Source organism: Mesorhizobium sp. CCNWLY176 (genome assembly GCF_037153935.1).
Classification (GTDB): domain Bacteria; phylum Pseudomonadota; class Alphaproteobacteria; order Rhizobiales; family Rhizobiaceae; genus Mesorhizobium_M; species Mesorhizobium_M zhangyense.
The window spans coordinates 224,740-281,310 of the sequence record NZ_JBBBDZ010000007.1; the positions used below are offsets into that span (position 1 = coordinate 224,740).

Annotated in this window: 55 protein-coding genes (2 of these 55 cut by a window edge); 27 read left to right on the top strand and 28 right to left on the bottom strand. The window is 61.7% G+C overall.

Features of this window, described 5'->3' with window-relative positions:
* From WBQ96_RS14280 to WBQ96_RS14310, 7 genes are all read right to left on the bottom strand, one after another.
* A protein-coding gene (locus WBQ96_RS14280) for a hypothetical protein (protein WP_336550705.1) crosses the window boundary here: on the bottom strand, positions 1-148 show its 5' portion. It extends 95 nt beyond the left edge of the window; the window shows 148 of its 243 coding nt (coding positions 1-148); the start codon lies at positions 146-148; the stop codon falls past the left edge of the window.
* Between the two features lie 118 nt (positions 149-266).
* Positions 267-1,202, bottom strand: a complete 936-nt coding sequence (locus tag WBQ96_RS14285) for a DUF930 domain-containing protein (protein WP_337035900.1) — start codon at positions 1,200-1,202, stop codon at positions 267-269.
* 102 nt (positions 1,203-1,304) lie between these two features.
* Positions 1,305-1,634 (bottom strand): hypothetical protein, encoded by a 330-nt coding sequence (locus WBQ96_RS14290; RefSeq protein ID WP_165113134.1) that lies wholly within the window; start codon positions 1,632-1,634, stop codon positions 1,305-1,307.
* 176 nt (positions 1,635-1,810) lie between these two features.
* Positions 1,811-3,382: a calcium-binding protein gene (locus WBQ96_RS14295; RefSeq protein ID WP_336550703.1), complete on the bottom strand. Its 1,572-nt coding sequence runs from the start codon at positions 3,380-3,382 to the stop codon at positions 1,811-1,813.
* Between the two features lie 244 nt (positions 3,383-3,626).
* Positions 3,627-4,424 carry an FAD binding domain-containing protein gene (locus tag WBQ96_RS14300; protein ID WP_336550702.1) on the bottom strand — a complete coding sequence of 266 codons (798 nt, stop codon included), beginning with the start codon at positions 4,422-4,424 and terminating at the stop codon, positions 3,627-3,629.
* Positions 4,425-4,555: 131 nt separating this feature from the next.
* Entirely contained in the window at positions 4,556-6,910 is a 2,355-nt protein-coding gene (locus tag WBQ96_RS14305; RefSeq protein ID WP_336550701.1) for a xanthine dehydrogenase family protein molybdopterin-binding subunit, read from the bottom strand.
* 138 nt (positions 6,911-7,048) lie between these two features.
* Positions 7,049-7,546 (bottom strand): (2Fe-2S)-binding protein, encoded by a 498-nt coding sequence (locus WBQ96_RS14310; RefSeq protein WP_336550700.1) that lies wholly within the window; start codon positions 7,544-7,546, stop codon positions 7,049-7,051.
* Positions 7,547-7,862: 316 nt separating this feature from the next.
* Here WBQ96_RS14310 and WBQ96_RS14315 point away from each other — a divergent pair, with 316 nt between their 5' ends.
* Both WBQ96_RS14315 and WBQ96_RS14320 read left to right on the top strand, forming a co-directional pair.
* Positions 7,863-8,978, top strand: a complete 1,116-nt coding sequence (locus tag WBQ96_RS14315; RefSeq protein WP_336550699.1) for an FIST N-terminal domain-containing protein — start codon at positions 7,863-7,865, stop codon at positions 8,976-8,978.
* An 11-nt stretch (positions 8,979-8,989) separates the two neighbouring features.
* Complete coding sequence (locus WBQ96_RS14320; RefSeq protein ID WP_336550698.1) at positions 8,990-10,330, top strand: ATP-binding response regulator; 1,341 nt, start codon at positions 8,990-8,992, stop codon at positions 10,328-10,330.
* 119 nt (positions 10,331-10,449) lie between these two features.
* Here WBQ96_RS14320 and WBQ96_RS14325 read toward each other — a convergent pair whose 3' ends face one another.
* Positions 10,450-11,133 (bottom strand): response regulator, encoded by a 684-nt coding sequence (locus WBQ96_RS14325; RefSeq protein ID WP_091912441.1) that lies wholly within the window; start codon positions 11,131-11,133, stop codon positions 10,450-10,452.
* Between the two features lie 224 nt (positions 11,134-11,357).
* On the opposite strand from WBQ96_RS14325, the gene maiA reads away from it, so the two are divergent.
* The gene (gene maiA / locus WBQ96_RS14330) at positions 11,358-12,008 is read left to right on the top strand and encodes a maleylacetoacetate isomerase (RefSeq protein ID WP_336550697.1); all 651 of its coding nucleotides are present in this window, start codon (positions 11,358-11,360) and stop codon (positions 12,006-12,008) included.
* 11 nt (positions 12,009-12,019) lie between these two features.
* Here maiA and WBQ96_RS14335 read toward each other — a convergent pair whose 3' ends face one another.
* From WBQ96_RS14335 to WBQ96_RS14350, 4 genes are all read right to left on the bottom strand, one after another.
* Entirely contained in the window at positions 12,020-12,508 is a 489-nt protein-coding gene (locus tag WBQ96_RS14335; protein WP_336550696.1) for a MaoC family dehydratase, read from the bottom strand.
* Positions 12,509-12,724: 216 nt separating this feature from the next.
* On the bottom strand, positions 12,725-13,156 hold the full coding sequence (locus WBQ96_RS14340) for a phasin family protein (protein ID WP_336550695.1): 432 nt from the start codon (positions 13,154-13,156) through the stop codon (positions 12,725-12,727).
* Positions 13,157-13,224: 68 nt separating this feature from the next.
* Positions 13,225-14,502: a DUF445 domain-containing protein gene (locus tag WBQ96_RS14345; RefSeq protein ID WP_336550694.1), complete on the bottom strand. Its 1,278-nt coding sequence runs from the start codon at positions 14,500-14,502 to the stop codon at positions 13,225-13,227.
* Between the two features lie 166 nt (positions 14,503-14,668).
* Positions 14,669-15,247, bottom strand: a complete 579-nt coding sequence (locus WBQ96_RS14350; RefSeq protein WP_336550693.1) for a GNAT family N-acetyltransferase — start codon at positions 15,245-15,247, stop codon at positions 14,669-14,671.
* A 313-nt stretch (positions 15,248-15,560) separates the two neighbouring features.
* Between WBQ96_RS14350 and rirA the strand changes: the two genes are divergently transcribed.
* Positions 15,561-16,025, top strand: coding sequence for an iron-responsive transcriptional regulator RirA (rirA, locus tag WBQ96_RS14355; protein WP_336550692.1), 465 nt, complete (start codon positions 15,561-15,563; stop codon positions 16,023-16,025).
* A gap of 9 nt (positions 16,026-16,034) precedes the next feature.
* Here the strand turns inward: rirA and WBQ96_RS14360 are convergent, their stop codons facing one another.
* The 5 genes from WBQ96_RS14360 to hemP are packed head-to-tail and all read right to left on the bottom strand — an operon-like array spanning position 16,035 to position 20,153.
* Entirely contained in the window at positions 16,035-16,826 is a 792-nt protein-coding gene (locus WBQ96_RS14360; protein WP_336550691.1) for a heme ABC transporter ATP-binding protein, read from the bottom strand.
* Between the two features lie 11 nt (positions 16,827-16,837).
* Positions 16,838-17,941, bottom strand: a complete 1,104-nt coding sequence (locus WBQ96_RS14365; protein WP_336550690.1) for a FecCD family ABC transporter permease — start codon at positions 17,939-17,941, stop codon at positions 16,838-16,840.
* An 11-nt stretch (positions 17,942-17,952) separates the two neighbouring features.
* Entirely contained in the window at positions 17,953-18,852 is a 900-nt protein-coding gene (locus WBQ96_RS14370) for a heme/hemin ABC transporter substrate-binding protein (protein WP_336550689.1), read from the bottom strand.
* A gap of 11 nt (positions 18,853-18,863) precedes the next feature.
* Entirely contained in the window at positions 18,864-19,928 is a 1,065-nt protein-coding gene (locus tag WBQ96_RS14375; protein WP_336550688.1) for a hemin-degrading factor, read from the bottom strand.
* 15 nt (positions 19,929-19,943) lie between these two features.
* Positions 19,944-20,153 (bottom strand): hemin uptake protein HemP, encoded by a 210-nt coding sequence (hemP, locus tag WBQ96_RS14380; RefSeq protein WP_165113098.1) that lies wholly within the window; start codon positions 20,151-20,153, stop codon positions 19,944-19,946.
* 236 nt (positions 20,154-20,389) lie between these two features.
* Between hemP and WBQ96_RS14385 the strand changes: the two genes are divergently transcribed.
* From WBQ96_RS14385 to WBQ96_RS14405, 5 genes are all read left to right on the top strand, one after another.
* Positions 20,390-22,441 carry a TonB-dependent receptor domain-containing protein gene (locus WBQ96_RS14385; RefSeq protein ID WP_336550687.1) on the top strand — a complete coding sequence of 684 codons (2,052 nt, stop codon included), beginning with the start codon at positions 20,390-20,392 and terminating at the stop codon, positions 22,439-22,441.
* 94 nt (positions 22,442-22,535) lie between these two features.
* Positions 22,536-22,982 carry a hypothetical protein gene (locus WBQ96_RS14390; protein ID WP_336550686.1) on the top strand — a complete coding sequence of 149 codons (447 nt, stop codon included), beginning with the start codon at positions 22,536-22,538 and terminating at the stop codon, positions 22,980-22,982.
* 61 nt (positions 22,983-23,043) lie between these two features.
* Complete coding sequence (locus tag WBQ96_RS14395; RefSeq protein ID WP_165113092.1) at positions 23,044-23,322, top strand: hypothetical protein; 279 nt, start codon at positions 23,044-23,046, stop codon at positions 23,320-23,322.
* A gap of 11 nt (positions 23,323-23,333) precedes the next feature.
* Positions 23,334-23,648, top strand: coding sequence for an antibiotic biosynthesis monooxygenase family protein (locus WBQ96_RS14400; RefSeq protein WP_091912399.1), 315 nt, complete (start codon positions 23,334-23,336; stop codon positions 23,646-23,648).
* A gap of 1 nt (position 23,649) precedes the next feature.
* A complete protein-coding gene (locus WBQ96_RS14405) occupies positions 23,650-24,018 on the top strand; it encodes a bleomycin resistance protein (protein WP_336550685.1) in 369 nt (122 codons plus the stop codon).
* Here WBQ96_RS14405 and putA read toward each other — a convergent pair whose 3' ends face one another.
* Positions 24,019-27,642, bottom strand: coding sequence for a bifunctional proline dehydrogenase/L-glutamate gamma-semialdehyde dehydrogenase PutA (putA, locus tag WBQ96_RS14410; protein WP_336550684.1), 3,624 nt, complete (start codon positions 27,640-27,642; stop codon positions 24,019-24,021).
* A gap of 140 nt (positions 27,643-27,782) precedes the next feature.
* Here putA and WBQ96_RS14415 point away from each other — a divergent pair, with 140 nt between their 5' ends.
* Positions 27,783-28,235, top strand: a complete 453-nt coding sequence (locus WBQ96_RS14415; protein ID WP_165113086.1) for an Lrp/AsnC family transcriptional regulator — start codon at positions 27,783-27,785, stop codon at positions 28,233-28,235.
* On the opposite strand, the gene WBQ96_RS14420 is transcribed toward WBQ96_RS14415, so the two are convergent.
* Together WBQ96_RS14420 and WBQ96_RS14425 are read right to left on the bottom strand one after the other, a co-directional pair.
* Positions 28,232-29,440 carry a cytochrome-c peroxidase gene (locus WBQ96_RS14420; RefSeq protein WP_336550683.1) on the bottom strand — a complete coding sequence of 403 codons (1,209 nt, stop codon included), beginning with the start codon at positions 29,438-29,440 and terminating at the stop codon, positions 28,232-28,234. The two genes, WBQ96_RS14415 and WBQ96_RS14420, sit on opposite strands and share 4 nt — an antisense overlap.
* A gap of 2 nt (positions 29,441-29,442) precedes the next feature.
* Positions 29,443-29,880, bottom strand: a complete 438-nt coding sequence (locus tag WBQ96_RS14425) for a FixH family protein (protein WP_336550682.1) — start codon at positions 29,878-29,880, stop codon at positions 29,443-29,445.
* 151 nt (positions 29,881-30,031) lie between these two features.
* On the opposite strand from WBQ96_RS14425, the gene WBQ96_RS14430 reads away from it, so the two are divergent.
* Positions 30,032-30,949 (top strand): sugar kinase, encoded by a 918-nt coding sequence (locus WBQ96_RS14430; protein WP_336550681.1) that lies wholly within the window; start codon positions 30,032-30,034, stop codon positions 30,947-30,949.
* Positions 30,950-30,951: 2 nt separating this feature from the next.
* Here WBQ96_RS14430 and WBQ96_RS14435 read toward each other — a convergent pair whose 3' ends face one another.
* From WBQ96_RS14435 to WBQ96_RS14445, 3 genes are all read right to left on the bottom strand, one after another.
* Positions 30,952-31,971, bottom strand: a complete 1,020-nt coding sequence (locus tag WBQ96_RS14435; RefSeq protein WP_336550680.1) for an aldose epimerase family protein — start codon at positions 31,969-31,971, stop codon at positions 30,952-30,954.
* Between the two features lie 161 nt (positions 31,972-32,132).
* Positions 32,133-33,590 carry an NAD-dependent succinate-semialdehyde dehydrogenase gene (locus tag WBQ96_RS14440; RefSeq protein WP_336550679.1) on the bottom strand — a complete coding sequence of 486 codons (1,458 nt, stop codon included), beginning with the start codon at positions 33,588-33,590 and terminating at the stop codon, positions 32,133-32,135.
* A gap of 191 nt (positions 33,591-33,781) precedes the next feature.
* Positions 33,782-34,732 carry an AEC family transporter gene (locus WBQ96_RS14445; RefSeq protein ID WP_336550678.1) on the bottom strand — a complete coding sequence of 317 codons (951 nt, stop codon included), beginning with the start codon at positions 34,730-34,732 and terminating at the stop codon, positions 33,782-33,784.
* 116 nt (positions 34,733-34,848) lie between these two features.
* Here WBQ96_RS14445 and WBQ96_RS14450 point away from each other — a divergent pair, with 116 nt between their 5' ends.
* The 7 genes from WBQ96_RS14450 to WBQ96_RS14480 all read left to right on the top strand — a co-directional run bounded on the left by WBQ96_RS14450 (position 34,849) and on the right by WBQ96_RS14480 (position 40,658).
* On the top strand, positions 34,849-35,403 hold the full coding sequence (locus WBQ96_RS14450; protein ID WP_336550677.1) for a histidine phosphatase family protein: 555 nt from the start codon (positions 34,849-34,851) through the stop codon (positions 35,401-35,403).
* A 136-nt stretch (positions 35,404-35,539) separates the two neighbouring features.
* A complete protein-coding gene (locus WBQ96_RS14455) occupies positions 35,540-35,824 on the top strand; it encodes an acyl carrier protein (RefSeq protein WP_091912840.1) in 285 nt (94 codons plus the stop codon).
* A gap of 43 nt (positions 35,825-35,867) precedes the next feature.
* Entirely contained in the window at positions 35,868-37,058 is a 1,191-nt protein-coding gene (locus WBQ96_RS14460) for a beta-ketoacyl-ACP synthase (protein WP_336550676.1), read from the top strand.
* Between the two features lie 17 nt (positions 37,059-37,075).
* Positions 37,076-38,347, top strand: coding sequence for a beta-ketoacyl-ACP synthase (locus WBQ96_RS14465; protein ID WP_336550675.1), 1,272 nt, complete (start codon positions 37,076-37,078; stop codon positions 38,345-38,347).
* A gap of 30 nt (positions 38,348-38,377) precedes the next feature.
* Positions 38,378-39,406: a zinc-binding dehydrogenase gene (locus WBQ96_RS14470; RefSeq protein ID WP_336550674.1), complete on the top strand. Its 1,029-nt coding sequence runs from the start codon at positions 38,378-38,380 to the stop codon at positions 39,404-39,406.
* Positions 39,407-39,439: 33 nt separating this feature from the next.
* Entirely contained in the window at positions 39,440-40,420 is a 981-nt protein-coding gene (locus WBQ96_RS14475; protein ID WP_336550673.1) for a lipid A biosynthesis lauroyl acyltransferase, read from the top strand.
* A gap of 67 nt (positions 40,421-40,487) precedes the next feature.
* Positions 40,488-40,658, top strand: a complete 171-nt coding sequence (locus WBQ96_RS14480; protein ID WP_336550672.1) for a hypothetical protein — start codon at positions 40,488-40,490, stop codon at positions 40,656-40,658.
* 26 nt (positions 40,659-40,684) lie between these two features.
* On the opposite strand, the gene WBQ96_RS14485 is transcribed toward WBQ96_RS14480, so the two are convergent.
* The 4 genes from WBQ96_RS14485 to WBQ96_RS14500 form a co-directional block, all read right to left on the bottom strand.
* The gene (locus WBQ96_RS14485) at positions 40,685-41,611 is read right to left on the bottom strand and encodes a dimethyl sulfoxide reductase anchor subunit family protein (protein WP_336550671.1); all 927 of its coding nucleotides are present in this window, start codon (positions 41,609-41,611) and stop codon (positions 40,685-40,687) included.
* Between the two features lie 4 nt (positions 41,612-41,615).
* On the bottom strand, positions 41,616-42,383 hold the full coding sequence (locus tag WBQ96_RS14490) for a 4Fe-4S dicluster domain-containing protein (RefSeq protein ID WP_336550670.1): 768 nt from the start codon (positions 42,381-42,383) through the stop codon (positions 41,616-41,618).
* Positions 42,380-45,229 carry a molybdopterin oxidoreductase family protein gene (locus tag WBQ96_RS14495; protein WP_336550669.1) on the bottom strand — a complete coding sequence of 950 codons (2,850 nt, stop codon included), beginning with the start codon at positions 45,227-45,229 and terminating at the stop codon, positions 42,380-42,382. The genes WBQ96_RS14490 and WBQ96_RS14495 overlap by 4 nt, the downstream gene beginning before the upstream one ends.
* A gap of 148 nt (positions 45,230-45,377) precedes the next feature.
* Positions 45,378-45,791, bottom strand: coding sequence for a L,D-transpeptidase (locus WBQ96_RS14500; protein ID WP_336550989.1), 414 nt, complete (start codon positions 45,789-45,791; stop codon positions 45,378-45,380).
* Between the two features lie 325 nt (positions 45,792-46,116).
* Between WBQ96_RS14500 and WBQ96_RS14505 the strand changes: the two genes are divergently transcribed.
* The 8 genes from WBQ96_RS14505 to WBQ96_RS14540 all read left to right on the top strand — a co-directional run bounded on the left by WBQ96_RS14505 (position 46,117) and on the right by WBQ96_RS14540 (position 55,524).
* On the top strand, positions 46,117-47,718 hold the full coding sequence (locus WBQ96_RS14505; RefSeq protein WP_336550668.1) for a flavin monoamine oxidase family protein: 1,602 nt from the start codon (positions 46,117-46,119) through the stop codon (positions 47,716-47,718).
* A 5-nt stretch (positions 47,719-47,723) separates the two neighbouring features.
* On the top strand, positions 47,724-48,182 hold the full coding sequence (locus WBQ96_RS14510) for a c-type cytochrome (RefSeq protein WP_336550667.1): 459 nt from the start codon (positions 47,724-47,726) through the stop codon (positions 48,180-48,182).
* Between the two features lie 65 nt (positions 48,183-48,247).
* Entirely contained in the window at positions 48,248-48,748 is a 501-nt protein-coding gene (locus WBQ96_RS14515) for a RidA family protein (protein ID WP_336550666.1), read from the top strand.
* A gap of 113 nt (positions 48,749-48,861) precedes the next feature.
* Positions 48,862-50,139, top strand: a complete 1,278-nt coding sequence (locus tag WBQ96_RS14520; RefSeq protein WP_336550665.1) for an acetylornithine deacetylase/succinyl-diaminopimelate desuccinylase family protein — start codon at positions 48,862-48,864, stop codon at positions 50,137-50,139.
* A 178-nt stretch (positions 50,140-50,317) separates the two neighbouring features.
* A complete protein-coding gene (locus WBQ96_RS14525) occupies positions 50,318-51,799 on the top strand; it encodes an ABC transporter substrate-binding protein (RefSeq protein WP_336550664.1) in 1,482 nt (493 codons plus the stop codon).
* A 172-nt stretch (positions 51,800-51,971) separates the two neighbouring features.
* Complete coding sequence (locus WBQ96_RS14530) at positions 51,972-52,919, top strand: ABC transporter permease (RefSeq protein ID WP_336550663.1); 948 nt, start codon at positions 51,972-51,974, stop codon at positions 52,917-52,919.
* A complete protein-coding gene (locus WBQ96_RS14535) occupies positions 52,916-53,788 on the top strand; it encodes an ABC transporter permease (RefSeq protein WP_336550662.1) in 873 nt (290 codons plus the stop codon). Before WBQ96_RS14530 ends, WBQ96_RS14535 begins: the two co-directional genes overlap by 4 nt.
* Positions 53,785-55,524, top strand: coding sequence for an ABC transporter ATP-binding protein (locus WBQ96_RS14540; protein WP_336550661.1), 1,740 nt, complete (start codon positions 53,785-53,787; stop codon positions 55,522-55,524). Before WBQ96_RS14535 ends, WBQ96_RS14540 begins: the two co-directional genes overlap by 4 nt.
* Positions 55,525-55,554: 30 nt before the next feature.
* Here WBQ96_RS14540 and WBQ96_RS14545 read toward each other — a convergent pair whose 3' ends face one another.
* Entirely contained in the window at positions 55,555-55,986 is a 432-nt protein-coding gene (locus WBQ96_RS14545) for a tellurite resistance TerB family protein (RefSeq protein WP_165113034.1), read from the bottom strand.
* 106 nt (positions 55,987-56,092) lie between these two features.
* Here WBQ96_RS14545 and WBQ96_RS14550 point away from each other — a divergent pair, with 106 nt between their 5' ends.
* Positions 56,093-56,571: the 5' portion of a TSUP family transporter gene (locus WBQ96_RS14550; protein WP_165113032.1), read on the top strand. It continues 307 nt past the right edge of the window; the window shows 479 of its 786 coding nt (coding positions 1-479); its start codon is at positions 56,093-56,095; the stop codon falls past the right edge of the window.

Here is a 56,571-nt window from a genome sequence, read left to right on the forward strand (position 1 = left end):
CGCCATCGATCAGGACGCGAGCGGACATGCCGGAATCGGAAAAACGCCGGCTGACGACATAGACCTTGTGCCGTTCAAGCGCACGCCGAACCGCCGCGCGCGACTTTCGCTGGTTTTCGACAGCTGTCGATCTGCGTTTTTCCGCCATGGACATAGCACCACGTCAGTCGAGTGCAATTTTCCGATCTCATTCGAAGGATGATATCGCACGCGACTTTCTTGGCAAGGGTTAGCTCAGATTTCATCCCGGACGCGCTACCGCGGCCCTATTGTGCTGGCAGCCCGCGCCGCTTCCATTCGCTGCGGGGAACCGGATCCCCTACATTGAAGGCGAATGACACGACTTTCATCGCGTCTGCGTCGACCTCGCAACGATAGCTCAGGTTGAACCACTGCCCATTCGCGCGGAAGGCCTCCCGGGGGATTTCAATGACTGTGCCGTCCTTCAGCCGCTCGGAAGGCAGGAGGTCCGGAAAATAGGGCGGCGAAGCATTGAGCAACTGCTCGCGCAGCTCCGTGACGCAGAGCCGTCCCGCACGCACGTCGCGCGGAACGTTACGCATCGCAGTTGTCGCAGTCGGATTACCGCTTGCTGCCTGCGAGAATAATTTCTTCGCCTTCTGAAGCTTCACGGCACTTTGCACTTTGGCAACGTCCGTCGGCTTGGGTGTCGGCACCTCGGGCGCCTCAGACTGCGGAGCTGGGCCTATTGCATCGAGCGCTGTCACCGGCGGTGGTTCTGCGAGATCCTTTTTGTCTGGTTCGAGCCGCGCCACGGGCGACGCCGAACCCTCGTCCGCACTGTTGCCATCCGGAGCTTCCCGTGGACCGGTGTCCTTCTCACCGAATTGGAAAACGGGCCTCAGAGCGGACGGCGGCGGCTCACCGGCGGAATCATTGCCCGTTGGTGACGATGCCTCGGCACTTGCTTCCTGCGCCTTCTCGGACTTGGCCTCTTTCGCAGGCGGCGGAGGTTCAACCTTTGCTTTCTCAGGTGGTTTGGGCGGCGGCACAAGTTCAACCGCTATCGCCTGCTCCTCCTGCGACGGCGAGAGCGATACCGGCAGTCCGAAGATCAGAAGCGCTGCAATGAGCAAATGCGTGACGACGGAGGCAGGCAAGGCCCACCACCTGAACATCCAACGCTGATCCCATATGTCATCCCGCATCGGGACTGATGTGGAATGAAATGTTGGCGGCATCAAGCATTCATGCCGCCAATGCCGAAATAGTCATCCCGCTTCGCGAAACGATGAAGATCGCCGCGACAGGCAAGGACTGTCAAACGGCCCTACCCGTCTTCATTACTCGGTGATCGGATCGCCACATGGCTCGTAGAGCAGGTTGATCCACCAGGAGCGGTTGACCAAACCCTTGGCGCCGTCTCGCTCAGACAGCGTATCGACGCCGACGCACCATTGAACCAGGCTCGGCGAAAGGCCGTACTGCTCGGCCAGATAAGACGCCGCCTCGTCGATACCTTCGCTGCATCCAACCGTCTTGCAAAGCTGCGCCTGCGTGGCGATGTCGCGCAGCGCCTCATGGCCGAGCGCGGTGGTGCGGTACCAGATCATGAACGCAAACACGGCAAGCAGAAGCAGAAACCCGGCTGCGATCTTTAGATAGAACTTCACGCGTCAATGCCCGCCTTCGGTGCCGTACAATCGGCCCGACATCTAGCGATGAAGGTGAAGCAAGTCAAAACTATGAGCCGCCACTCGCCCCTAACCGGGCGTTATCGACCCGCCTCCCACAAGGGCTTATCCTCTCAAGCGGGTTGCAGACGAAGGGGAAAGCTCTTTCTCAGGCTTTATACGATGAAGAAATCGGCATTGGTCATTGCAAGGCCATGCGCGACCGTGGCGAACTGCACTGCCGCAGTTCCCCCTGCTCCGTCCTTGTCGTAGCTGAGTGCGCCGGTCGCGCTGTTGTAGATGATGCGGTCGGATGCGTCGGCTGCAGCAGTTCCGATATGGAAGGCGGCGGCGGCAAGCGTACCCGTGACAGTCAAGGCGGCGAAGATGGCATTCTCCAGCCGGACCGTGTCGTTCACCACCGCGAAATCGCTGATCGTATCGATGTTGGTCGCGCCAAGCGCGCCGTTGAAGAAAAACGTGTCGTTGCCGGCCCCGCCGATCAGAACATCATTGCCTAATCCGCCGTTGATCACATCGTTGCCGGCGCCGCCGGAAAGCCTGTTGGCATGATTGCCACCGTAGATCTGGTCGTTGAACTGGGTCCCGATGACATTCGGAATGTTTGTGACGGTATCGGTGTTGCCGAAACCGTCCTTCGCGGTATCTGCCGGCAGGCCAGCCTGCGAACCATTGCCGAGCAGATTGACGATGACGCCCAGCGTTCCTCCGCCCGCGGCGTCCTTGCTGTAATCGACCGTATCAAGGCCGGAATTGCCATTGAGGAAATCGTTGCCCCGCCCGCCGATAAGCGTATCGGCACCGCCTCCGCCCCGGATGGTGTCGTTGCCGGCACCGCCGTTCAGGACATTGGCAAGACCGTCGCCGGTCAATGTATCGGCCCCGGAACCGCCTGTGACGTTCTCGACGTTGCGGATCGTATCCTCGGCCACGCCTGCGACAGTAACCGTCGCATTGTTGGCGCCCACGAGGGTCACCACAACGGCACCCGTCTTATCGCTGTAGACTACGGTATCAAGTCCCGTCCCGCCATCGAGCACATCCTTGCCCGATCCGCCGATGAGCACGTCATTGCCGGCAGCGCCCCGGAGTATATCGTTGCCGCCACCGCCGCTGAGCGTATTGGCGAGGCCATCGCCGGTCAGCGTGTCAGCCCCTGAGCCGCCGGTGACATTCTCAATGTTGCGAATGGTGTCTTCGGCAATGCCTGCGACGGTGACCGTCGCGTTGATAGCACCGTTGAGAGTGACCACGACGGCACCCGCCTTGTCGTTGTAGAGCGCAGTGTCGACGCCAGTCCCACCGTCGAGCACATCCTTGCCCCCGGCGCCCTTCAGAATATCGTTGCCGCCATAGCCGCGAAGGACGTCGGCCAGCGGCGTCCCGGTCAGCGTGTCAGCGCCAGCCAGTACAAGGCCAAGCAGGCCCTGAGTGTTGTTTTGTGACGCGTAGGTGTGGACTGTGGTGGCGGCTATGCTCGCGCCGCTGATCAGCAGAGCCGTGCTGTTGTTTATCACATACCGCGCCGACGTAACCGTCCCGCCGGTAGGCACATGCGAGGCGTTGAAGGTGAAGCCACTGCCCTGGAACAGCGTATAATTCGTCGCATTGTCGTAGTACTTCGCGGACGTGGAGGACACCGCCGAAAAATCATAGTCGTAGAGTTTGTTGACCTGAAGCGTGTCGAAATTTATCGGAACTAACGTCCCACCACTTACAACGGCCATCTCACCCTCCCGTGCGAACGACGTCAAGGCGAGAAATATTAGTTTTTTCTAAGAAATTTACTATTAGCTCAAAGTGAGTACCGAAGAAAGTTTCTTTAGTTATCACAATAGAATCATATTCATTATATTTAGGTACTTAAATCTATATCGACCGAAACAAACAAATTTCTCCGAGTGAACCCGACCAGTAACAAGCACAAAAAAGGGGCCGTAGCGGCCCCCTTTTCTCAGCTTTGCAGATCAATCAGGCGTTGGCATCCGCCACCGCGCGCCTGGCCATGACCACGATCAGGTTGGCGCGATACTCTGCCGAAGCATGCATATCCGTCATCAGGTTCTTCGACGGCACGGTGACGCCTTCAAGTGCTGAGGCGTCGAATTTTTTCGTCAGCGCCGCCTCGATCTCCTTGGAGCGGAAGACGCCGTCATCGCCTGAGCCGGTAACCGCCACCCGCACGCCGTCGCTGCCCTTGACCACGAACACGCCGGTGATGGCATAGCGCGAAGCCGGGTTGCGGAATTTCTGGTAGGCCGCCTTGGCAGGTGCAGTGAAGGTTACAGCGGTTACGATCTCGTCGTCCTTCAACGGCGTTTCGAACTGGCCCTTGAAGAACTTGTCAGCCGCGATCTGACGCTTGTTGGTGACGATGGTGGCCCCAAGCGCCAGAAGGGCGGCGGGGTAGTCGGCTGCCGGGTCGTTGTTGGCGATCGAGCCGCCGATCGTGCCGCGATGGCGCACCGCCGGGTCGCCGATAAGGCTGGCGAGATGCGCGACCGCAGGCGCGACCTTCTTCAGCTTCTCGTCATTGGCAACCTCGTAATGCGTCGTGCCGGCGCCGATGGTGACGGTCTTGCCCGAAACCTTGATGCCCTTCATTTCCTTGATGTGGCCGAGATCGACCAGATCTGAGGGTGCGGCGAGCCGGGTCTTCATCGCCGGGATCAGCGTCATGCCGCCGGACAGGAATTTGGCGTCGCCCTTTTTGATCTGCTTGGCCGCGTCAGCGACCGAGGAAGCGCGGTGGTAATTGACTGAGTACATTGTCACCTCCGTTAAGAGAGAATGGGAATAAGGGAGTAGGGCAGTAAGGGAGTAGGGGAAGAACATCAGGGGAAGGAACTTATTGTCGAACCCTACTGCCCTACTCCCTTATTCCCCTACTCCCCTGATCCTCAGTGCTTCGTTGCCGACCGCAGCGCTGCCCAGACCTTCTGGGGCGTTGCCGGCATGGTCAGTTCATTGGTGCCGATGGCATCGGTAATCGCGTTGATGACCGCCGGCGGCGAGCCGATGGCGCCGGCCTCGCCGCAGCCCTTGATGCCGAGCGGGTTGGACGGGCATGGCGTGTTCGAGGTCGAAACCTGGAACGAAGGCAGGTCTCCGGCGCGCGGCATGGTGTAGTCCATATAGCTCGCCGTCAGAAGCTGGCCGTTGCCGGGGTCATAGTGCGCGCCCTCCAGCAGCGCTTGCCCAACGCCCTGCGCAATGCCGCCATGCACCTGGCCTTCGACGATCATCGGATTGATGATGTTGCCGAAATCATCGGCGGCGACGAACTGGATGATCTCGGTCGTGCCGGTATCCGGATCGACCTCGACCTCGCAGATGTAGCAGCCGGCCGGGAAAGTAAAATTGGCCGGGTCGTAGAAGGCGGTTTCCTTGAGGCCGGGCTCCATGCCGCCGGGCAGATTGTGTGCGGTGTAGGCGGCAAGCGCCACCTGGAACCACGGCACGTTCTTGTCGGTGCCGGCAACTTTCAGCGAGCCGTTCTCGATGACGATGTCGCCCTCGTCCGCTTCCATCAGATGGGCAGCGATCTTCTTGGCCTTGGCCTCGACCTTGTCGAGCGCCTTCACGACGGCGCTCATGCCGACGGCGCCCGAACGCGAGCCATAGGTGCCCATGCCCATCTGCACCTTGTCGGTGTCGCCGTGGACGATCGACACGGAGTCGATCGGCACGCCGAAGCGCTGGGTGACGAGCTGGGCAAACGTCGTCTCATGCCCCTGCCCGTGGCTGTGCGAACCGGTGAGCACTTCGATGGTGCCAACTGCGTTGACGCGCACCTCAGCCGATTCCCAAAGGCCGACGCCGGCGCCGAGCGAGCCTACCGCCGCCGACGGCGCGATGCCGCAGGCCTCGATGTAGCAGCTCATGCCGATGCCGCGCAGCTTGCCCGCCTTCTTGGCCTTGGCGCGGCGCTTTTCGAAGCCGGCATAATCTGAGGCTTTCAGGGCCGCATCGAGCGAGGCACCGAAATCGCCGGCGTCGTAGCACATGATGACCGGCGTCTGATGCGGGAAGGAGGTGATGAAGTTCTTGCGGCGAAGCTCTGCCGGCGAGACGCCGAACTCGCGCGCCGCCGTCTCCATCATCCGCTCCATGACATAGGTGGCTTCCGGCCGCCCTGCCCCGCGATAGGCATCGACGGGCGCGGTGTTGGTGTAGATCGCCTTCACATTGGCGTGGATTGCCGGGATGTTGTACTGGCCCGACAGAAGCGTCGCGTAGAGATAGGTCGGCGTCGCCGAGGAGAACAGCGACATGTAGGCGCCGAGATTGGCCTTGGTCTCGACCTTCAGGCCAAGAATCTTGTGATCCTTGTCGAAGGCCATTTCGGCATGGGTGGCGTGGTCGCGGCCATGCGCGTCGGTGAGGAAGGCTTCCGTGCGGTCGCCGACCCATTTCACCGGCACACCGGTCTTCTTCGACGCCCACAGGCAAACGATCTCTTCCGGGTAGATGTAGATTTTGGAGCCGAAGCCACCGCCAACATCTGGCGCGATGACGCGCAGCTTGTTCTCAGGGGCGACATTGTAGAACGCGCTCATGACAAGGCGCGCGACGTGCGGGTTCTGCGACGTCGTCCAGCAGGTGTAGTGATCTTCCGCCTTGTCGTAATGGCCGAGTGCTGCGCGCGGCTCCATGGCGTTGGGAACGAGGCGGTTGTTGATGATGTCGAGCTTCACGACATGCGCCGCCTTGCCAAAGGCAGCATTCGTGGCTTCGGCATCGCCCAGATCCCAGTCGAAGATCAGATTGTCGTCGGCTTCCGGATGGATCTGCGGCGCGCCTTTCTTCACGGCGTCCACCGCGCTGGTGACGGCCTTGCGTTCCTTGAAGGTGATCTCGACCGCTTCGGCCGCATCGCGTGCCTGCGCCTTGGTGTCGGCCACGACAATGACGATCGCATCGCCGACATAGCGGACGCGATCGACCGCCAGCGGCGACCAGGCGCCCATCTTCATCGGCGTGCCGTCCTTGGAATGGATCATCCAGCCGCAGATGAGATTGCCGATGCCGTCGGCCTTGAGTTCCTTGCCGGTCAACACGCCGACGACGCCCGGCATAGCCTGCGCTGCTTTGACGTCGATCTTCTTGATGTCGGCATGTGCGTAAGGACTGCGCACGAATGCCGCATGCTTCATTCCCGGAACCACCATGTCGTCGACATAGCGCCCCGCGCCTGTAATGAACCGTCTGTCTTCCTTGCGCGCAACCCGTGCGCCGACGCCTTCAATGCCCATGAACGTTCTCCTCCAGAACTTTTTAGGGGAGTAGGGGAATAAGGCAGTAAGGAAGTAGGGAAGAAATTATAGGGTTTGGGCGTTTCGGATTTCGCGTTCTCAATCCCTACTGCCCTACTCCCTTATTCCCCTACTCCCTCAAGCTGCCTTTTTCGCCTTGCCCTTGCTTTTCGACATCGTCTTTGACGCCGCCAGAATGGCTTTCACGATGTTGTGATAGCCGGTGCAGCGGCAGATGTTGCCTTCGAGCTCCGCGCGCACCGTCGCCTCGTCGAGGCCCTCCGGATGGCGATTGATCATATCCGTCGCCGACATGATCATGCCCGGCGTGCAGAAGCCGCATTGCAGCCCGTGATGTTCCTTGAACGCCGCCTGCACCGGATGCAGGTCGGCGCCATTCGCCAGGCCTTCGATGGTGACCACCGTCGAGCCTGATGCCTGAGCGGCCAGCATTGTGCAGGATTTGACAGCCTTGCCGTCGACATGGACGACGCAGGCGCCGCATTGCGACGTGTCGCAACCGACATGCGTGCCGGTGAGCCCGACATGCTCGCGCAGGAACTGGACCAGCAGCGTGCGGTCCTCGACCACGCCGCCGACGCGCCGGCCGTTCACAACCAACGATACTTCCGACATGAAACCTCCCTCGGTGCCGTTCCCGTCACAGCCGAAGGCCGGACGGTCTGAATTCTGTCGCCGCGAACGCGCAGCAAAATGCATTTATTATTCCCGACGATGCGAGAATGCAGGCGGCCCAGATGCCCGTATATTGTACTTTCGGACACGAGTTCTGCACGCAGGCATTGCCAAACTAACGCCTGGGGGCAAGAATGCACAAGACGCGTGTGCCTTCGACATAAGATGAGGACGTCGAAGGTGGGTTTTGGGAGGAACTGCGCTGGTCTGTTCACGGACAAGCTACGCCTGCGGCCTGTCGGCCTTGACTTCCGACATGGCCGACGCCGATGAATTTGCCCGGGCGGTCGCCGAAGAAGCGGCCGCTATCGATGCCGGCTTTGCACTTCTCTTCTTTTCGCAGCAGGTGATGGATGCCGAATCGCTTTCCGCTGCCTTGAAGGTTCACGCGCCGGGCCTGAGCTACGCCGGTTGCTCCACTGCCGGGGAGATAACGCCTGCAGGGCTCGAAGACGGTCACGTCCTGGCAATGCTGTTTCCGCAGCGCTCCTTCACCGCCGTCAGCACAATGATCGGGAACCTTTCTTCCTCCGGCATGGATGATATCGCCGGCGAAGTCGAAGCCTTGAGGCGTACGCTCTATTCCCGCACCGGGTCGACCTATTCGGCCAATGTCTTCGCGCTTTGCCTGATCGATGGCCTCTCCTACACGGAGGAGGCCGTAACCTCGGCGATCCACTGGGGGCTCGACGACATTCCCCTGATCGGCGGCTCCGCCGGCGACGACCTGAAATTCCAGACGACCGCGCTGATCTCGAACGGCCATGTCGACAGCGACTGCGCCGTCATCATCCTGATGTCGACCGAAATCCCGTTCCACGTCTTCAAGACGGAAAACTTCGTGCCGACCGAAGACAAGCTCGTCGTCACCTCTTCCGATCCTGAGCGGCGTATCGTCTATGAATTCAATGCCGGTGTGGCAGCCGAGGAATTCGCAGCCGCCGTCGGCATCGTGCACGGTGCCATGACGCCGCTGAGCTTTGCCTCGCATCCGGTCGTGGTGCGTGTCGGCGGCGAATATTACTGCCGGTCGATCCAGAAGATGAATTCCGACGGCTCGCTATCCTTCTTCTGCGCCATCGACGACGGCATCGTGCTGTCCATCGCCAAGCCGACCGGCATGGTCGAATCGACCCGCACCGCGCTGAAGAACGTCAGCGAACGGCTCGGCGGCATCGACATGATTCTCGGCTTCGACTGTGTCTTGAGACGGCTCGACGCTCGCAACCGCCAGGTGTTCCGCGACATTTCGGAACTCTACCGCGCCAACAATGTTATCGGCTTCGGCACGTATGGCGAGCAGTATCGCTCCATGCATCTCAACCAGACCTTCATCGGCATCGCCTTCGGCCAGCGACAGGCGGCGGAATAAGAGCCAGGGAAATGTCCGTGCGCCAGATCGATGACATCGAGAAGCTGAAGAAAATCAATCAGGCGCTGATCTCCCGCGTCGAGCGCTCTATGGACCAGCAGGGCAACGCCTTTTCGCTGTTCCAGACCGCGATAAACCTGGAAAACCGGGTACGCAGCCGCACGGAAGAACTGCGCGCCACGATGCGCCGGCTCGAAGTGTCCAACATCGATCTCGTCGCCGCCAAGGAGAATGCCGAGCGCGCCAACCTTTCCAAGACGCGCTTTCTCGCCGCCGCCAGCCACGACATTCTTCAACCGCTCAATGCGGCACATCTGTCGGTGTCGGCGCTGGCCGAGGTGCAGGCCGGCGAAGAAGGCCGCAAGCTGGTTCGGCAAGTCGAGCGCTCGCTGGAGACTATGGAGGATCTGCTCCACACCCTGCTCGACATTTCCAAGCTGGATGCTGGCGTTGTCGAACCGGAGATCAGCGATGTGTCGCTTGATCAATTGTTCTCGTCGCTGAAATCCGATTTCCAGCCGCTGGCCGCACAGAAGGGCTTAAGGCTCAAGTTCCATGCCGGAAACGCAGTGGTGCGTTCCGACCGAACGCTGCTGCGCCGCATCCTGCAGAACATCGTTTCCAACGCCATACGCTACACCCGCAAGGGCGGCGTTCTGGTCGGCATCCGGCACCGCGGCGACAGGATAAGGATCGCAATCGTCGACACCGGCTGCGGCATTCCCGAAGACCAGCACGAGGCCGTGTTCGAGGAATTCCACCGCGGTACGGGTTCCGCCGACGCCGATCTTTCCGGCGGCGGGCTTGGCCTCGGCCTGTCGATCGTGCGCCGCATGACCAGCGCGCTCGGCCATCCCATCGCCTTTTCCTCGATCGTCGGACGCGGAACGGTTTTCCATCTCGACGTGCCTGTCGTTGCCGGCACCTTTACCGATCCCATGGCATTGCTTGGCGAGCCCGAACGGCCACGCGGTTACGGCCTGTTCGGAACCAAAGTGTTGCTGATCGAGAACGACATCGAGGTTCTGGAGGCGATGACCGTACTGCTTGAGCGTTGGCAGTGCACGGTCAAGACTGCGACCTCGACCGCGCTGGCAATGCAGGCGCTGGGCGATACGGACTGGATTCCCGATATCATCATTGCCGACCAGCATCTCGACGGCGGAGATCTCGGCAGCGCAACCATCGCCGAAATTCGCGACTATCTCGGACGCGGGGTGCCCGCGCTGATCGTCACCGGAGACAGCTCCGACGCCGTAGTACGCCTGGCGCGCGAAGCCGGCGTGGAACTCATGCGCAAACCGCTGAAGCCGGCGCAACTCAGGGCGCTGCTGGCGCATTTGTTGGCTTAGGGGAGTAGGGGAATAAGGCAGTAGGGCAGTAAGGCAGTAGGGAATTAAGTTCCGCGCGAGGCTCTGGAAACCCAATCCCCTACTGCCTTACTGCCCTACTGCCTTATTCCCCTACTCCCCTAGAAACCCGATTGCTCCCGAAACAGCTCCGCATTGTCGAGCTTCGAAACCTCGATCACCGCCTGGGTGCGGCTGTAGACGTTGAGCTTGCGCAGGATTTCCGAGACATGCGCTTTCACGGTCGTCTCGCCGACCTGAAGCTCGAAGGCGATCTGCTTGTTGAGAAGGCCCTGCCGCAGCATCTGCAGCACACGCAACTGCTGTGGTGTCAGCTTGGCGAGCCGGCGCACCATTTCGGCACGGTCGGCACTTTCGGCGTCAGGTGCCTGGCCCTCATAGTTTTCCGGCACATGGATCGCACCTTCCATCACCGAGCGGATGGCGTTGGCGAGATCTGTCTTGCGCACGGATTTCGGGATGAAGCCGGCGGCACCGTAAGACAGTGCCTCGGATATGATCTTCGGCTCCTCGTGACCGGAAACCACGACCACCGGCAGGCGCGGGTAGCGCGTACGCAGTTGCAGCAGCCCGTCGAAACCGTGAACGTCGGGCATAGAGAGGTCCAGCAGCGCCAGATCGAAAGGCTTGGGCCCGGCCAGATGTTCCAGCGCTTCGGTGATGGAGCGCGCCTCCACCGTATCGACATCCGGATAGGCCATGCGCACCGCGCTGTGCAGCGCCTCGCGAAACAGGGGGTGATCGTCGATTATCAGGAACCGGGCAGTTTCGTTGGCAGAGCTCATGGCCAACTCTCCGTCATGCAAGTGCGGACGTCGAGGGATGCCGTGGTCCGGCCAGACCAGCCAAAGAAGACATTTTTTCTAATTCCCTGATTCATTCCGCATCATTCAAGAGTAGCCGAGCGCAGCGCAAGCGATTATTGGCAAATAGTACATCGGCCGCTTTTCGACACGCGACGCATTCGCCGTGCGAAAACGACCCGCAAGATGCACTGGGAGGAACGTTGGTGAGCGAAATCATCCTGCATAATTATTTCCGTTCCTCCACCTCCTACCGGGTGCGCATCGCACTGGAGATGAAGGGGCTGGACTACACTTATGTGCCCCATCACCTGCGCTTCGGCGAACATCTCGAACCGTCCTATCTCGCCGTAAATCCGCAGGGGTTCGTCCCTGCCCTGATCTGGAACGACGGCACGCTTCTGGTGCAATCGCTGGCGATCATCGAATTCCTGGATGAAACAGTGCCGCAGCCGCCCCTGTTGCCGGCCGATGCGCTCGGCCGCGCCCGCGTGCGCATGCTCTCCCAGATGATCGCCTGCGACATCCACCCGATAAACAATCTGCGGGTGCTGACCTCGTTGCGCACGCTCTATGGCGCCGGCGACGACGATGTCGCCAACTGGTTCCGGCACTGGGTCAACGAAACCTTCCAACCGCTTGAAAAGATTCTCACTGAGAGCAAGGATACCGGCACGTTTTGTCACGGCGACCGGCCCGGCCTCGCCGACATCTGCCTTGTCGCGCAGGTCGTCAACAACGCCCGCTACAATGTCGATATGGAGCCCTACCCCGTGATTTCGCGGATCGCGGCGGCCTGCATGGAGCTGCCGGCCTTCATCAAGGCCGCACCGAAGAACCAGCCGGACGCCGAATAGGGTACCCGGGCTTAGCAGACAACCTTCTTCTGCCGACGCTCATAAAGCATGATCAGCGTGTCGGCGATCAGTGCGGGCCGCTCGTCGCCCTCGATCTCGATGACGTTGCTCGCCTTCATCAGGTATTGGCCCGGCCCACGATCCTCAAGCGATATCAAGGTCGAGCGCAGCCGAACGCGCGTGCCTGCCCGGACCGGGGCGACGAACCGGACCCTGTCGAGCCCGTAGTTGAATGCGGCTTGCGTATTTTCGGGGATTGCGCCGATCTCCTGGCCGAGCGAGCCGATGATCGACAGCGTCAGGAAGCCGTGCGCGATCGTCGCGCGGAAAGGACTTTCGCGCCTTGCCCGCTCCGCATCGACATGGATCCACTGATGGTCGCCGGTGCAGTCGGCAAATTGGTCGATCCGGGTCTGGTCGACGGTGGTCCATTGCGAGACGCCGAGTTCCTGCCCGACGGCTTCCTTGAGCGTGGCGAATGTCAAAGCCGGTTTCGACATCGGTTTCTCCGTTTTCCGACGCTTACGCGCGCAGGTTTTCGGCACAAACAGGTACGCTCACTGGATCAGACGCTCCCCGCAAACGGACCACTTCTGCCCGGAACTAGCAGTTTATGACGCTCTGCAAAAGACCTTCGTGACAGACTTTGGCAATCAGCCGAACAGATGATGGCCGTTCGAACGCACCTGCCCCAGGCCAACTATGCGCCGAAACAACTACTTCCGCTGGTCGTATCCCTCCCGGATTTCCGCCATTGCCTCACGGATGCGATTGCGCAGGATATCCAGCGACTCCGTACCGGATTTGCGCATGATTTCGGCGGATTCGCTGGCGTTCTTGACCGTGGTCTCGAAGGAACGGCGCACAAAATCAGCCTGTTTCGACATCATCTCCTGCGGGTTGCCCGGCGTGCGGAAACCCTGCGCCATCTCCGTGATCTCGCGCACCGTGTCCTGCATGATCTCGCGCTGCCGCGACATGAGGCTTGATGCGCCCGATGCACCGGCCGAGGCGGATTTCTGCAGGGCTTCCAGGTTCTTGCGGTGATGGGCGAGAATGGAGTCGACATGGAAGCGCGGCAGCTTCAGCTCCTCGCCAAGCCGCTTGAACATGTCCATGAAGGTATCGGTCTCGGGTGTCTTGGCCATCATTTCCTCCCTTTCGCGCGCCGGTGTCGAACGCGGTCAAGGAGAAGATAGGCCGATGACCGCGCGGGTCAATTCACGAGAAAGACGAGCTCGATCACGTAAAGCGCCAGCCCCGCCATGCCGCCGATGAGCATGCCGTTGAAGCGGATATATTGCAGGTCGCGCCCGATGTTCATTTCGATGAGGCGCGTGAGTTGGCCGAGATCCCAGCGCTTCACCTGCTCGGCGATGAAGCTCGAGACACCGCTTTTCTGGCTTTCGACGAAGGAGGCCAGCGCCACGACAAAACCCTGGTTCATGTCGGCGCGGATTTTTTCGTCGCCGGCAAGCTGGCGGCCGACCTCGACGAACATGCCAGCGAGATGGCTGCGGATCATCGAGTTTTCGGCGCGCGCATCCTGTTCGATCAGGTTGCGCAGGCTTTCCCACATGTCGCCGGCCAAAGCCTTGAGCTCGGGCCGGGCGAGAAAATCACGCTTCAGCTTTTCGGCGCGTTTCGCATATGTCTTGGAATTGCGCAGGTCGGTGATGAATTTTTCGACGAAACGGTCGAACTCCTGCCGCATCGGATGATCCTGATCGGCCCGCACCTCTTCCAGCAGCGAACCAGCGGAAGCGACGATCTTCTTGAGCAGATAGGCGTCGGCGCGGAACAGATTGAACAGCGAAGGCAGTTCCTCGCGGATCTTTTCGCGCATCGTGGCAAGCGCTTCCTCGTCGGAAAGGAATTTGCCGACGACCTTGGTGAACTGCTCGAACAGTTTCTGGTGACGGCGATCATCGGTGAATGCAGATAGAAGTTCGGCGGCCAGAGGTGCAAGCGGCACCTTTTCCACCTGCTCCAGCATGCGGTCCGAAACAAAACTGCGCAGGCCGGACTGATCGATGGCCGCGAGTGTCTGTGGCACAAGGCGGGCGACAAAACGGGACAGCCCTTCGGCGCGCTGCCGGTCGGACAGCCAGTCGGCGACGAGAGCGGAGAAATCCACCTCGCCAAGCTTTTCGCGCACCGGACCCGGCGCCAGGAAATTGACCTCGATGAAGCGACCAAGATTGTCGGCGATACGCTCCTGATTGGACGGAATGATCGCCGTATGCGGGATCGGCAGGCCCAGCGGCCGCTTGAACAGTGCCACCACCGCATACCAGTCGGCCAGGCCGCCGATGGTGGCGGCCTCGGCGAAAGCCGCTACAAAGCCGAGCCACGGAAAACGCGGCTGCAACAGCTTCGCCGTGGCGAAGACGGCAACGCAGAGGCACAAAGCGCCGGTGGCGACGAACTTGGTACGGCGCAAGGCCGTGAGTTTTTCCGCGTTTTCCGGGCTGATTGCCGATGCCTGATTCATATATTCATCCGGTTCTCGAAAGGGCCGCACACTATCATCCATGAACGGTCCCGCCATTCGGTTCGCCAGACATATGGGGCTTTACCTAATGGAAGACATGAAAAAGGCCCGCTTGCGCGGGCCTTTGCTACAGGCAGGATCAAGGGCGAACGCGGGACAGACGCCCTCACCTGCCGGCAAGCATCTTGGGAACATCGCGCAGCGGCGACAGGCCGAACGGTTTGGGAGCGACGAGATCGAGCGCGGCAAAGGAACGCTGGCCGAGGTCGATAACGCCTACGGTCTCGCCGTCCTCGAAGGAAAGCGCTGCGTTGAACTTGCGCGCCAAGGCCTTCATCGCGACATTCTGCGGATGGGTCGTCACCAGAAGTTTGGTGTAGCCCAGCCCGCGCGCATTGGCGATCAGGCGCTCGAACAGGCGCCCGCCGATATGGCGGTGCTGAAGATGGCGCTCGACGCTGAAGGCGATCTCGCCGGTCGGCTCGGCAATTTCAGGCCGTTCGTGCAGTTCGGCCGCACCGAAGACCTTGTCGTCTTCGACATAGCCGATGACGGTAGTGCCTTGTGCGAAGCTGCGATCGGCATAGCTGGCGATGAAATCGTCGTCCGTCGCGCCATTGAAGCGGTCACGCCGGCTCACGGCATCGAGCCTGAGAAGATGTTCGCGGAAGCGCGGGAGGTCGGAAGGCCGGAGCTGCCTGATGATGCCGGTCAGCGGGAGATGATTGATCGTATTGTTCTGCATTGTCGTACTTCTCGTGGGTTCCTCCCCGAGTCTACGACTCTCGACAGCGGTTATATTGTGCACCGCACCATGAAATGCAATCCCTTTACGTAAAGGTCAGCATTGCAAAAATGGAATACCGGATGCAGCCACACCCATCAATGCCGAAAATATGACCAAAAAGAGAAGGTATTTTTCGCTTCTTGTCTGGAATTATTCTAGACTGTAGGCCATATTCAGGAATAAAAGCGATCCAACGACTCGAGAGATCGCGCCTGTCTTGGCTTGAGCCGTTCGGAAATCGGTTTCAGCCGGTGCTGCGAAGGAAACGACCATGCGGCTCACCCGCCAGACGAACTACGCCATGCGCATCCTCATGTATTGCGCTGCCAATGACGACCGGCTGAGCCGGATTCCCGAAATCGCCGCTGCCTATTCCGTGTCGGAACTATTCCTGTTCAAGATCCTGCAGCCGCTGGTCGAAAACGGCCTGGTGGAAACCGTGCGCGGCCGCAATGGTGGCGTCCGGCTCGGTCGCGCTGCCGACAAGATCAATCTGTTCGACGTAGTGCGCGTGACGGAAGAGAATTTCGCCATGGCCGAATGCTTCGAGAACGATGCGGCCGAATGCCCGCTGGTCGACAGCTGCGCGTTGAACTCGGCGCTGCGAGAAGCACTGAACGCCTTCTTCGAAGTGCTGGCAGGCTACACGATTGCCGACCTGGTCAAGGCACGGCCTAATGTGCGCAACCTGCTCGGCATCGATCTTCTGGTCGAGCGCCGCGCGCCTGCTGCTTAGCAGTCGAGCCTAAAGCCCCGCCGATTGCGGGAGCACGAACGGCACGTTGCCGGCAGGCAGCGCGCCAACCTTCAGCTTGCATTCGAACACCTTCGAGATCAGCTCGTCGCTGAGCACATCCTGCGGCGAGCCGGCGGCTGCCAGTCTGCCGCGATGCATGACGAAGATGCGGTCGGCAAACATCGCCGTCAGGTTGAGGTCGTGCAGGATCGCCACCACCCCGCCGCCGCGCCGGGCGAAATCGCGGGCGATGTTCATGATGATGAGCTGGTGCTTGATATCGAGGCTGGAAACCGGCTCGTCGAGGAACAGATAGCGCGGCTTGCCATCCAGCACCGGCGCCCAGACCTGGCAGAGCACGCGGGCAAGCTGGACCCGTTGCTGCTCGCCGCCGGAAAGCTCCTGATAGTAGCGCCCAGCGAAGCCGTCGAGATCGACGCGCGACAGCGCCCGCTCCGGCAGGCGGTCGTCCTCACCCGGCAGCGCGCCGGAACGTCCACCCAGAAGCCCGAGCTTGACGATTTCACGCACCGTGAACGGGAACGAAAGTGCCGTCGCCTGCGGCAGCACCGCGCGCATGGCAGCGGCCTCCCAGGATTTCAAACCAGAGAGGTTGCGATTGTTGAGGGCGATTTTGCCGCTGTAGGGCAACTCTCCCGTAAGAGCCTTCAGAAAAGTCGTCTTGCCCGAACCGTTCGGCCCGACGATCGCCGCCACCTCGCCCGGCCTCATATCGAAATCGACATTCGAGATGATGCGCTTGGCACCTATGGATACGGAGACGTCGCGGGCTTCGATCATGATCTTCGCCTCTAGAGATCCAGGAGGCCGCGCTTGCGCAGCAATATCCATAGGAAGAACGGCCCGCCGACGGACGCCGTGATGATGCCGATCGGCAGCTCCGCCGGCGCGACGATGGTGCGGCTGATGGCATCGGCAACGAGCAGCATGGACGCGCCCAGCAGTGCGGAAGCCGGCAGCAGATAGCGGTTGTCCGGCCCGATCAGCAGGCGCAGCAGATGCGGCACGACGATGCCGACGAAGCCGATGCCGCCGCTGACGGCAACCGAAGCGCCGGTGGCCGCAGCGACCGCGACGATCGCTACATTCTTGAAGCGTTGAACCGGAATGCCAAGATGGTTGGCAGTCGCCTCACCCAGCGCCAGCGCGTTGAGCGCGCGCGCCAGGAACGGCGAGACGATCAGCACAAGCACGATGATCGGCCCGGCCGCTGCAATCTTGGTCCAGGTCGCGCCCGCCAGTGAGCCGAGCCCCCAGAAGGTCAGATCACGAAGCTGCCGGTCGTCGGCGAGATAGACGAGGATGCCGGACAGCGCCCCCGTCAACGCGCCAAGTGCGATGCCTGCAAGCAGCATCGTGGCGATGGATGTCTGGCCGCGCCTGGTCGCAACGCGATAGAGCAGCAAGGTTGTCGCCAGGCCACCGAAGAAGGCGGCAAGCGGCAGCGTGTAGATGCCGAATATCGCCAGCACCGGCCCGAGCACCGTGCCGCCGAGCACGATGATGACGATCGCGCCAAGGCCGGCACCCGATGAGACACCGACGAGGCCGGGATCGGCCAGCGGATTGCGGAACAGGCCCTGCATGACCGTCCCGGACACAGCAAGGGCAGCCCCGATCAGCACGCCGAGAATGACGCGCGGCAGGCGGATGTCATAGACGATGATGCGGTCGCGCGCGGACAAGGCAGAACCGTCCGACAGCGACGGAAACAGCCAGTCGCGCACGACGGTGATGGCCGAAGCATCCGATGCGCCGGAGGCAAGGCTGAACAATACGGTCAGCGCAAGCAAGAGGCACAGAAGACCGATCGCAAACTTTGCGCGCGCCGAGCGGTCGCCCGCTGCGGCTCGTTTTTCAATGTTGCCGAACCTGTCGGCCAATGTATCCGCCACGGTCTTTCCGTTCAGTCCTTGATCGCGTCGCCATAAAGGGCGACGGCAAGATCACGAATGGCGCCAGCGGTGCGCGGGCCGAAGCCGAGCAGGTAGCTGCCATCCATCTGCACCAGTCTCTTGTTCTCGGCCGCCGGCGTAGACGCGATGCCCGGATGGGCAAAGAGATCGTCAGCGGCGGCCGAATGATCACCGCCGCGGTTCATCATCAAAATGATGTCCGGCTTGGCGGTCACCACCGCTTCCTCGGAAAGCTGCTTGTAACCCGGCACACCTTCGACGGCATTGACGCCGCCCGCCAGCTTGATGATGCCGTCTGCGGCATTGTCGCTGCCGGCAGCCAGTATCTTGCCGCCCTGCATGCTGAGGATGAACAGCACGCGTTTGCGCTCTTTCACATCGGCGGTGAGTTTTTCGGCCTCCTTGAGATCGGCATCGACAGAGGCTTCGAGAGCGTCGGCCTTGGCGTCGGCACCCAGCGCCTTGCCGACGACCCGGATTTTTTCCAGGATTCCAGTATGATCGAAAGTTTCAGGCACTTCGATGAAGGTGACGCTGGCTTTCCTCAGGACATCAACGGCTTCCTTCGGACCGCTGCCGGCAAGCGCCAGAATGCCGGATGGATTGACCGACAGCACGCCTTCGGGAGACAGCGCCCGCATATAGCCGACATCTGGCAGCGCTTTCGCCGCCTCGGGGTACGTGCCGGTCGAATCGCGGGCGATCAGCTTGCCCTCCTCGCCCAGCGCATAGACGATTTCCGTTATCGATCCACCGATGGAAACGAGCCGCGACGTGTCGGGAAATACGGCCTTGCCTTCTTCCGCGGATGCGACTGTCGCTGCGCCGATGACGGACGCAGCCACGAAAGCAGCACATGCGCCGCGGGCAATACGATTGAAGATGGTCATGGAACTGCCCCTCAGGCCGCCGTCGAAGCCGGAATGCGCGGCAGGTTCTCGGCAATGAAGCGCCAGTCCTCGCGCTCGCTCTGCCCTTCGTGCCGCTTGCCGAAGAACTGTATGATCATCTTCCCGTCGGCACCGTAGGCCTCGAGCGAGGTGACGTGACCGTCCTTGGTCGGCTTGCGCACCGCCCAGACCTCGGCAAGGTGGTCCATCCTGAGATGCATATGGAAGGTTTCATCGAGAATGTTGATCCACGGCCCCATCGGCTTGATGTTTTTCACCGGGCCGGAATGGATCTGGATGCAGCCGCGATTGCCGACAAAGCACATGATCGGCGTCTCGCCCTCGGCGGCATGATGCAGCATCGCGGCCAACGCATCGTTGTCGACCAGCCAGGCATAGTCCTGCCCCACCATCCGAACGGCCTGCTGGCGCGACAGTTTCAATGTGCGCAACATGCCGAAGAACTGATGCGTGTCGGTAAGCTTGCTCCAGCGATCGCGCAAATCGTCGATGCTGGTTGAAACCTCCGCCGAGGCAGCCTCGGTTTCTGTGTTATCTTCATAGCTAAGGTTCACCGTCTCGCTCTGATCGACGGAGGCGAGATCGGCCACGAGCTTCTGATAGGCATAGAGATTGGAGGTGCCGCGCAGATGCACCTTGTGCACCGCCTCGCCTTCCTTGTCGAAGAATTGCAGGCTGCGGCGGATTTCGCCGCCATCGCGCTTCTCAACGGCAAAACCATGCGCCCAGACATTCGGGAAGATGCGCAGGTCGATGTTTTCGCCGAGCACCATGGCATTGTGGTTGCCGGTTACGACCTTGTCGTAGATGCCGATTTTTTCATGGACGGCACTTTCATTGCGGGTCAGCGCCATCACCTCGCCGACGGACTCGAGGCCGGTCAGCAGGTCATTGACGCGGGGCTCCACGCGAACGACCCCCTCGCCGCAATGCGCCGCAACCAACTCGGCCTCGGAGATGCCGAGTTGGCTTGCGAGATCGCGTTCGCGCATTTTGGGATTGTCGGCTCTCGCCAGACGGATTGCTTGTGGCGCGGGTTTAACGCGAGCGTCCATGGAAAAGTCCTGAGCTTACTTGTTGAGGATGAGCTTGCCCTGGCGGGTGATCTTCAGCCGGTAGAGCGATCCGCCATGGTCGATGCCGATCTCGTGGTCACCGTTGAAGAGCGATGAACTCAAGACTGTGCGTGTCGGAAAATGCTGCGGTTCGGGACGCCGCGGCGCTTCGTTGAAAGGCCGCCGGTTGCGGTGGTGGAAGTCCTGGTGATTGTGGCTGTTCATGGTCGTCGGACCCTTTCGTTTTGGAACTTGGCCTCCCCTGTCGGACGACCTCTGTTCCGGCCTTGAAATCAATCTTGACTCAAAACATCATGTTCAATAGTCAGTGCAATACCGGAGTAAACTAGTCAAGATTTAAATCACTCCGGCATCAATGAAAAAATGCCAGCAAGCACCGAGCCAGCACGCATGAAACACATACCGGAGAGCTTTGGGACATGGGGCTGGTGGCACGAAATATGGCTGTTCTGCTTGGCGGAGCGGCAGTGACCGTATTGGTCGGAACAATCGGGGCAAGAGCCCAGGAAACGAACGAGGCCGAAAAGCAGGATCGCGTGACGCAGCTTGAGCGCGTTGTCATCACCAGCGGGCGAGCAGGTGCCGGAGACGGCACTGGCGAGCCGGAGGACGTCCCGGCGAGCGTCGGCAAAGTCGACAAGAAGACGCTCGAAAAGCTCGGGCGTGAAAACCTCGACGACGTTCTGCGCTCGGTGCCAGGGACGTTTACCCGCGAAAACCCGCAGCAGCCGGGCATTGCCGTCAACATTCGCGGCTTCGAAGGTTCGGGCCGCGTCAATTCGATGATCGACGGCGTGCGCCAGAGCTTCCGCTTCACCGGCCATGAGGCCGGCGGCTTCACCTATGTCGATCCCAACTTCCTGACAGAGATCGATGTCGAGCGCGGCGCTGTTTCAACGGCGGGCGGCGGCGGCTTGGCCGGCTCTGTCAATTTCCGCACCATCGGCGTCGAGGACATCGTGCGTGACGGCCAGGAATACGGCCTGCTCGGCCGCGCCTCCTGGGGCAGCAACGGCGTCGGCTTCTCCGAAATGCTGGCGGGCGGTGTGAAGCGGGATGCGGTCGGACTTGCAGCGGCAATCAGCAAGCGCGATTCCAACGACTTCAAGAACGGTGACGGTGAGACTGTGCCATATACCGGGCAGGATCTGGTGTCGGGCCTGTTGAAGGCCGATTTCGGCTTCGGCGAGGATCACCGCCTCTCGCTCGGCGGCATCTTCTACCAGAATGATTTCACCGCCAACTCCTACGAGCAGCAGGTCAAGAATCGCACGGCGACTGCCAATTATCGTTACGACCCGACAGGAAACGACCTGATCCATCTCAAGGTCAACGGCTACTACAACGACATCCAGATGGAATATCTAAAAAGTACATCGCCATTTGCGACCTCCGTAGGACGCAAGATCAATGACCGCGGTGTCGGGTTCGACGTGTCCAACACCTCGCTGATGGATTTCGGTGAGATCGCGGTGAAGTCCGAAAACGGCGTTGAATATTTTACGGACAAGGTCACCTCGATCAATGGCGGCGTGAACCCCGCCAATGCCCACAGCCGCACCGGTGCGGTGTTTTCGGAAAACACCTTCACCTACGGCATGTTCGAACTGGTCGGCGCGCTGCGTTACGACTTCTACAATCTGGACGGAACAGCCGATGCAGGGCCCCGTGCGGGTGGCGCCTATACCGTCGACCAGTCGAAGGGGGCGCTCAATCCGAAGGTAACGCTGGCGGTCAAACCACTCGACTGGTTTCAGCCCTATGTCACCTATTCGCAGTCGATGCGCGCACCAACCGTGCAGGAAACCATGGTCGGCGGCGATCATCCCGGCGGCACTTCGGCAAGCTTCCTGCCCAATCCAGACCTGAAGCCCGAATCGCAAAAGGGATGGGAAGTCGGCGTCAATGTGAAACGCGACGGCCTGTTCACTGCCGATGACAGCCTGCGGGTCAAGGCCAGCTACTACAACATGAAGGTCGAGGATTTCATCGCGGCCCGCTTCAATCCGCAGTTCTTCATGTTCGAATATGTGAATGTTCCGGGTGAAGCACGCCAGAGCGGCATCGAGCTTGCCGCTACCTATGATCTCGGCCTGGCTTTCGGTGGTATCGCCTACACGCACACCGACACCAAGCTGCCGAGCCAGCAGCCGGGCCTTGGGGCGCTGAGCTACCTGCCGGACGACATCGTCGCTCTGACACTCGGTGGGCGCTTCCTCAAGCAGAAGCTGGAGGTCGGCACACGGGTCAACTATGTCTCGAACGGGGTGACGAATGTCGGCAATGCCAATGATCCGACCTTCACGCCGATCAACGTGAAGACGCCGAGCTACACGACCGTCGACCTGTTCACGAACTACAAGGTCAACGAGAATGTGGATGTGGCTTTCAAGGTCACCAACCTGTTCGACAAGCAATACACACCGGCGCTGAGCACCATCGGCTCCGGCCAGGGCCGGACATTCCACGTGTCGACGCAGTTCCAGTTCTGACCTCCCGGAACGAGGCGACACTCCAGCGCTCACCGGCGAAGCCATTCGCCGGTGAGTTTTTTGAAACGACCAGACCAGCCAATTGGGGATATCCATGAACACCACCCTGACTTCAGCCCGTCTCATCGTCGCAGCCGCGGCGATTTCATGCCTGCCGATTGCCTCAGCGCATTCTCAGGAAACCGCGCCGGCGCCTGCCCTGACCCTCGAACTGAACGGCGCCCAGCCCTCCGACAAGGGCTGCCGGCTGACCTTCGTGGTCAATAACGCGCTCGGCTCCGAACTCTCCAGGGCGGCCTTCGAGATCGCGCTGTTCAATGAAAGCGGCGTCGTTGACCGCCTGACAGTCCTCGATTTCAAGGAACTGCCGGTAGGCAAGACCAAGGTGACCCGCTTCGATCTCACTGGGGCCGATTGCGGCAAGATCAGCCGGGTGCTGATCAATCACGCGACGGAGTGCGCCGGCGAAGGCGTCGAGCCCGCCGCCTGCATGCGCCAGCTCAAGACAGAAACGAAAACCGGAATAGCCTTCGGCGTGTGACGGCTCTTCCCGCTGCCGGGCTCTATGGCCGCATGCCGAACTTCAATGAGGAAAGACCTTCATGCTGCCATTGACCGGACTTCACAGCCTCGCCACCTCACGCGGCGACGGCCTTAGACCTGAATTGCTCGCGCTTCTGCGCGGGCGCGAAAATGTGACCGCACAGAATTCAAATGTCGTGGATATTGGCCACCATCAGGACACGGGATCGGTTCAGGCAGGTCCGAACCCGGTCACGAAACTTGGCTCCGAGACGCCGGATGGGGTAATCAGGTTTCCGACCACCGACGAAGCGCGCAATGCGCCAAGAGAACATGCGCCTTCCCGGCGCAACATCTGAAAGAGACGAAAATGTATATCGCAATGAACCGCTTCAAGGTGCAGGCAGGCTCGGAAGAGGCTTTCGAGAATGTCTGGAAAGGCCGGGATTCGAAGCTTTCGGAAATGACCGGGTTCAAGGAGTTTCATCTCCTGCGCGGGTCTTTGAACGAGGCTGAAGGCTATACCCTGTTTGCCTCGCACACGGTCTGGGCAAGCTACGAGGATTTTGTCGCCTGGACGAAGTCGGAAAACTTCCGCGCCGCCCACAAGAACGCCGGTGCGACCAAACCCGCCTATATCGGCCATCCTCAGTTCGAGGGATTCTCGGTCGTCGAAGGCGCCTGAAATGGCCGAAGCCATCGATTTCGCACGGACGATCCCGGTCCTGCCCTCGCCCGACATCAGGGCGAGCCGGGATTTCTATCGCGACCGGCTTGGCTTCGAGGTCATCCAGCCGGAAATGGAAGACTATCTGATCGTCCGGCGCGGCGAGATGGAAATTCATTTCTGGTATACCGCCGACCGCGCGCTGCCTGAGGTTTCGTCCTGCTACATTCGCGGCGGCGAGGTGCCGGCGTTGCATGCCGAGTTTTCACGCCGCGGCGTGGAGAAACTGAGCCCGTTCACTGTCAGGCCGTGGAACATGAAGGAATTCTACGTCCACGACCCGCACGGCAACCTGCTGCGTTTTGGTTGCGCGCCGGAAGAAGTGTAATCACGCTCCCGCCAACAAGCTCGCATTGCCGCCGGCAGCAGTCGTGTCGACGCATACGGCGCGCTCATGCGCGTAGGCTGCGGGATAAAGCACTTCGCTGATCAAGGGCACGATCGGCCCTTTCCGCGCCGCCAGCGCCTGCCGGATTTCCCGCGCCCGCTCCGGCGAACCGGAAAAGGCGACGACATCGACGCCGAGTGACTTCAACGAAGCCGCAGACGCCACGCCGTCGATTGCCATGATCGGCAAGCCCTTGCCGGTAAGCGCATTGACGGCCACCGAAGCACCGGGCGCGACCGCCAGCACGGCATTACCGGCGGCAAGCGCCTGGATGACCTGTGCAAGAAGTGTTTCGCCGTCCGGGCCAAGACACAGGACACGGCCGCGCGGGTTCAGCGCCAGCGTGTTGGCCTCGCCCGTCGGTCCAGGCAGATCGATCTGCCCGTAGTCGATGGCCGCAGCTGCCGCGATGCCGGCCGAACCCTTGCCGCGCAGGTGCTTCCGCAGAACCATGATGCGGTCGGCAGCAACATTCCAGCCGCCCAGCGTTGCATCGGGAAACTGCTCGGCAAGATCGGCGGCTGAAAGCAGCTTGCCTTCGGCCTCGACGGCAGAGGCACCTTCCGCTTTGCGGAAACGGCGCAGATAATGCGGCCCGCCAGCCTTGGGTCCAGTGCCAGAAAGCCCCTCGCCGCCGAAAGGCTGGGAGCCGACGACTGCGCCGATCTGGTTGCGGTTGACATAGATATTGCCGGCATGAATGCGATCGACAAGATGCTGCACGCGCCCTTCGATGCGTGTGTGCAGGCCGAAGGTCAGGCCGTAACCCTTTGCATTGATGGCGGAAATGACCTTGTCGAGATCGTCGGCTTCGAATGTCGCAACATGCAGCACCGGCCCGAAAATCTCGCGCTCCATCTCCTCGATGCCTTTTACGCGGAAGACGTGTGGCGCAACGAAACGGCCACTTGCCGGCGCATCGAGCTTGGCGATCAGGCGGCCTTTGCCTTCCATCTTGCCGCAATAATCGCGGATGGAATTCTGCGCCTCCTCATCGATGACCGGCCCGACATCGGTCGAGATCGACCACGGATCGCCGACGCTCAGCGCCTTCATCGCGCCTTCCAGCATTTCCAGCATCTTCTTCTCGACGTCCTTCTGGACATAGAGAATGCGCAGCGCCGAACAACGCTGGCCCGCACTCTGGAAAGCGGAGGCGACGATGTCGCGCACTGCCTGCTCGGGCAAAGCGGTGGAATCGACGATCATCGCATTCATGCCGCCGGTTTCGGCAAGCAGCATGGCGTCGGGTGCCGCCGTCTCGGCCAGTTGCTTCTCGATCAGCTTGGCGACCTCGGTCGAGCCGGTGAAGCAGACGCCGGCAATGCGCGGATCGGCAGTCAGCGGCGCACCGACCGACGGGCCGTCGCCCGGCAGAAGCTGGATGACATCTTCGGGAATGCCGGCCTTGCGCAGCAGTTCAACCGCGCGCGCAGCGATCAGCGGCGTCTGCTCGGCCGGCTTGGCAACCACGCTGTTGCCAGTGACCAGCGCTGCCGCAATCTGGCCGGTGAAGATCGCCAGCGGGAAATTCCATGGCGAGATGCAGGCGATGACGCCGCGCGCGACCGTGCCCGCCTCGGCCTTTTCGGCCTCGGCAGCGTAATAGCGCAGGAAGTCGACTGCCTCGCGCACTTCCGCCACGCCATCGGCGAGCGACTTGCCGGCCTCGCGCGTCGCCAGCGCGAAGAACTCGACGGCATTGGTCTCGTAGAGATCGGCGGCACGGCGCAGGATCGCTGCCCGCTCGCCAACCGGGCGCTTTGCCCAGGCCGGCTGCACTTCCACCGCGATGCGCACGGCCGTTGACACCTGCTTGGCAGCAGCTTCGTGCACCGTGCCGACAATATCGCCCGGCTTGGCCGGATTGACGAGCTTGCGCTGGCTGCCATAGCCGGCAGCGCGCGTGACAGGCTTTGCCGCCCAGCGCTCAGGCGTGGCGAAGTCCAGCCTGGCCTTGTCGATAGCCGCCAGCGTCACCGGGTCGGTGATATCAAACCCCTTGGCGTTGAGCCGCCCTGCTCCGAAAATCTCGGAGGGCCGCGCAATGGCCGGGTTCGCCGCCAGACCCTGCGTTTCAACAGCCTCGATCGGATCGCGCGCGATGTCTTCGGGCTTCACGTCCTCGTCGGTCAATTGATGCACGAAGGAGGAATTGGCGCCGTTTTCGAGCAGGCGGCGGACGAGATAGGCGAGCAGATCGGAATGTGCACCGACGGGCGCATAGATGCGGCAGCGGCTGCCCTCGGTCTTGCGCACAGTCTCGTGCAGGGATTCGCCCATGCCGTGCAGACGCTGGAACTCGAAGCAATCGCGGTCGGGCGCCATCGCCAGGATCGCCGCAACCGTATGCGCATTGTGGGTGGCGAATTGCGGGTAGATGCGGTCAGTCATCGACAGCAGCTTCTTGGCGCAGCCGATGTAGGAAACGTCGGTATTGACCTTGCGCGTGAACACCGGATAGCCATCGAGGCCGAGTGTCTGCGCGCGCTTGATCTCGGTGTCCCAGTAAGCGCCCTTGACCAGCCGCACCATGATGCGGCGGTCGAGCCGCTTGGCCAGCGCATGGAGCCAGTCGATGACGAAGGCGCAGCGCGGGCCATAGGCCTGTACGACCACGCCGAAACCATCCCAATCTTCCAGTTCCGGATCGGCCAGAACGCGCTCGATGACATCGAGGGACAGGTCGAGCCGGTCGGCCTCTTCAGCGTCGATGTTGAGCCCCATGCGGGCGTGACGCGCCGCGACCGCCAGCGACAGCAGGCGCTTGGCCATCACCGGCAGCATGGTCTCCTTCTGCGCCACTTCGTAGCGTGGATGGAGCGCCGACAGCTTCACCGAAATGCCCGGATTGGTGCGGATATCCGGGCTGTTCGAGCCGCTGTTGAGCGACGAGATCGCGTCGGCATAGGCGCGATGATAGCGCAGCGCATCGGCCTCGGTGCGAGCCGCCTCGCCCAGCATGTCGTAGGAATAGAGATAGCCCTTGGCGGTCATCGAGCGGCCGCGCTTGACGGCCTCGGCGATGGTGCGGCCAAGCACGAACTGCTCGCCCATTTCGCGCATGGCCGCTGCCACAGCCTTGCGGATGACCGGCTCGCCAAGCCGGCGCACCATGTTGTGCAGCGTGCCGGCAATGCCGTCCTCGCCCTCGTCCAGCACCCGGCCGGTCAGCATCAGCGCCCATGTCGAGGCGTTGACGAAGATCGAGCTCGACCCGCCCGAATGTGCCGACCAGTCATGCGGGGCGATCTTGTCCTGGATCAGGTCGTCCATGGTCTGCGTGTCGGGCACGCGCAGCAGCGCTTCGGCCAGGCACATCAGCGCCACGCCTTCCTTGGTGGAGAGGCCGTAGGCGGACAGAAACACTTCCATCAGCCGCGGATCGGTGGAGCCGCGCACCGCCTTGACCAGTTGCACCGCCCGCGCCGTGATCGCCTTGCGCTCGGTCTTGCTCAGCCTCGCCGTCTCGACAAGCCGGGCCAGAGCCTCGTCTTCGTCGGGCAGATAGTTGGCGCGTATCTGGGTACGAATGGTGTCGAGCAATGGAGCGGTCATGGACATCCTGCTGGCGCTGAAACGGTTTGGAGACGGCTTCGAGATCTATCATAACCCCGTTTTTCAATCGGTCCAAAATATTGCGCTAGAAAGCCTAAATAGACTATAGATTAGTCAGTTTCCTACATCTCTGGACTTCATTTCGAATGTCAAAAGACCAACTGGACCGCATCGACCGCAACATCCTGGCAGCACTTTCGCGCGACGGCCGGCTTTCCATGGCCGAACTTGCCGCGCAGGTCGGCCTCTCGAAAACGCCGGTGCAGGCACGCGTGCGGCGGCTGGAGCAGGACGGCTTCATCCGCGGCTATTCGGCGGTGATCGACCGCGAACGCATGGGCGAAGGCCATGTCGCCTTCGTGCAGGTGAAATTGTCGGACACGCGCTCTGCAGCACTCGATGCCTTCAACCGTTCGGTGCAAGCCGTGCGCGAGATCGAGCAATGCCACATGATGGCGGCAAGTTTCGACTACCTGCTGAAAGTCCGCACCACCGACATCGCCGCCTATCGCCGCGTGCTGGGCGAGCGCATTTCGGCCTTGCCCCACGTCGCGCAGACATCGACCTTCGTGGCCATGGAGACGGTGAAGGATCGTTAGTCGGAGATCGTCTTCAGGAAAGCGATCAACGCCGCCCGCTCGCGCTCCGAGATCGACAGCGGCACGACTTCCGATTTTCCGCTCGGGCTTGCCGGCGCGCGGACATAGTGGTCGATGACATCCTCGAGCCGCTTGATCTGGCCGGCATGCATATAAGGCGGCCTCCCTCCGGCACCCCGCAGCGATGGCGTCTTGTAGGCGCGCGTGAGTTGCGGGCCGGAGGTCACCATGAAGCGAAGCTCGCCGCAGGCTTCCGGGCCGGCATCGCTGTAGGCGCCGAGGCAGTTGAACGGGTCGTCCTGAACCTGCTTCACCGCCGTCTCGCGACCCAGATCTTCCGGCAGGCCGGCGACGGCGGGAATGCCGGTATTGTGGAAATGGTCGTCGGTGAAGCGCGGGCCGTTATGACACTCGATGCAGTTCGCCTTGCCGGTGAAAAGCCGCAAGCCATAGATTTCTTCGTCGGAAAGTGCCGCATCGCTTTCGGGCGTCTTCCTGGCGGCAATGGCATCGGCAAAGCGGTCGAAGCGCGTTTTTTCATGAACGATCGTGCGCTCGAAAGCGGCTATCGCCTTGCCGAGATTGGAGAATACGCGGTTGACCGCCTGCCGCTGGTCCTCGCTCATTTCAGCCCAGGCAGCCTTTTCGGCATCGTTGCCGAGAGGCCCGGCATTTGCCGGCAAGGCGGAAAGATCGGGCAACGGTCCGAAAATCCGCTCGTAGCGGTCGGCGAGATGAGCCTTGATGAAATGCGCATGGAAGGTGCGGTTGCCGCCGTGCTCGCGGGGCTCCTCCAGCGGCGTCAGCGCCTGCGCCCACAGGCTGTCGCGTCGGCCATCCCAAAACAGGAACGGGCTGCGCGCCACATCGGCCAGCGGCATTGTGCGGCGATCGGTGGTGCCGATGGCCTTGGCCAGCGGCAGGTCGTCCTGGAACTGCCGGTCGAGCTGATGGCAGGTGGCGCATGACACCACGCCATCGATGCTCATCCGCTGTTCGAAGAACAACGTCGCCCCGAAGGCGGCGGCGGCCGGCAGATCGGCATATTTGTTGGTCGGATCAGGCGGTAGCGGCGGCAGTGCCGAAAGCGACAGGGAGGCAACCGTCTTCTTCTCCGCCTCGGTCAACTCCGGCGGCTTGCACGCTGTCAGCAACCCAGCCGCGACAATCACGGCGATGGAAACTGACGAAAGGAGACGGCGCATGGCTAGAGCACCAGATTGAACACCACGTGATCATCACCTTGCGGCGCAGCAATGGCGAATTTCAGCTCCCACCAGCCGCCCATGTTGAATTTCACGCCTTCAATGCGGTAGCGGCCCTCACCAAGCTCGCCGGTCATTTGCGGCGCCGTCGGCAGGCCGTGACCATGCTGCGGCATGCCGCCATCGACCGCGATCTTCGCACCGTCGACGGCCTTCCCGTCCGGCGTTTTCAACGCAACGATCCAGTTGTGAAGCTCGCCCTGCTTCACCTCCCCCGCCTCCGGGTCAATCGAGACGGCATAAATACCCTTTTCGCTCGGTTTGGAGCGTGCAAGGTCGAGTTCGGACGGCGGCGGCTCCATGTGCATCTTGGAGAAAGCGATGGCAGCGATGGCCGCAATGCCGATGATCGCGACGAGATAACGCCAGTTGGAAATCATTTTCGCACTCCTCGCCGAATCCCGTTTGCGCAAGCGGCACGTTAGTCTGTGAAGACAGTAACGAAAAGCAGCCAAATATCCTTCCATATCAGGGAAGTAGCCAGTACACCCTCGACACGCTAAAACGTCGGAGCGGCGAGAGGAGATAGGGATGACAAACGGCATTGCAGCGATCGGCGAATGCATGATCGAACTGTCGGGGCAAAGCTCGCAGGTCTGGCGCATGGGTTTCGCCGGCGACACGTTCAACACGCTGTGGGCGATGCGCGCCTTGAGCCCGGGCCATCACGTCGACTTCGTCTCGGCCTTCGGCGACGACCCCTTCTCGACCGACCAGATCGCCTTCTTTCGCGAGCACGATATCGGCATCGCTTCGAGCCCGGTCATTCCCGGCGCCCGCCCCGGCCTCTATGCGATCAAGCTGACGGGGGCGGAGCGATCCTTCACCTATTGGCGGGGTGACGCCGCCGCGCGCCAGCTCGCCAGCAATGCCGCCGCATTGGCAAAAAGCCTTGAAAATCGGTCACTTGCGTACTTTTCCGGAATCACTTTGGCAATTCTGGAGCCCGCAGCCAGGCGCACGCTGCTGCAGGCCATCGCGACGGCGCGGGCGCATGGCTGCCATATCGCCTTCGATCCAAACTATCGCGCACGCCTCTGGCCGGACGTTGCCACCGCTCGCGAAGCGATCGGCGAAGCGCTGAAAGTGACGGATATCGCCCTGCCGACCTTTCCCGACGAGCAGGAACTTTACGGGGATGCTTCGCCCGAAGTCACTATCGCGCGGCTAGAGAAGGCCGGCGTCGCGGAGATCGTCGTCAAGAACGGCGAGCACGACGCCCTCATCTCGCATTACGAGAACACCGTCTCGGTCCCAGCGGTCTCCGTCCTGCCGGTCGACACGACCGGTGCGGGCGACAGCTTCAACGGCGCCTACCTGTCGGCCCGCCTGCTCGGCATTGCGCCGACAGACGCCGTGAAGCGCGCCCATCGCGTGGCTGGAGCGGTCGTGCAGGTGCGCGGCGCGCTGGCGCCCTTCGATATTTTGAAACTGGCATTCGATCGGTAAGATCAGCCTGCCCGGAACCGGTATTCTGTCACCTGCCGGTAGGTTTCCCCCGGCCGCAGCACGGCCTGTGGGAAGTACGGCCGATTGGGCGAATCCGGCCAGGTCTGTGCCTCAAGGCACAGACCTGAATAGGCCTTGTAGCGGCGTCCGCCGAGCCCCTTGGCTTCGGGCGCGACGAACTGACCGATATAGAGCTGGATGCCTGGCTCAGTCGTCCAGACCTCCATCTCGACGCCCGAGGAAGCGCCTTGCAGCCACGCAGCCTGTTTTAACGGCCCACGCGCCGCGGCAAGGCAGAAATTGTTGTCGTAGTCGATCTGCGCCTCACCCTTGGTGGCGCACAATGGGCGGGCCTGCCGGAAATCGAATTGCGTGCCTTCGACTGGCTGCACAACCCCAGTGGGGATGAGTTTCTGATCCACCGGAAGATAGGCAGCAGCGCCGAGCATCAGGCGATGATCGAGAATGTCGCCGCTGCCGCCATTGTCGAGATTGAAATAGGAATGCTGCGCCAGATTGCACAGCGTCGGCTCGTCGCTGGTCGCCGTGAGTTCGACCGAAAGTGTGCCGGACCCCTTGATGCGATAGGTGCAGCGCGCGTCCAGTGAACCAGGAAAGCCCATCGCGCCGTCGGGATCGTGCAGGCCGAGCGTGACGAAATCCCGCCCATTATCAATCACATCCCAGACTCTGGTGAAGTACCCTTCCGAGCCGCCATGCAGGCCATGCGCCTCGGGCTTGCCCTGATCGATCTGGAAACGCTTGCCATCAAGCATGAAGCGCCCGTCGCGGATGCGGTTGGCATGACGCCCGGCTATGGCGCCGAAGTAACCGGGCGATGCGAGATAATCCTCGAAACGCTCAAAACCGAGCACCAGCGGCGCATCGTGATCGGCCAGGCGCAGGTCCTGAACGACCGCGCCCCAGGTGATGATGTTTGCCGTAAGCCCGCCCGAAGCGATCGAAAGCCGCTGAACAGGCTTGCCGTCGCCCGTTGTGCCGAAGACTTCGCCGTTCGCCATATCCCCTCCGATCAGGCACGAATCCGGCCGCCTGGATGGCTATGCCAGACAAGCGCTCTAACAAACAACCCCAGAAACCGGAACCGGTTTCTGGGGTTGTCGATCGATTTCAATTATCGAGGCACCATGCGTCCCATCGGACGGTCAATGCCTGACGCAGATCAGAGGCCGAGGCCGCCGATGCAGACATATTTGGTGTCGAGATAGTCATCCATGCCCTGATGGCCACCTTCGCGGCCGAGGCCCGATTCCTTGACGCCGCCGAACGGCGCTTCCGGTGTGGTGATCAGGCCTTCATTGACGCCGACCATGCCGTATTTCAGGCCTTCCATCACGCGGAAGGCGCGACCCAGATCGCCGGTGTAGAAGTAGGAAGCGAGACCGAATTCGGTATCGTTGGCGAGCGCCACGCCTTCTTCTTCGGTTTCGAACTTGAAGACGGGTGCGACGGGACCAAAAATCTCGTCCTTCATGAACTTCATTTTCGGCGTGGCGTTGGCAATGACGGTCGGCTGGAAGAAGGAACCGCCCAACGCATGGCGTTTGCCGCCGGCAACGACCTTGCCGCCATTAGCGGTCGCGTCCGCGATGAATTCCTCGACCTTCTCGACAGCCTTTTCGTCGATCAGCGGGCCCTGCTGCACGCCGGCCTCCAGGCCGGGACCGACCTTGAGGTTGTTGGAGGCAGCGGCCAGTTTCTCGACGAACTTGTCATAGATGCCTGCCTGCACAAAGAAGCGGTTGGTGCAAACGCAGGTCTGGCCCGAATTGCGGAACTTCGCGGTGATGGCGCCTTCGACCGCGCGGTCGAGATCGGCATCGTCGAAGACCAGGAACGGCGCGTTGCCGCCGAGTTCCATCGAAACCTTCTTGACCGTCGAGGCCGACTTCTCGATCAGCATCTTGCCGACCTCAGTCGAGCCGGTGAAGGTAATTTTCTTGACCAGCGGATTGGCGCAGATCTCGTCGCCGATCTCGCCTGCCGAGCCGGTGATGATGTTAACGACGCCCTTCGGGATGCCGACTTCTTCGCACAGCGCACCCCAGGCAAGACCGGAGTAAGGCGTCTGCGAGGCAGGCTTGACCACCGCGGTGCAGCCGGCGGCGAGTGCGGGTCCGATCTTGCGCGACAGCATCGAGGACGGAAAATTCCACGGCGTGATCGCGGCGATGACGCCGACGGGCTCCTTGGTTACAAGGATGCGGCGGTCTGCCCATGGCGACGGCACGACATCGCCATAGGCGCGGCGTGCTTCTTCGGCGAACCACAGCACGTAAGCCGCCGACGAACCGACTTCGCCCTTGGCTTCGGTCAGCGACTTGCCCTGCTCGAGCGTAAGCAGTTCGGCAAGTGCGTCCTGATTATCCATGATGGCGTCATGCAGCTTGCGGAGCCACTTGGAGCGCTCGAGCGCCGAGGTCTTGCGGAAGGTCTTGAAGGCCTCGCTGGCAGCCTCGATGGCGCGGCGAGTTTCAGCAGCGCCAGAGCGCGGAACGGTGCCGATCTTGAGGCCCGTCGCCGGGTTGATCACGTCGATGGTGTTGCCGGAATCGGCCTGCACCCATTCGCCGTTGATGAGGTTTGCCTGCTTCATGAAGTGGCTGGTTTTCTGCAACATCGTTCTCGCCTCTCGTGCAGCGCGTCAGAGCACGCTGATCCTCTGGAATTCGATGAACCGGACGAACGCAGCGCCCGGCGGGCCGTCGTGTCTGGCCTTGAATATAGGCTCGATCGACGATCGCGCCACCTCTTACCTTAGGGAGTGCTGCTGGATCAATCGCCTTGGCCCATGGACCGAGTGGTCCAGCGCTATCCGAAAACTATCTGGGCGATCGTCAGCCACAGCGCCGTTGTAACGACGGCGCAGGCAGTGGCGATGGTCATCTGGTTCGAGGCAAGCGCCTGCCCGGTGCCGAACTGGGTGGCAATGAGGTAGGAGTTGACGCCAGCCGGCAGGCTGGCAGTCGCAACTGCCACCTTCGCAGTCAGCGGTGGCAGTCCAAAAAGCCAGGCGGCGCCGAGCGCCACTGCGGGCATGAGAAAGAGTTTCAGCGTCGAAAGGACGAGCGCGGGTCGGACATTTCCCGAAATGCCGAACTTGCGCAGGCCAAGCCCCATCGAGAACAAAGCAATCGGGCCGGCAATATCAGCCAGTGCGTCGATCAAATGAGCCGCAAGACTAGGCAGCGGCGCGCCAGTTATGCGCCACACCAGACCTGCAAAAATGCCGACTATCAGTGGATTCTTGTAAAGCCTGCGCAAAAAATGACGAACCGCCCGCCATGGATGGACACGCCCATCTTTCTTTTCGCCGAAAACCTCAAAGAGGATGATCGAGGCGGCAAGCATTGTCGGCAGATGCACCGAGATGATCAGAGACAATATCTCAAAACCCTCCTGCCCGAACACGCCGAGCATGAACGGAATGCCAAGCAGAAGAACGTTGGAAAAGGACGCGGCGACGCCGCCAACGACGCCAGCCTGGGAATCGCGGCCGAATATTCTGGTCATAACGAGATGGCCGGCAGTCCAGACGACCGCCACCGCTGTAAAATATGTCGCCCAAAGCGCCCATGGCGCCGAGCCATGGAAATCGGCACTCACCATCGTGCGGAACAACAGGATCGGCAGAGCGACCCCGACCGCGAACTGCGAAAGCGCGTCGCCCACCTCAGACTTCAAATAGCCGGTCAGCCCGGCGAGATAGCCGAGCGCGACAAGTCCGAATACGAAAAGGACGGTTTCGACGAGAGGAGACATTTTTTCCGTGATAGGCGAGCGAAGGCTCTAGCGCAATCGCCACCGACATCTCGCCCGGCTTGCCTTTCATGATGGTTTCGCATCCCTATATCCCTCTTGTGGGGTTAGGGTTACGCATGCAGAAATTCGTCATCGCCTTGTTTTTATTGTTTTCGCTATCGTCGGCACAAGCCACGGAAGCGGGCTGGGCATTGCTGCGCGACGGCGGCCATGTCGTGCTTCTTCGCCACGCAATGACGCCCGGAACCGGCGAGCCAACCAGTTTCGACATCGAGAAATGCGGCACGCAACGAAATCTGTCGGATCGCGGCAAGCAGCAGGCGCGCAAGATCGGCGCACTTTTCGCAGCCCGCGCCGACACCACCGACCGCGTATTGTCCAGCCGCTACTGCAACGCGCTTGAAACCGCCCGCTTGGCGTTCGGCGACCGTATCGTCGAACCCTTCGCCGCACTCGACCGCCCCACCCCGGATGGTTCAACGCTCAAGGCACAGGACGAGGCGGTCATGCAGGAAATCCGCTCATACAGTGGCTCTGGCAACCTTATTCTCGTCACACATCTGGAAAATATCACCGCACTTACCGGCGGGCCAGCGCGAGAAGGCGAGGCCGTGATCGTGCGCCCGGAGGGTGAGGGACTGCATATTCTGGGGCGAATCGTCTTCAATTGATGGCATGGGAATTGCTCATGCTTCCCCTGCGCCTAGCCGGTAAAGGCCGATTTGGTCTTTTCCTGCCCGGAAAAACGGATTAGAGAGCCGAACAAACATGCGCGGATGGAATCCGCCCGCACTTGAAGGAAAAGCCGTGTCCACGACATTCGAGAAAGTTGCCAAGATCATCGCCGACACGAGCGAGATCGACATCGACACCATCACCCCGGAAAGCCACACGATCGACGATCTAGGCATCGACAGCCTTGATTTCCTCGACATCGTGTTCGCGATCGACAAGGAATTCGGCATCAAGGTGCCGCTGGAAAAGTGGACGCAGGACGTCAATGACGGCAAGGCATCCACCGACGAATATTTCCTGATGAAGAACCTCTGCGCCAAGATCGACGGCCTCGTCGCGGCAAAGGCAGCAGTCTGACCCCCTTGACGGGGACAGGCCGCCCGACCGACAACAACCGCCCATGAGCGCACACGACGTCGTCATCACCGGTATCGGCCTTGTCTCTTCGCTTGGCGAAGGCACCGATGCGCATTGGCAGAAATTGACCGCAGCCGGCGCTGAGCCGGTTGTCGATTCGTCGCGCTATGCGCCTTATTCCATCCATCCCCTGCCGGAGATCGACTGGGGCCTGCAGATCGCCAAGCGCGGTGACCAGCGCCAGATGGAAACCTGGCAGCGGCTCGGCACCTATACGGCCGGCCTTGCGCTGGACGACGCCGGTATCAAAGCCGATGAAGCGCTCTGCGCGACCATGGACATGGTGGTGGCTGCCGGCGGCGGTGAGCGCGACGAGACGGTCGACAACGCCATCCTCGCCGCTTCCGAAAGCCGCAACGACCGCGACGTGCTGCTCAACGAAAAACTGACGACCGAACTGCGCCCGACGCTGTTCCTGGCGCAGCTTTCCAATCTGCTCGCCGGCAACATCTCCATCGTCCACAAGGTGACCGGCTCGTCCCGCACCTTCATGGGCGAGGAAGGTGCTGGCGTCTCGGCCGTGGAAACGGCTGCGGCGCGCATCCGCTCGGGCCAGTCGACTCACATGCTGGTCGGCGGCGCATTCCAGACCGAGCATTCCGACATGCTGCTCGGCTACGAACTCGGCGGCTATCTGCATCGCGGCCCGTGGAAGCCGGTATGGCAGCGCGATGGTTCGGAAGGCGGCGGCGTCGTCAGCGGATCGGGTGCTGCCTTCCTCGTGCTCGAATCACGCGAACACGCCAAGGCGCGCGGACGCCATATCTACGCACAGCTCGGCCCGGTGATTTCCGGCCGTGCCCGGCGCAGCAAGGAAGACCTCGCCGAGATCGTCGGCGCGATGCTTGAAAAAACCGCCCTGCTGGTCGGCCCGTTGCTGACCCTATCGGGCGCATCGGGTGCGCATGCCGCGACAAAGGCCGAGAAGGCCGCATTCGAAAAGAACGCCGCCCTCGCCGCGCGTGCCTTCGGAACGCTTACGGGCCACATGAAGGAAGCGCAGTTTCCTTTCGCCGTTGCACTGGCAGCGCTCGCCATCGACCGCAAGGCCGCCTACCCGGCCTTTGACGCGACGGTGGAAAAACCTTTCGAAGGAATTCCGCACACCGTTCTGGCAACGGCGGTCGGCTATCACTATTTCGAGGGCATGGCGCTCGTCGCCGCTTCTGATTGAACCGCCGGGAAACGGACATGGCTAAATACAACGACCATCTCGGCAGGCCGATCGTCGCCGTAACCGGCATTGGCGTTGTCACCTCGCTTGGCGTCGGCAAGGCCGACAACTGGGCAGCACTCACCTCCGGCCGCTCCGGCATTCACCCGATCACGCGCTTCCCCATCGATCATCTCAACACACGCATTGCCGGCACCGTCGATTTCCTGCCGTCGAGCGACAAGGGCGCCAGCGCCCTGACCTATGAGCTGGCCGAGACCGCCGGCCGCGAGGCGATCGCGGAATCCGGCCTCGACCCCGATGATTTCGGCGGCCCGCTGTTCCTCGCCTCCCCGCCGGTCGAACTCGACTGGCGCGAGCGCTTCTCGCTCTACAACACCGGCACGGAAGGCAGCGCCTCCGACCGCCTGCTGACGGTTGCCCGCAACCTGCCGACACTCGACATTTTCGAAACCTCGCAGTTCGGCTCGATCGCAGCCCGCCTCGCAGACGAATTCGGCACGCGCGGCCTGCCGATCACGCTATCGACCGCCTGCGCCTCTGGTGCGACCGCGATCCAGCTCGGCGTCGAAGCGATCCGGCGCGGCGAATGCGACCGCGCGCTGTCGATCGGCGCGGATGGCTCGGTTACCGCCGAAGCGCTGATCCGCTTCTCGCTGCTGTCGGCCCTGTCGACGCATAACGACATTCCCGAAAAGGCATCGAAGCCGTTCTCCAAGGATCGCGACGGCTTCGTGATCGCCGAAGGTTCGGCAGCCCTCGTACTCGAATCGCTCGAAAGCGCGCTGGCGCGCGGCGCGACCGTGCTCGGCATTCTGCAGGGCTGCGGCGAAAAGGCCGACGACTTCCACCGCACCCGCTCCAAGCCGGACGGGTCGCCGGCGATCGGTGCGGTCAAGGCGGCACTTTCCGATGCAGGGCTTGGCGAGAACGGCATTGCCTACGTCAACGCGCACGGCACTTCGACGCCGGAAAACGACAAGATGGAGCATATGTCGCTTTCGACGGTCTTCGGCGAGCGCATGCGCTCCATGCCAATCTCGTCCAACAAGTCGATGATCGGCCATACGCTGTCTGCCGCCGGCGCCATCGAGGCGGCATTCTCGCTCCTGACGATGCGCGAAGGCGTCATCCCGCCGACGATCAATTACGACAATCCCGACCCGGCGATCGAACTCGATGTCGTGCCGAACAGGAAGCGCGATGCCGAGGTCGCCACGGTGCTTTCCAATTCCTTCGGCTTCGGCGGCCAGAACACCTGCCTTGTCATGGCGCGGGAACCGGTCTAAGCGACGCCTTCAACATTTGAAGGACCGCCGATGCGCGCATTGCAACTCGTCGAGGATCGCAAACTCGAAACCGTGGATATCGCACCGCCGCCGGCACCGGCGCTCGGCGAGGTCACGCTGCGCATCAAGGCCGTTGCGCTCAACCACATCGATGTCTGGGGCTGGCGCGGCATGGCGTTTGCCAAGCGCAAGCTGCCGCTGGTCGTCGGCGCCGAAGCGTCGGGCGAAGTCGAGGCCGTCGGCCCCGGCGTTTCGAACCTTGCACCGGGTCAGCTCGTCTCGATCTATGGCGCGCGCACCTGCGGCCTCTGCCGCCCCTGCCGCGAAGGCCGTGACAATCTCTGCGAGCACGTTTCCGGCGTGCATGGCTTCCATCTCGACGGTTTTGCGCAGGAGAAGATCAATCTGCCGGCGCGCCTGTTGGTCCCTGCCCCTCCCGGCGTCAGCGATATCGGCGCGGCGGTCGCTCCCGTCACCTTCGGCACGGTCGAGCACATGCTGTTCGACAACGCCAGGCTCCAGCCCGGCGAGACGATCCTCGTCCATGCCGGCGGCTCGGGCATCGGCTCTGCCGCGATCCAGCTTGCCAAGAAGATGGGCTGCACGGTCATCACCACCGTCGGCTCCGACGACAAGATCGAGAAGGCGAAGGCGCTCGGCGCCGATCACGTCATCAACTACCGCGAGGACCGTTTTGAGGGCGTCGTGCGCAAGCTGACGAAGAAGAAGGGCGTCGACGTCGTCTTCGAGCATGTCGGCAAGGACACGTGGGCCGGATCGATGTTTAGCCTGAAGCGCGGCGGGCGCCTCGTCACCTGCGGCTCTACCTCGGGCGTTTCGACAGAAATCAACCTGATGATGCTGTTCCAGCAGCAGTTGAAACTGCTCGGCTCCTTCGGCTGCCGCATGGAAAACATGGCTGATGCCATGCAGAAGATGGCCGCCGGTCTGGTCGCGCCCGTGATCGACACGGAAGTCGATTTCGATTCCATCGACGCTGCGTTGAAGCGCATGGAAGGCCGCGATGTGTTCGGCAAGATCATCCTGCGCGTCAATTGATGCAGTCACTCAAGCTACAGGCCCGGTGAGACCGTGAAAGCCTTTCTCTACCGCCTGTCGCAACGGCTGAAGATGGCCAATTACTGGCTGGTTGCGCAGCTTGCCAAGGCGCTGCTTTCCATCCTGCGCCTGCTGCCCACCGACAAGGCGCTGAATTTCGCCGACCGCGCCGGCCGCCGTGTCGGCCCGCTGGTCGGGCGTCATCAGGTCGCGCTCGACAATCTGCGCCAGGCCTTTCCGGAAAAGTCCGAAGAGGAAATCAGCGCCATTGCGCTCGACATGTGGGGCAACATGGCCCGGCTGGCGGCGGAATACATCTTCCTCGACCAGCTCTTCGACTACGATCCGAAAGCCACGGAACCCGGCCGCGTCGAGGTGCAGGGCGAGCGCATTTTCGAGCACATTGCGGCAGAGCAGAGACCGCATATCCTGTTCACCGGCCATTTCGGCAATTTCGAGCTGCTGCCGATCGCGGGTGCTACCTTTGGCATGAAGGTGACGGCGCTGTTTCGGCCGCCCAACAATCCCTACGTCGCCGACTACATCCTCTCGACGCGGCGCTCGACCATGGGCGACCTGCTCGCTTCCAAGACGGGCGCGTCCTTCACGCTGGCCCGCATCCTGGAAAACAACGGCACCATCGGCGTGCTCGTCGACCAGAAATTCACGCGTGGTCTGCGCACGACGTTTTTCGGTCGCGAGTGCGAGACAAGCCCGCTGCTGTCGAAACTTGCGCGGCAATATGATTGCGACGTTTACCCTGCCCGCTGCATCCGCCTGCCGAACAACCGGTTCAAGCTGGTTATCGAGAACAAGCTCGAACTGCCGCGCGAAGCCGATGGTTCCGTCGATCTGACCGCCACGGCTCAGCTCGTCAACGACGTCGTCGAGCGCTGGGTGCGCGAGGACCCCGGCCAGTGGATGTGGTTCCACAAGCGCTGGGTGCTGTCGAAGAAGAAGCGTGGCCGTGGACGCAAACAGGCACCTGCCCAAACGCCGAACACGTCCGCGTGATAGAGGTTTTCCGGTCGTAACAAAGTCGGATTTCAGCCGTTCATATTTCGTGATAATGAGAATGGCTATGGAAAACCGCACGGAAAAACCTCAGACTACCTCCGCAGGAGCGGCACTCTGGACCCCGTGGGGCATCCAGCACCGCCCCGAGCGCAACGCGCAGAAGCTTGCAATTCAACGGCTGATAAAGCGCCTCGCCGCGCTCAACAGACGCGGCAAGCTGAAACCGGCCGGATAGGTCCGCACGAAAGGCAGCCTCCGCCTTCAACCGCCGTAGTAATTCATCACCGCATGCCGGGCTTCCGCAAAAAACAGCCAGCGCTCCGTAAGCATGCCAAGCGCGTGCACTGCGACGGCAAGCGTAGCAACGAAGGCGGTGAGCGGACCGCCCTCCGCACCAGTCAGCAGCAAGCCGAGAAACAGCACGGCAGGAATTACACCCCCCGCAATCAAGGCGACAAACCAAAGCTTGGCCGCATGCTTGCGCGCGACCTTGAAGCCCATTTCGCTGGTCAGGTAGTTTTCCGTGACATGCGGCCGCTCGAACAGGCGAACATGGCCGATATTGCCGAGACCCGTCGCGCTTTCGGGTGTCGATAGCGGCACCATCCTTTTCATGTGATCACGCCACAGCGCCTTCGCCGCCCAGGCGGCAATCAGGAAGATGATAGCCAGGACCGGAACAAGAACGGTCCTGCCGCTGCCACAGAAGGCAAAGAACCCAGCCAGGACAAAACCGCCGGCAACGGCAAACAGCAGATAGCAGAGCGGCGTCAGCGGCGTGTGCCACGTCTGGACGGATTTCAGCGAAGCGTAGATCATGCCGGTGCAGTAGACCGTCACGAGGCACAGCACCGTGCCGAGCAGGCCGGGAAGCAGCAGATAGCGGCTTTCGAAGATCGCCATCCACGCCGAGAAGACGAGCGGCAGGAAGGTGAGGATAGCCATCACGCCCTCGCGCGACAGCCAGCTCGACCGCCACTGAGACAGCGCCCGCCAGGCGCGCTGCGGATTGCCGAGATGCAGCGTTGAGGACAAGAGCCCGCCGCCGATCAGCGCCAGTGCCAGCACATGGGCGAATTTCGTGGCGATTGCGGCAGGGTCGAGCAGTCCGAGGCCGAGAACGGCAGCGAGGCCGTAGCCAAGGCCGGAAAGCGTCGTGAAGAGGATGATCGAGGGGGCTGGATGCATGAGATCAGATACGGTCCAGCATGCCGTCGAGCCAGGCAAAGAAACCCTTGGCACCTTCGGTATTTTCCGCCAACGGCAAACCTCTCGCACTATCCGCCAGCGATTTTCGCGGGCGCGGCGGAAGGTATTTGTTGACTGGCCGCGTGCCCTGCTCCGGCATCAGGTCCATGCCGCCGCGCTGCGCGACCATGATCGAAACGTCGGATTGCGGATCGGCGATATCGCCGAAATGGCGGGCATTGGCCGGGCATGTGCGCACGCAGGACGGCACGCGGTCCACTTCCTCGAAGGTCTCATTGTAGATGCGGTCGATGCAGAGCGTGCATTTCTTCATGACGCCGGCGGCAAGGTCCATTTCGCGCGCGCCATAGGGGCAGGCCCAGGCGCAGAGCCCGCAGCCGATGCACTTGTCCTCATCGACCAGCACGATGCCGTCGGCCGAGCGTTTGTAGGACGCACCGGTGGGGCACACGGTGACGCAGGGTGCATCCTCGCAATGCAGGCAGGATTTCGGGAAGTGCACGATGCGCGCATCACCCGCCTCACCGACGAGTTCGCCGCCTTCCGGCATCACCTCGAATGTATGCACGCGGTTCAGCCAGGCGCCGGAAACGTCGGCACCGTACGGATCCTGATCGGACAGCGCCGAGCCGTAGCCGCCGGTGTTCCATTCCTTGCAACTGACGACGCAGGCATGACATCCGACGCAGACGTCGAGGTCGATGACGAGCCCGAGTTTCTTCGGCGTCGAGTGCGCGGGCAGCATGGTCATTTCGCCCACTCCTGTCCGTAGCGCAGTTCCTCGACATGGACATGCGCCCTGCCCGGCTCCGATACAGCCGGAAAATGCGGCTCGCTGATCTGCGCCTTTTCCGCCTTCTCGATGCGCACGCGCAGATCGTACCAGGCCGCCTGCCCGGTGACCGGATCGGAATTCGACCAGCGCATGCCGTCGCCCTTCGGCGGCAGAAGTTCGTGGATCAAGTGATTCATCAGGAAGCCTTTTTTGGCTTCCGGCGCGTCCTCGTCCAGCCCCCAGGCGCCCTTGCGCTTGCCGATGGCGTTCCAGGTCCAGATCGTCGAGGAATTGACCGCCTCCATCCGCGCGATCTCGACCTTGATGCGCCCGTGATGCGAAATGACCCAGACCCAATCGCCATCCACAAGTCCATGCTCGTCGCAGATCGGCCCCGGCACATAGAGCGGGTTGCGGGTATGAATCTGGCGCAGCCAGGCGTTCATCGAGCCCCAGGAATGATACATCGCCGCCGGCCGCTGGGTGATGGCATGGTAGGGGTAGGTATCGCGGTTGACCAGCGCTTCCTCGAAAGGCCGATACCAGTCGGGCAGCGGCGTAAAGCTGTCCAGAATGCGCTGGCGATGCGTTTCCGGCGCAAACGGCGCGCGCAGGCCCTCGGCGGACAGGCGGAACTTCTGCAGCGGCTCGCTGTAGAGCTGGAACGTCACCGGCTGCGGCGTGTCGAAGAAGCCCATGCGCACGGCAAAATCCTGATAGGCCTGGTTCGCATGCTTGAAGAACTGCGCTTCGAGCGGGATATGCGCCGAGAAGAACGAGCCGTTCTCGATGTAGCGCTTGAGCTGGTCGGGATTGGCGGCCCCACGCCCTGCCTTGTCGCCATTCAGGCCGCGAAAGCCGGCGAGCGGCCCAATGCCCGGACGGCGCTCGTGGCGCACGATGTAGTCGGCGTAATCCTTGTAGATCGCCGTGCCGCGCGAATCGACGAAGGCCGGCAGCTTCAGCCGTGCGCCGAGATCGATAAGCACGCTCTGGAACCCGCGCACGTCACGGTCCGGCTCGACCACCGGCCAGCGGATGGCGTCCTGCACGGCGTCGGGCTCGGAGATCGGCCGGTCGAGCAGCGAAATACAGTCATGCCGTTCGAGATAAGTCGTGTCGGGCAAAACGAGATCGGCATAGGCGACCATTTCGGAAGCATAGGCGTCGGAATAGATGATCTTCGGTATGCGGTATTCGCCGGTCTCCGGGTCCTTGTCCTCCAGCATCTTCATGACGCCGGCGGTGTTCATGGAGGAATTCCAGGCCATGTTGGCCATGTAGAGGAACAGAACGTCGATCGGATACGGATCGCCGGCATGGGCATTGGCGATGACCATATGCATCAGGCCATGCGCGGAAATCGGCGCGTCCCATGAAAACGCCTTGTCGATGCGCGTCGGCTTACCCTCGGCGTCGATCAGCAGATCCTCCGGCCCGCGCGGGAAACCGAGATGCGGACCCGACAGCGGCTTGGCCGAGCCGAAATGCTCGGCCTTGCCATGCGGTGTCGGATGCGCTTCCAGCGGCTTCGGATAAGGCGGCTCGAAGCGGAATGCGCCGGGGCAATCGACAGCACCTATCAGCACCTGCAGCATGTGCAGCGCGCGCGCTGTCTGAAAGCCGTTAGAATGGGCCGAAAGGCCGCGCATGGCATGGAACGATACCGGCCTGCCAACGAAATGATCATGGCGTTCGCCGTGCACATCGGTCCACGGCTGCTCGATGGTGATTGCCTCGTCGAAAGCAACGCGGGCGATCTCGGCAGCAAGGCCGCGAATGACATCGACCGCCACCCCGGTTTCGACAGACGCCGCTTCCGGCGCATATTTCGGATCGAGATATTTTTCGGCCAGAAGCTGGAAGGACGGCACGGCAAAACGCCCGTCCGGAAGCTCATGCCGGCCTGACAACGCCGGTCGTGCGCCTTTCGTGCCGACGGGCACGGCGCGCTCGGTGACCGTTTCGAAGATCAGCGGCTTGCCATCGGCATCGCGCGCGAACAGGCCATGCTCGGCAGTGCCGGGTGCATCGATGACCAGCCAGGGCGCATTGGAGTAGCGGACGAGGTAATCGACATCGATCCTGCGCGCTTTCAGCAGTTCGTGCACGACCGCAAGGATCAGCAGCCCGTCCGTGCCGGGGCGGATGCCGATCCAGTTGTCGGCGACCGCCGAATAGCCGGTGCGCACGGGATTGACCGAGACGAAGCGCGCGCCGTTCTTCTTGACCTTGGCGATGCCCATCTTGATCGGATTGGAATCGTGGTCTTCCGCGACCCCGAACATGACGAACAGCTTGGTCCTGTCCCAGTCCGGCGCGCCGAACTCCCAGAAGGCGCCGCCGATGGTCATGATGCCGCCCGCTGCCATGTTCACTGAGCAGAAGCCACCGTGGGCTGCATAGTTCGGCGTGCCGAATTGCTGCGCCCAGAAGCCGGTGAGCGACTGCGACTGGTCGCGCCCAGTGAAGAAGGCGAGCTTCTTCGGATCGTCGTGGCGCACGCCGTCGAGCCAGCCGGTGGCGATGGAGAGCGCTTCTTCCCACGAGATTTCCTGGAATTCGCCCGAACCACGCGGGCCGGTGCGCTTCAGCGGCGCACGCAGCCTTGCCGGCGCATAGTGCTGCATGATGCCGGCCGAACCCTTGGCGCAGAGCACCCCGCGATTGACCGGATGGTCGCGGTTGCCCTCGATGTAGCGGATCTTGCCGTCCTTGATGTGCACATTGATGCCGCAGCGGCACGCGCACATGTAGCAGGTGGTCTTGCGGACCTCGTCGGCAACGGGTGTCGATAGCGCAAGACGCGGCTCGGATGTCATCGGCAGTGCTCCTCTGCCGATTCCTACAGAGCACGCGCCTGAAATGAAATGCCCGAAGGCGTCATTTCACGGCAATTTTCGTCTAGACATAAACAACATGCCGCAAAGTGATTGCGGGATATGGTCGGAACTTGGAATATCGAATCGATCAGTTGGTGACGATGATCCGCGTGTTGCCTGGGCCCATTTCCCTGACCAGGGAATAGAACTGCGCCGCATTCGATGTCGCCAGACGCACGCAACCATGCGATGCGGGCCGTCCGAGTTGCTTGACGTAGCCGGTTCCATGGATGGCATAGCCGCCGCGGAAGAATACCGAATAGGGCATCGGCGACATCTCGTATTTGCGCGAGTACCACATGCGGTGCATGCGCGTCGGCCGCCAGCTTCCGCGCGGCGTGGAATACCCCCTGCGCGCGGTCGATACTTTCCAGGTGTGGATCACACGGCCCTGTTTACTGACCGTCATCGTCTGCGACGAAACACTGACCCTGGCCACAAGATTATCCGCCATGGTCTGAACTGGCGTACCAGAAAGAATCAGCGTAATTGCGAAAATCATTGCTTTGTACATGTGAATAGCCCCCTTCTTTTCGAGGCTTTACAGCTCGCAACTCAAGAAGACTGTGAAATTCTATACACGGGGTAAATTTGCTGTGGCCAATACGTCACAGCAACGATACAACCCGACAGTCTTGCGAGCAGCAGTCCCGCGGTGCTGCCAAAATTGCGCCAGAACCCTTGGACCATTGCTCCATCGGGAGTGCCTCCGTTGACACTTGGAGTCATCGGCATAGGTTCATCCCTGCGACTGGAGCGGACCAATCGCACTCCAGTACGAAACGGCGCGACTGCCTGTGCAAGCCGCCGCCACGGAGGGATGAAAAATGCAACAATATTCCCAACTTACCGGCTTGAGCCGGCGCAAACTGCTATCCCTGATCGGCATGACAGCCGGCAGTGCGGCCATGTATCAGGCCATGACCAGCATGGGGCTGGCGAGTGAGTCCGGCTACAAGGGGCCAGTCAAGCTGGAAGGCGACCCGAAGGGAGCCTCGGTGCTTATCCTGGGTTCGGGACTTGCCGGAATGACGGCCGCGCTCGAATTGAGGCAAGCCGGCTACAAGGTGCAGATACTTGAATATAACGCCCGCCCCGGCGGCCGTAACTGGACTATCCGCGGCGGCGACAGTTTTACCGACATCGCCGGTGCGACGCAGAAATGCGAGTTCGACGAAGGGCTTTACGTCAATCCGGGCCCGTGGCGCATCCCCTATCACCACAACGGCCTGCTCGCCTATTGCAAGCGGCTTGGCGTGACGTTGCAGCCTTTCCAGCAGATCAACCACAACGCCTTCCTGCATTCAACGAAAGGCTTCGGCGGCAAGCCGCAGCGCATCCGCGACATCAAGACGGATTTCCAGGGTCACGTCTCCGAACTGCTCGCCAAGGTAACCCAGAAGGGCAAGCTCGAAGGCGACGTCACCAAGGAAGACCAGGAAATGCTGCTCGAAGCGCTCAAGTCGTGGGGCGCGCTCGACAGCGACTATTCCTACAAGCAGAGCCTGCATACGAGCGAATATCGCGGCTATGAGAAAGACCCCGGCGGTGGCCTTACCGCGGTTCCGGTGCCCGGCAAGCCGATAGATCTGTCGGACATACTGAGCTCAGGCCTCTGGGGTAGCCTGGAGAACTTTGCGCTTTATGAGTTCCAGACGACGATGTTTCAGCCGGTCGGCGGCATCGACATGATCGGCAAGGCCTTCGCCAAGGAAGTCGGCGACCTCATCACCTACAATGCCAAGGTCACCAAGATCGCGCAGGACGACAAGGGCGTCACCGTGACCTATGAGGACACGCAGAAGCCCGGCACGACCCAGCAGGCCAGCGCCGACTGGTGCGTCTGCACGATCCCGCTGACCATCCTCAGCCAGATCGAGATCAATGTCGGCGCGCCGATGCAGGCGGCGATCGAGGCGGTGCCCTATGCCTCCTCGGTCAAGGTCGGGCTGCAGTTCAAGCGTCGCTTCTGGGAAGAGGACGATTTGATCTTCGGCGGCGTCAGCTACACCGACCTGCCGATCACGCAGATTTCCTATCCCAGCACCGACTTCAACAAGGCCGGCAAGGGCGTGCTTCTCGGCTGCTACACCTGGAACGGGCCGAATTCCTACGAATTCACCTCGATGTCGCTGGAAGAACGGGTCAAGCGCGCGGTCGAATACGGCTCGCAGATCCATCCGCAATACAAGGATGAGTTCGAGAACGGCGTCTCCTGGGCATGGCACCGGTCGCCCTTCACGCTGGGCTGCGCCGGCGACTGGACCGACGAGGCGCGCAAGGAGCACTACGAAAACCTGTGCAAGATCGACGGGCGCATCGTGCTAGCCGGCGAACACGCATCCTACATCCCGGCTTGGATGGAGGGCGCGATACTGTCCTCGCTGGATGCGATCACCCGGTTGCATCAACGCGTGGTTGCGGGGTGATGGCCATGACGATCCATCCCTCTCCCCTCAATTCCGGAAGGCATGTCATCATGACCACGCAATCTTCCCGGCCGCTCGGCCGCCTCGCCGCCACCGTGGCATTCAGCCTGTTCGCCGTTTCGGGCGCGCTTGCCGATTCGGCAGGGGTCACCTTCAGCTCCGGCAACAACTTCACCGAAAAGACCGGTGAAGAACTCTACGCCAATGTCTGCGCCGCCTGCCACATGAGCGAAGGCCAGGGCGCGGTCGGCGCCGGCCATTATCCGGCGCTGGCCAAGAATGCCAATCTGGAGTCCAGCGGCTATCCCATCTACGTGCTGTTGAACGGTCTGAAGGGCATGCCCCCGGTCGGCAAGATGATGGACGACGATCAGATCGCTGCCGTGGTCAATTATGTCAGGACCAATTTCGGCAACGACTACAAGGATGCTGTGACGGCTGCGGACGTCGCCGGCACCCGATAATAAACGAGAGGCGGCGGAATTCTGTCTTCCGCCGCCTCTCCAATTACCGAATGAAGGAGAATGCGATGAAAAAGATGCGGATCGGCGCCGCCACGCTTGTGGCTGGCTTGGTGATTGCGGGAAGCGCGCTGGCGGAAGATGTCGTGCGCCACAAGATACCCAATTCCGACTTCCCGATCGCCCAGGCCGTCGAAGTGCCGGCAGGCAAGACGACCGTCTATGTCAGCGGCGCGGTGCCGTCGGTCGTCGATGAAAAGGCCGAGAAGGGCTCGCTGGCCGCCTATGGCGACACCAAGACCCAGACCGAAACAGTGCTGAAATCCATCGAGAAGACCCTCACCGGCCTCAACCTGAAAATGAGCGACGTCATCAAGATGCAGGTGTTCCTCGTCGGCGATCCGGCCAAGGACGGCAAGATGGATTTCTCAGGCTTCATGGAAGGCTACACCCAATTCTTCGGCACCAAGGAACAGCCGAACCTGCCGACGCGCTCGGTGTTTCAAGTTGCCGGCCTCGCAGCCCCGGGTTTCCTGGTGGAGATCGAGGTGACGGCGGTGCGTCCGTAAAAGCCTTTCCACCGCTCCGGTCCGCCGGAGCGGTTTTTCCTTCCTCGACTTCACGCAAGCGATGCGCAACACTGGATGCGATCATCAAAAAGGTTCCGGTTCGCGTCGCCCGCATGAATGAAAAGCTGCTGAAAACAATCGAGGGCCGGGTCGACGATCTTGTCGAACTCACCGCCGACCTGATCCGCTTTCCGACCATCAACCCGCCCGGCGAGGCCTATCGCCCCTGCGCCGAATATATCGGCGAACGGTTGAAGAAACGCAGCTTCGGCGTTGAATATATTCGCGGCGAAGGCACGCCGGGAGATACCGACCGCTATCCGCGCGTCAATGTCGTCGCCCGTTTCGACGGCCGCAGCCCCGGCCCGACCGTGCATTTCAACTCGCATATCGATGTGGTCGAGGCCGGCGAAGGCTGGACGGTCGATCCCTTCGCCGGCGTGGTCAAGGACGGGCGGGTCTATGGCCGTGGCGCCTGCGACATGAAGGGCGGACTGGCCGCATCGATCATCGCGGTCGAAGCCTTCATGGATGTCTACCCCGACTTTCCCGGCGCGATCGAGATTTCCGGCACGGTGGACGAGGAATCGGGCGGCTATGGCGGCGTCGCCTATCTCGCCGGCAAGGGCTATTTCTCCAAGCCGCGCGTCGATCACGTCATCATTCCCGAACCGCTCAACAAGGACCGCATCTGCCTCGGCCATCGCGGCGTGTGGTGGGCGGAAATCGAGACCAAGGGCGAGATCGCGCACGGTTCGATGCCGTTCCTCGGCGACAATGCCGTGCGCCATATGGGCGCCGTGCTGCAGGCCTTCGAGGGCGAGCTGTTCCCCGCACTCGACCGCAAGCAGACAAAAATGCCGGTGGTGCCGGAAGGCGCGCGGCGCTCGACCATGAACATCAATTCCATCCATGGCGGCCAGACCGAGGATTTCCGCCCCGGCCTGCCCTCGCCCAACGTGCCTGACTGGTGCCGGCTGACCATCGACCGGCGCTTTCTGCTGGAAGAAAACATCGCCGAGGTGAAGAGCGAGGTTACGTCGATCCTCGATCGGCTGAAGCGCGAGCGGCCGAAATTCGACTACGACATACGCGACATCATGGAAGTGCAGCCGACTATGACCGAGCGCGATGCGCCGGTGGTGAAGGCCATAGCGCAAGGCATCCATGAGATTTTCGACCGCGAGCCGGACTACGTCATCTCCCCCGGCACCTACGACCAGAAGCACGTCGCCCGCATTGGCCATATCTATGACTGCATCGCCTACGGCCCCGGCATTCTCGACCTCGCCCATCGTCCCGACGAGTGGGTCGGCATCGAGGACATGGTGCAATCGGCCAAGGTGATGGCGATCGGTCTCGACCTGCTGCTACGCGGCAAGGCGCGTTGATTTTTGCGCGAATTGCCGCCGCGATGGTTTTGAAAGGAAAAAAGATTTCCGTTTGAGGCGTTCGCCAGCAACAAACGTGATTTACTCGGCTGCGAATTCACGCTTCTATCCGTCGATTTCGAACGAACGGGAACCGGTTCGACCGGCAGACAACTGAGGGCAATGGGAGTTGGCGACGATGAAATCCTGGAAGACGATCCTGGCGGCAGCAGCACTCGCGCTGGCTTCAAGCACGGCGGCAATGGCCGCGCGCACCGATCTCGTGCTCGGCGTGGTCCTTGAGCCGCCGCATCTCGACCCGACGGCGGGTGCTGCCGCAGCCATCGACGAAGTCGTCTACGCCAACGTCTTCGAAGGTCTGACTCGCATCGGCTCCAAGGGCGAAGTGCTGCCTGACCTCGCCGAAAGCTGGACCGTCTCCGACGACGGCAAGGTCTATACCTTCAAGTTGCACACCGGCGTGAAATTTCATGACGGCACCGACTTCAACGCCGACGACGTGAAATTCTCGCTCGACCGCGCCCGCGCCGAAAATTCGACCAATGCGCAGAAGACCCTGTTCGCTGCGATCGACACGGTGGAAGTCGTTGATCCGGCAACCGTGAAGGTGACGCTGAAGCAGCCGCAGGGCTCCTTCCTCTACAATCTCGGCTGGGGCGACGCGGTAATCGTCGCGCCGGAATCGGCGGAAACCAACAAGGAAAAGCCGATCGGCACCGGGCCGTTCAAATTCGAAAGCTGGGCTAAGGGTTCTTCGATCAAGCTCGTCAAGGCTGACGGCTATTGGGGCGATCCCGTATTCCTCGACAAGGCCGAGTTCCGCATCATCCCCGATGCCGCAGCCGCAATCCCTGCCTTGCTTTCGGGCGACGTTCAGGCGTTCCCCAACATGCCGCTCGGCGATGGCCTGCCGCAGATCCAGTCCGATCCACGCTTCAAGGTGGTGATCGGCTCGACGGAGGGCGAAACCATCCTGTCGATGAACAACAAGAAGCCGCCCTTCGACAATCTCAAGGTGCGTCAGGCGATCTCTTATGCGCTCGACCGCAAGGCGATCATCGACGGCGCCTCGAACGGTTTCGGCACACCGATCGGCTCGCATTTCGCCCCGCACAATCCGGCCTATGTCGATCTCACCGGCACCTATCCGCACGATGTCGCCAAGGCCAAGGAACTACTGAAGGAGGCAGGTCTCGAAAACGGCTTCAAGACGACACTGAAGCTGCCGCCTCCCCCTTACGCGCGAGATGGCGGCCAGATCATCGCTTCAGAGCTGCGCGAAATCGGCATCGATGCCGAAATCATCCCGCTCGAATGGGCCGACTGGCTGAAGCAGGTCTTCACCGAGAAGGACTACGACATGTCTATCGTCTCGCACACCGAGCCGAACGACATCGATATCTATTCGCGCAAGGACTATTACTTCAACTACGACAATCCGGCCTTCGATAAGGTCATCGAGGAACTGAACCTGACCTCCGACGAGGCCAAGCGCAAGGAACTCTACGGCCAGGCGCAAAAAATCCTCGCCGACGACGCCGTGGTCGGCTTCCTGTTCGAACTGCCCAAGATCGGCGTCTGGGATGCCAAGGTCGAAGGCTTGTGGGACAATGCGCCGATCCAGGCGACGGATCTGACCAAGGTGAAGTGGGCGGAGTGACCCTCTTACCCTCCCCCTTGCGGGGAGGGTCGGCGAGCGGCCATTGCACAGCAATGGCGGTGAGACGGGGTGGGGGTCTAGACCTTTCACCGTCGTCACCGAGTGTAGCCACCCCCACCCCGCTCCGCTTCGCGGATCGACCCTCCCCGCAAGGGGGAGGGTAAGCCGCACCATGACTGCCTACCTCCTAAAACGCCTGCTGATCGGCATCGCGACGCTCGCAGTCGCCTCTATCGTCGTGTTCTCAATGCTGGAGATCGTGCCGGGCGACCCTGCCCGGCTGATGCTCGGCATGAATGCCACGCCGGACGCGGTGCAGGCGCTGCGCGACCAGATGGGTCTCGACCAGCCGGTGATCGTCCGCTATTTCGAATGGATCGGCGGCTTGCTGACGCTGGATTTCGGCAAGTCCTACACCTATTCGGTGCCGGTCATCGATCTCGTCGCCGAGCGCGTCGTGGTATCGCTTCCGCTAGCCCTGATCGCGCTGACGCTGTCGACGCTGATCGCCATTCCGGTCGGCATTTTCTCGGCCGAACGGCGTGGCCGCGCCGCCGACACCATCTCGATGGGCGCAGCGCAGATCGGCGTCGCGGTTCCCAATTTCTGGTTCGCGCTGCTGCTCATCTACATCTTCGCCGTCTGGCTGCGGCTGGTGCCTGCCGGTGGCTTTCCCGGCTGGAGCGCAGGCGTCTGGCCGGCACTGAAGGCCCTGATCCTGCCCGCGATTGCGCTCGCGCTGCCGCAGGCCGCGATCCTCGCCCGCGTCACGCGCTCAGCCATGCTGGAGGTGCTCGGCGAAGACTATATCCGCACCGCCCGCGCAAAAGGGATGCCGCGCCGCACGGTTCTGTGGCGGCACGCGCTGCGCAATGCGATGATCCCGGTGCTGACCATTCTCGGCCTGCAATTCGCCTTTCTGCTCGCCGGCACGATCATCATCGAAAACGTGTTTTATCTGCCCGGCCTTGGGCGGCTGATCTTCCAGGCCATCACCCAGCGCGACCTGATCGTCGTCGAAAGCGTCGTCATGCTGCTGGTCGCCGTTGTCGTCGTCGTCAACCTGCTGGTCGACCTCTCCTACGCCATCGTCGATCCTCGCCTGAGGACCAACCGATGACGATGCCGGCGACCGAACCAACCAGCCAACCAGAAGCCGGCTTCGTCGCGCAGGCCCTGCGCAACCGCTCCTTCGTGATTGGTTTCGTCATCACCGTGCTCATCGCCGGCATGGCGTTGGTGTCGTTCTTCTGGACGCCCTACGACGTGACGAAACTCATCGTCGCAAACCGCATGCTGCCGCCTTCGGCAACCCATTTGTTCGGCACCGACCAGTTCGGCCGCGACGTGCTGTCGATGATCATGGTCGGCGCGCGCAGTTCGATTGCGGTGGCACTTGTCGCGGTCGGCATCGGCATGGGGCTCGGCGTACCGCTCGGCTGCTGGGCAGCGGCGCGCGGCGGCATCGTCGATGATTTCCTGATGCGGTTCAACGATGTGGTCTTTGCCTTCCCTGCCCTGCTTTCGGCGATCATCATCACGGCCATCCTCGGGCCAAGCGCGACCAACGCCGTCATCGCCATCGGCATCTTCAACATCCCGGTCTTCGCCCGCGTCGCGCGTGCTGGTGCGCTGGCCATCTGGCCACGCGAATTCACCCTCGCCGCGCGCGCCGCCGGAAAGAACAGGACGCAGATCACCATCGAGCACATATTGCCCAACATCGCCAACCTGTTGCTGGTGCAGGGCACGATCCAGTTCGCGCTCGGCATATTGGCCGAAGCCGGCCTTTCTTATGTCGGGCTTGGCGTGCAGCCGCCAATGCCGAGCTGGGGGCGCATGCTGTTCGACGCGCAGACGCGCATGATGGTGGCGCCTTATCTGGCGCTGATCCCCGGCTTTGCCATCGTCATCACCGTCCTCGGCCTCAACCTGCTCGGCGACGGCATCAGCGACATCATCGACCCCAAACTGCGGCGGCAACGATGAGCCTGCTGGAAATCGAAAACCTGTCGCTGTCGATCGGCAACACCCCGATCCTTAGGAATATCGACCTGACGCTCGGTGCCGGCGAGGTCATGGGGCTGGTCGGCGAATCCGGTTCCGGCAAATCGATGACGGCGCTGACCATCATGCAGCTTCTGCCGCAGGCAGCTAGCGCGCAGGGCAAGGTCCGCTTCGATGGCATCGATATCCTTGCGGCGACCGAAGACCAGATGTGCGCCCTGCGCGGCGACGATATCGGCATGGTGTTCCAGGAGCCGATGACCGCGCTGAACCCGGTCAAGACGATCGGCGAGCAGGTCGCGGAAGGCATACGCTGGCACACCGGCGCGAACCGTGCGGAAGCCGAAGAACGCGCCCGAAAAATCCTCGACCGCGTCGGCCTGCCCGAGGCAAAATTCCCGCTGTCGCGCTATCCGCATGAACTGTCCGGCGGCCAGCGCCAGCGCGTGGTCATCGCGATTGCCTGCGCGCTGAAACCAAAACTGCTAATTGCCGACGAGCCGACCACCGCGCTCGATGTCGTTTTGCAGGCTCAAATCCTCGACCTGCTGCGCGATCTGGTCAATGAGAACCGCATGGCCCTGCTGCTGATCTCGCACGATCTGGCCGTCGTCACCGAAATGGCCGACCGCATCACCATCATGCGCCATGGCGAGGTGATGGAGGAAGGCGACACGGCGCGAACGCTGTCGGAGCAGTCGCATCCCTATACGCGCCAGCTTGCTTTGGCGTCGATGCACGTGCCAGTGCGCCGTCCCTTCTCCCCCCTCGAGGGGGGGATGTCGCCAAAGGCGACAGAAGGGGTTGCATCAGGAGGAACCGCCCATACGCCGAGCACTGCCGAGGTAACCCCCTCTGGCCGCTCCGCGGCCATCTCCCCCTCAAGGGGGGAGAGAGCGCCACTGCTCTCCGTCGAAAATATCACTCGCGACTATCCCGGCAGGCGCACATCCTGGCTCCGCAAGCCGGAACCGGTCCGTGCCGTGAACGACGTTTCGTTCTCTATGAAACTGGGCCAGTCGACCGCGCTGGTGGGACGTTCCGGCTGCGGAAAATCGACGCTTGCCCGCATGATCCTGGCGCTCGACAAGCCGACCGCCGGCGCGATCCGCTTCATGGGCGAGACGCTGACGGGCAAGGACGAGGCCCAGCTGAAACCGGCGCGCCGCAACATGCAGGTGGTGTTTCAGGACCCCTACGGCTCGTTTAATCCCCGCCACAAGGTGGAGCGGCTGGTGGCCGAGCCGTTGCATGTGCTGGAAAGACAGCCCGAGGCCAAAGAGCGGCGAGAACTGGTCGCCCGCGCGCTGCATGAAGTCGGCCTGAAGCCGGCCGATATGGACAAATATCCGCACGAATTTTCCGGCGGCCAGCGCCAGCGCCTGTCGATCGCCCGCGCCATCATCACCCGGCCAAAGCTGGTCGTGGCGGACGAGCCGGTGTCGGCGCTGGACGTATCGATCCGCGCGCAGATCCTCGATCTCTTCGCCGACCTCAACCAGCGGCTCGGCGTCGCCTACCTCTTCATCACGCACGACCTATCGGTCGCCCGCGCCATCACCGACGAGGTCATGGTCATGCATGAGGGAAAAATCGTCGAGCGCGGCAGGACGGGTGAGGTTCTCGACAATCCGCAGTCGGAGGCCGGAAAGGCGCTCGTTGCGGCAACGCCGGATTTGCGCCGGGCGATTGCGAAGAGATTGCAGGAACAGGGGTGAGCGGGCGGATGAAACTGGGCGACCCGCGTCTCACCCCTCCGGTTTCACCACGTCCACCGGGCTGATCCCCAGCATATCCAACGTGCGCCGCAGCAGTCGCACTTCGTTTTCCGCTAGCTGGTGGTCCGCCTTGGCAATCTCGGCCATATGGCGGGCCAGCAGCTTGCGCCGTTCGATATCCAGGTCGCGGAACAGCGCCACGGCCTGCGCGCCGGTGGTCTCGTAGCCATAATCGTTGAGATATTCGACGACCGCATCGAGGCTATCGCCCCCGATGCCGAAGGATTCCTCGCAGATGCGGCGGAACACCACCATCTCGCTCTCGCTGACAGTGCCGTCCGCGAGGATCATTCGAAACAGCAGAAGCAGTTCCGCCGACAGCACCGGATCGTCGGCAACCTTGCGGACACCGGGGTCGCCCTCGAAGAGATTGCGTATTTGCGTCAGCAAGCTGGCAGCCATGGAATCCTCGTTTCTCTCCCTCATGACGATGAGTAGCGTGAAATCCGCCTTGCGCAAACGGGTCTCCTGTGGTCGAAGCGGTTAATTCTTCCCACCAGCCAATCCCATGTTCGACATTGCTTCCGAAACAATCGCGCTTCTTGCTGCGGCGGCCTTCATTGCCGGCTTCATCGATTCGATCGCCGGCGGCGGTGGGCTGATCACCATCCCGGCGCTGTTGCTGGCCGGTTTCTCGCCGATCGAGACGCTCGGCACCAACAAGCTGCAAGGTCTGTTCGGCACGGGCTCGGCCACGATCACCTACGCCGCCAAGGGACATGTCGACCTGAAAAAGCAATTGCCGTCGGCGTTGCTGGCCTGTCTCGGCAGCGTTCTTGGGGCCCTTCTGGCAACCGTCCTGCCCAGCGACCTGCTGCGTCTCGTATTGCCCATCGTGTTGATTGCAATCGCGCTTTATTTTGCGCTGAAGCCGAATATGGATGATGTCGACCGCGTGCAGCGCCTGACGCCCTTCCTGTTCGGGCTGACGATCGTGCCGGCAATCGGCTTTTATGACGGCGTTTTCGGCCCCGGGACCGGCTCTTT

Excerpts from the sequence above, each read along its gene's own strand:
- WBQ96_RS14510 (WP_336550667.1), top strand. The coding sequence starts at position 47,724 with ATGACGATCCATCCCTCTCCCCTCAATTCCGGAAGGCATGTCATCATG.
- WBQ96_RS14435 (WP_336550680.1), bottom strand. The coding sequence starts at position 31,971 with ATGGCGAACGGCGAAGTCTTCGGCACAACGGGCGACGGCAAGCCTGTT.
- WBQ96_RS14285 (WP_337035900.1), bottom strand. The coding sequence starts at position 1,202 with ATGCCGCCAACATTTCATTCCACATCAGTCCCGATGCGGGATGACATA.
- WBQ96_RS14460 (WP_336550676.1), top strand. The coding sequence starts at position 35,868 with ATGAGCGCACACGACGTCGTCATCACCGGTATCGGCCTTGTCTCTTCG.
- putA (WP_336550684.1), bottom strand. The coding sequence starts at position 27,642 with ATGTCCATGACCGCTCCATTGCTCGACACCATTCGTACCCAGATACGC.
- WBQ96_RS14540 (WP_336550661.1), top strand. The coding sequence starts at position 53,785 with ATGAGCCTGCTGGAAATCGAAAACCTGTCGCTGTCGATCGGCAACACC.
- WBQ96_RS14465 (WP_336550675.1), top strand. The coding sequence starts at position 37,076 with ATGGCTAAATACAACGACCATCTCGGCAGGCCGATCGTCGCCGTAACC.
- WBQ96_RS14375 (WP_336550688.1), bottom strand. The coding sequence starts at position 19,928 with ATGGACGCTCGCGTTAAACCCGCGCCACAAGCAATCCGTCTGGCGAGA.
- WBQ96_RS14315 (WP_336550699.1), top strand. The coding sequence starts at position 7,863 with ATGGCCGACGCCGATGAATTTGCCCGGGCGGTCGCCGAAGAAGCGGCC.
- WBQ96_RS14520 (WP_336550665.1), top strand. The coding sequence starts at position 48,862 with ATGAATGAAAAGCTGCTGAAAACAATCGAGGGCCGGGTCGACGATCTT.
- WBQ96_RS14545 (WP_165113034.1), bottom strand. The coding sequence starts at position 55,986 with ATGGCTGCCAGCTTGCTGACGCAAATACGCAATCTCTTCGAGGGCGAC.
- rirA (WP_336550692.1), top strand. The coding sequence starts at position 15,561 with ATGCGGCTCACCCGCCAGACGAACTACGCCATGCGCATCCTCATGTAT.
- WBQ96_RS14505 (WP_336550668.1), top strand. The coding sequence starts at position 46,117 with ATGCAACAATATTCCCAACTTACCGGCTTGAGCCGGCGCAAACTGCTA.
- WBQ96_RS14480 (WP_336550672.1), top strand. The coding sequence starts at position 40,488 with ATGGAAAACCGCACGGAAAAACCTCAGACTACCTCCGCAGGAGCGGCA.
- WBQ96_RS14525 (WP_336550664.1), top strand. The coding sequence starts at position 50,318 with ATGAAATCCTGGAAGACGATCCTGGCGGCAGCAGCACTCGCGCTGGCT.
- WBQ96_RS14450 (WP_336550677.1), top strand. The coding sequence starts at position 34,849 with ATGCAGAAATTCGTCATCGCCTTGTTTTTATTGTTTTCGCTATCGTCG.
- WBQ96_RS14370 (WP_336550689.1), bottom strand. The coding sequence starts at position 18,852 with ATGACCATCTTCAATCGTATTGCCCGCGGCGCATGTGCTGCTTTCGTG.
- WBQ96_RS14470 (WP_336550674.1), top strand. The coding sequence starts at position 38,378 with ATGCGCGCATTGCAACTCGTCGAGGATCGCAAACTCGAAACCGTGGAT.
- WBQ96_RS14535 (WP_336550662.1), top strand. The coding sequence starts at position 52,916 with ATGACGATGCCGGCGACCGAACCAACCAGCCAACCAGAAGCCGGCTTC.
- WBQ96_RS14430 (WP_336550681.1), top strand. The coding sequence starts at position 30,032 with ATGACAAACGGCATTGCAGCGATCGGCGAATGCATGATCGAACTGTCG.
- WBQ96_RS14360 (WP_336550691.1), bottom strand. The coding sequence starts at position 16,826 with ATGATCGAAGCCCGCGACGTCTCCGTATCCATAGGTGCCAAGCGCATC.
- WBQ96_RS14445 (WP_336550678.1), bottom strand. The coding sequence starts at position 34,732 with ATGTCTCCTCTCGTCGAAACCGTCCTTTTCGTATTCGGACTTGTCGCG.
- WBQ96_RS14400 (WP_091912399.1), top strand. The coding sequence starts at position 23,334 with ATGTATATCGCAATGAACCGCTTCAAGGTGCAGGCAGGCTCGGAAGAG.
- WBQ96_RS14300 (WP_336550702.1), bottom strand. The coding sequence starts at position 4,424 with ATGTACTCAGTCAATTACCACCGCGCTTCCTCGGTCGCTGACGCGGCC.
- WBQ96_RS14390 (WP_336550686.1), top strand. The coding sequence starts at position 22,536 with ATGAACACCACCCTGACTTCAGCCCGTCTCATCGTCGCAGCCGCGGCG.
- WBQ96_RS14395 (WP_165113092.1), top strand. The coding sequence starts at position 23,044 with ATGCTGCCATTGACCGGACTTCACAGCCTCGCCACCTCACGCGGCGAC.
- WBQ96_RS14405 (WP_336550685.1), top strand. The coding sequence starts at position 23,650 with ATGGCCGAAGCCATCGATTTCGCACGGACGATCCCGGTCCTGCCCTCG.
- WBQ96_RS14425 (WP_336550682.1), bottom strand. The coding sequence starts at position 29,880 with ATGATTTCCAACTGGCGTTATCTCGTCGCGATCATCGGCATTGCGGCC.
- WBQ96_RS14350 (WP_336550693.1), bottom strand. The coding sequence starts at position 15,247 with ATGCAGAACAATACGATCAATCATCTCCCGCTGACCGGCATCATCAGG.
- WBQ96_RS14415 (WP_165113086.1), top strand. The coding sequence starts at position 27,783 with ATGTCAAAAGACCAACTGGACCGCATCGACCGCAACATCCTGGCAGCA.
- WBQ96_RS14335 (WP_336550696.1), bottom strand. The coding sequence starts at position 12,508 with ATGTCGAAACCGGCTTTGACATTCGCCACGCTCAAGGAAGCCGTCGGG.
- WBQ96_RS14495 (WP_336550669.1), bottom strand. The coding sequence starts at position 45,229 with ATGACATCCGAGCCGCGTCTTGCGCTATCGACACCCGTTGCCGACGAG.
- WBQ96_RS14485 (WP_336550671.1), bottom strand. The coding sequence starts at position 41,611 with ATGCATCCAGCCCCCTCGATCATCCTCTTCACGACGCTTTCCGGCCTT.
- WBQ96_RS14305 (WP_336550701.1), bottom strand. The coding sequence starts at position 6,910 with ATGGGCATTGAAGGCGTCGGCGCACGGGTTGCGCGCAAGGAAGACAGA.
- WBQ96_RS14345 (WP_336550694.1), bottom strand. The coding sequence starts at position 14,502 with ATGAATCAGGCATCGGCAATCAGCCCGGAAAACGCGGAAAAACTCACG.
- WBQ96_RS14500 (WP_336550989.1), bottom strand. The coding sequence starts at position 45,791 with ATGATTTTCGCAATTACGCTGATTCTTTCTGGTACGCCAGTTCAGACC.
- WBQ96_RS14320 (WP_336550698.1), top strand. The coding sequence starts at position 8,990 with ATGTCCGTGCGCCAGATCGATGACATCGAGAAGCTGAAGAAAATCAAT.
- WBQ96_RS14530 (WP_336550663.1), top strand. The coding sequence starts at position 51,972 with ATGACTGCCTACCTCCTAAAACGCCTGCTGATCGGCATCGCGACGCTC.
- WBQ96_RS14325 (WP_091912441.1), bottom strand. The coding sequence starts at position 11,133 with ATGAGCTCTGCCAACGAAACTGCCCGGTTCCTGATAATCGACGATCAC.
- WBQ96_RS14420 (WP_336550683.1), bottom strand. The coding sequence starts at position 29,440 with ATGCGCCGTCTCCTTTCGTCAGTTTCCATCGCCGTGATTGTCGCGGCT.
- WBQ96_RS14295 (WP_336550703.1), bottom strand. The coding sequence starts at position 3,382 with ATGGCCGTTGTAAGTGGTGGGACGTTAGTTCCGATAAATTTCGACACG.
- WBQ96_RS14310 (WP_336550700.1), bottom strand. The coding sequence starts at position 7,546 with ATGTCGGAAGTATCGTTGGTTGTGAACGGCCGGCGCGTCGGCGGCGTG.
- WBQ96_RS14340 (WP_336550695.1), bottom strand. The coding sequence starts at position 13,156 with ATGGCCAAGACACCCGAGACCGATACCTTCATGGACATGTTCAAGCGG.
- WBQ96_RS14385 (WP_336550687.1), top strand. The coding sequence starts at position 20,390 with ATGGCTGTTCTGCTTGGCGGAGCGGCAGTGACCGTATTGGTCGGAACA.
- WBQ96_RS14490 (WP_336550670.1), bottom strand. The coding sequence starts at position 42,383 with ATGACCATGCTGCCCGCGCACTCGACGCCGAAGAAACTCGGGCTCGTC.
- hemP (WP_165113098.1), bottom strand. The coding sequence starts at position 20,153 with ATGAACAGCCACAATCACCAGGACTTCCACCACCGCAACCGGCGGCCT.
- WBQ96_RS14515 (WP_336550666.1), top strand. The coding sequence starts at position 48,248 with ATGAAAAAGATGCGGATCGGCGCCGCCACGCTTGTGGCTGGCTTGGTG.
- WBQ96_RS14440 (WP_336550679.1), bottom strand. The coding sequence starts at position 33,590 with ATGTTGCAGAAAACCAGCCACTTCATGAAGCAGGCAAACCTCATCAAC.